This is a genomic window from Tomitella fengzijianii, assembly GCF_007559025.1.
Taxonomy (GTDB): Bacteria; Actinomycetota; Actinomycetes; order Mycobacteriales; family Mycobacteriaceae; genus Tomitella; species Tomitella fengzijianii.
Genome location: NZ_CP041765.1, coordinates 626,685 through 684,127 on the forward strand (window position 1 = coordinate 626,685; position 57,443 = coordinate 684,127).

Sequence of the window (57,443 nt, forward strand, 5' to 3'; positions counted from 1 at the left end):
CCGGCGAACTCGTCGAGCACCTCGTGGTGGCCGGGGTGCAGCGGCCCGTCCTCGACGATGATCACCTCGGCCGCCGGGTACGTCTGCGCGTAGAGGCTCTCCAGTGCGCGCCGGAAGTGCGCCGGGTCGGCGCCGGCGTAGACCGGCAGGACGACGGAGAGCTCGATGGGCGTTTCCGTCATCGGGTGCGCGTGGAACCGTTGGACGCGTCCAACGTGGAGGCGTCCTCACCCTCACCGGCCTGCTGATCGCCGGGGGCGTCCCGGCCTTCGGCGGTATCCTCGGGGGAGTCCTGGCCTGAGGGGGTTTCCTCACCGACGTTCGCAGAGGCGCGCACCGCGGGCTCGATGGCGGCCTCCTGGATCCGGATCTCCGCGCCTTGCAGCGCGATCGCGCGGACGAGGCGCGTGTAGCGCAATTCCTGCTCACGGAAGCGCAGGTAGGTGCCCACCGTGGTGAATCCGAACGTCACCACCAGGGCGTAGAGCATGAGATCGGTGCCGCGGTCCACGCCCACCGCCTGCGCCAACTCGGTGAGGTCGTTGGGGCGGATCACCGTGTAGATGCCGAAGAGGCAGAACGCGAGGAACAGCAGCTTGAACAGCGCCGAGGAGCGTGAGCTGCCGCGGGAGCGCAGGTAGTAGATGAAGAAGATGAGTACCGCGGCGATGAGGACGATCTGGATGACCACTGCAGTTCACCGCCTGATCCTGCTGCGCAGCAGCCCGTCGAAGAGAATGTTGACGCCGTTGAGCAGTGACTGCCCCTTGGCCATGGAGTATTCGGTGTAGAGGATCGTCACGGGTTGCTCGGAGACCCGCCAGTCGTTCTCATCGATCAGCTGCACGAACTCGGAGGCGTGGCTCATGCCGTTCATCGTGAGGTCCAGCTGATCGGCGACCTTCTTGTCGAACACCCGCAGGCCGTTGTGCGCGTCCGTCAGGCCGAGACGCCGGGTGCGGGGGCTCAGGGCCACCACCGTGCGCAGCACGACCCGTTTGATGAGCGGAACCCCGGACGAGTCCTGCCCGCCGAAGCGGGTGCCGACGACGATGTCGAGCGGCTCGGAGCGCAGACGCCCCACCATGGTCTCGACGTCCTCGGTGCGGTGCTGCCCGTCCGCGTCGAAGGTGACGAAGTACCGGGCGCCCGGCCTGCTGCGGGCGAACTCGATGCCGGTCTGGATCGCCGCGCCTTGGCCGAGATTGACGGGGTGGCGGACCAGGTGCACACCGGCGGCGAGGATCTCGTCGGCGGAGCCGTCGCGGCTGCCGTCGTCGACGCACACCACGTTGGGGAAGGTTCGTTGGGCCGCCTGCGCGACCTCGCGGATCACCGGGGCCTCGTTGTACACGGGGACCACGAGCCAGACATCGGACATGTCCTGCACGGGTGGCCTCTTTCGCGACGATTGCTCGGGTGTCGTGGGGAATCCTAGCGGGGGAGTGAGTCCGAAATGTAATCCGGCGCGCGTAAGGGGGTGCGGCGTGCCGCGGTGAGCGCCGCCGACAAGTGCACGGCGATGCCGACGAGAGGCCCGACCACCAGGGCGGTCACGGTGGCGACGGTGATGTCCCACGGCAGTGCGAGGATGACGATGGCGGTACCGGTGGCGACCCACCAGCCGGCGGCGTAGGCGCGGTGCTGGTCGCCGGCGAGCGTGGCGCAGCCGGTGAGCATCAGCGCCGCCGTGGTGACGGCGCCGCCCACGAGCGCGGCGAGTGGCCCGCCGGACATGTCGAAGCCCTCGCCGACGAGCCGGATCAGCGGCGGGCCGATCCACCATGCGAGTGCGGCCCCGACGGCCCCGACCGCCACCACCGCGCCCAGCGGCATGGCGAGCGCGCGCAGCATGGTCGCGCGGCGTTCGACGAAGTACACGATGATCGCGCTCTGGAACGAGGTCAGCGGAACGAGCAGCGGCGCGCGCGTCACGGTGACGGCGAACAGCAGCGAGCCGGCGGTATCGCCCAGTTCGGAGGTCTCCGCGCCGGCCAGGAGAACCGGGAATCCGACGATCAGCACCGACGTGGCGGCCGAGGCGGCCATGGCCTGCAGGGTGCGCTTCAGAAAGCCCCGGGGCGGCTCGTGCACCCGGCGGGCGAGGGTGCTGCGGCCGGACGAGGCGCTCAGCAGCAGCAGCCAGGACACCGCGCCCGCCACCGTCGCGAAGACGAAGGCGACGATCCCGTAGCCCGCCGCGACCGCCCACACCGCGACGATGAGGCGCAGCGCCGCATCCGCGGCCATTCCGCACGCGTACAGCAGCCAGCGTCCGCGACCCGCCGCGAGTCCCCAGAGGGTGGCTTGCACCGCGACCGTCCACACCGAGACGGCGAGGACGCCGACGCCCAGCACCTCGTGGCCCTGGAGTACGCGCGACGCCCACAGCGGGGAGGTGGCCACGATCAGCACCGCCATCACCAGGCCCACGCAGGCGGCGATCAGCGCGGGGCTGGTGGAGCGGCCGGTCGGGTCGCCGCCGACGGTTTCGGAACGGGCGAGGGATGCCTCCTCTGCGCTCACGGCGCGCGTGGATTCCTGCATGAGGCCGTTGGTGATGCCGACGAAGGTGAAGAACAGTGCCCAGTAGACGGTGAAATCGGCGTAACCGGACGCGCCGAGTTGCCGCCCGGCGAGCAGCATGACCACGTATCCGGAGGCCGCGGCGAAGATCGTCGCCGCGAGCACGGCGCCCATGCCGTTCCGGGACAGGGTGCTGGTGGAGATGGCGGGGGCACCGGGGTCGGCGACGGGGGCATCGCCGTCGGCCGGGTCGCCGTCTATGCCGTCGGCGGAGTTGCGGGTGGGCACCGCCGCATTGTGCCAGGCCGCGCGTCCAGCCGCCCGGTACCGGGCGGGGAGGAGGGTGCGGCGTTGCCTACTGACAAGTAAGGTGTTGTCGTTGCCGTCCGCGGGATGACGGCTCCGGGCGACGAGGACGGTGCAGAAGCAATGGCAGAGGACACGCAGACTTCCGGCGACGGGCAGTGCGGCCCGTACGAGTCGATGACCGTGGAGCGCAACGGGCACGTCGCTGAGGTGACGCTGACCGGCCCGGGCCGCGGCAACGCGATGGGCCCGGCCTTCTGGGCGGAATGCCCACGCGTCTTCGCCGCGCTCGATGCCGACCCGGAGGTCCGCGCGATCGTGCTCACCGGTGCGGGCGGGCACTTCACCTATGGGTTGGATCTGCCGGCGGTCGCGCCCTCGCTCGGCCCGGTGCTCGCTCCGGGCGCGCAGGCGAAGGAGCGCACGGAGTTCCACGACCTGATCCTGGCGATGCAGGAGGCGGCGAATGCGGTGGAGCGTTGCCGCAAGCCCGTCGTCGCCGCGGTCGCGGGCTGGTGCATCGGGGGAGGCGTGGACCTGATCACCGCGGCCGACTTCCGGTACGCGGCGGCCGACGCCCGATTCTCCATCCGCGAGGTCAAGGTCGGGATGGTCGCGGACATGGGCACTCTCGCCCGCATCGCGGGGATCGTCGGTGAGGGGCACACCCGTGAGCTGGCATTGACCGGGCGGGACATCGACGCGGCACGCGCAGAGCGGATCGGCCTGGTCAACGACGTCTACGAGAACCGCGAGGCGCTTCTGGCCGCAGCTCGTGCCGCGGCTCAGGAGATCGCTGCCAACCCGCCGCTGGTCGTGCACGGCATCAAGGCCGTACTGGGCCATACGCGCAGCGCCCAGGTGGACGCGAGCCTGCGCTACGTCGCGGCCTGGAACGCGGCTTTCCTGCCCTCGAAGGATATCGGTGAAGCCATGTCGGCGGTGTTTGAGAAACGCACGCCCGAGTTCCGGGGTCACTAGCCGATTCGCCCTGTTCCGGCACGCTGCCCGCGCTCCGTCGACCCCCTGGCCGCGACTTGCGCGTGGGTGGTGTGCGGATTGTCGAGTGGATTCGGCGCTTGAATCCGCCCAAACCGATCAATGACATGGATTCCTCGGTTATCCTTTCCCTTGGATAAAGAGTGTCCTGCGAAACCACCCCTTCTGGACGCTGTTGAACCTCGGCCGATGGTCGACGAGGCGCCCGGTTCGCCTGTACTGCGGGGTCTCGCAGCGCACGCGAAGGTTCCGTGACGAATGCGGCGGCCCGCGGCCGCGACCCGACTCCGTACTCGTTGCACGAGGGATGGGTGGGATCGCGATGATGTGTGCCAGGGCTCGTACGTCACGCAGGATGCGCTTTTTCGTACTCGCTGTGATGACCGCGATGGTGGGCCTGATGACGGTGGTCGTCGGCCCGGTAGGGATCGCCAACGCTGCGGGTCCGTCGCTGAGCTGCATCGGCGGCGTCTCGGTGGCCGGCAGCATGGACCCGGGCGACGGCTGTGTCTGCGACGCCGGAGCCGACAACATGACACTCGGCTCGCTGGGGAGCCTGTGCGCGCTTCTCGGTGGAAGTACGGGTGATGCGGGCAGCCAGGCCGCTTTGGGAAGCACCGGTGAGGCAGGTAGCGCGGCGGCGCTGGGCAGTACGGGTGATGGAGGGAGCTTGGCGGCGCTGGGCAGTACGGGGGATGCGGGGAGTCTGGCGGCGCTGGGCAGTTCCGGTGACGCAGGGAGCACCGGTGATGCGGGGAGCTTGGCGGCGCTGGGTAGTGCAGGTGACGCGGGGAGCTTGGCGGCACTGGGCAGTACGGGGGATGCGGGCAGTGCCGGTGCGGCGGGGAGCTTGGCGGCGCTGGGCAGTGCAGGTGACGCGGGGAGCTTGGCGGCACTGGGCAGTACGGGGGATGGAGGGAGCTTGGCGGCACTGGGCAGTACGGGGGATGCGGGCAGTGCCGGTGCGGCGGGGAGCTTGGCGGCGCTGGGCAGTGCCGGTGCGGCGGGGAGCTTGGCGGCGCTGGGTAGTGCGGGTGCGATCGGAAGTGTGGGGTCACTGGCGAGCATGGGCTCGTTGGGCAGCGTCGGTGATGGGGGCAGCCTGGAGTGGTTGGGCAGTTCGGGTGAGGCGGGCAGCCTGGGGGCTATTGGAAGTCTGGAGTCGTTGGGCAGCCTCATTCCGTTGGGCAGTCTGGGCTCGTTGGGCAGCGCCGGTTCGCTGATTTCGCCGCTCATCGCCGGCGGTTCGCTGGCCGGCAGTCTTGGCCTGGGCAGCCTTGCGCTGACCGGGTCCGGCAACGGCGGATCGACGGGGTCGGGCAATGGCGGCCCCACCGGCAACGGCGGCACGGCTGACAACGGCGTTCCCACTGACAACGGCGGTCATACAGGCACGGGCGGCACGGGCGGCACTGCCGACAGCAGTGACACGCCCGGCGCGGGCATCACGACCGTGCCTGCTGTTGCCGATACCCCTGACCGCGGTGGGCATTCGGTGATCAGCACCGGTGGCGGTGCATTCTCATCTTCATCGCCGGGATCGCACCCCTACGCGATCAACGGGGGCTCCGCGGGCGGCCTTAGCGTCGGTGCCGGGCTCAGCATCGGATTCGGGATGATGTTGCTGCTGGTCGGTGGTGCGGCCTCGGTCGCGGCGATTCGTCGAGTGAACCGGTGATTTCCGCTATCTGAGCACAGAACCGGCACCGGCGGTCGCCCAATCGAGGTACCGCGACGGCCGGCGACGCGAATGCGAGGCCACATGCCGTCCCCCCATCGCCGACGCTCCGGCGGCCTGCGTGCCGCGGCGTGGATCGCGGTCGCGGTCGCGGCGGTACTCGTGTTCATCGCGGGCGCGGTCCTGATCGTCGCGTCCTACACCGGCGGAAGTGACGCGCGAACAGCTGCCATCTCATTCGCGGCCCCGTCCGCACGACCCGGAGTGCCGATTCCCGCAGTCGCGTCGGCGGGTGATCCCGACGCGGAATCGGGCGGCACGCTCACGCTCGATCCGCTCGGCATCACCGCCGACATCGTCGACGCTACGGTGCCCGCCGGAGTGCTCACACCGCCCGAGGACGTTCATGAGGTGGGAATCTGGACCGACGGGGCACCGCTCGACGCGGCCACCGGCACCACCGTCATCGCTGGACACGTCAACATGGCCGGCCAGGGGCCGGGCGCGCTCTACGACCTGGTGATGATGCGGCCCGGCCAGCAGATCCACACCGTGGACGCTTTGGGCAGGTCTAAGGCCTGGAAGGTCACCGGGGTGACGATGCGCGCCAAAGCGGACGGCGTGGACGAAGGCATCTGGTCCGGGCGGATGGGGCCGCGCAGGCTTGTGGTGGTGACCTGCGGCGGCGAGCTCGACTACACCGGCGAAATCGGCGATTACCGCGACAACGTCTACCTTTACGCGGAGCCGGACGGTTGATGATCTCGGGCCGCGGGTTGCGCACCCGCCGACGCCGGACGGAAACTTGTACTCTGCACATTCAATGCGCGGGGCTGGAAAGTGCGCCCTTGCGCCCGAGCGTCGTCCGGGGAGGGTGCGTGTCACCAGAGGATCGATCCGGCACGGGTGGCTCGAAGGCGCCGGCGGCGACCCCCACCTTCACCGACGAGCTCGGCAACCAGCTTGCCCGGTTGCACCGGATGCGGGAGCGGACGATGACGCAGGTGGGCCGTTTCGGGGCCGACGGGATGGAACTTGCGGCGTACCGGTGCGTGTTCGCGCTCCTGCAGAACGGGCCGATGCGGTCCGGCGAACTCGCGGAGACTTTGCTCTCGGATCCATCGACGGTGAGCAGGCACGTGGCTCAGCTGGTGGACCGTGGGCACCTGGAACGACGGTCGGACCCCGACGACCGGCGCGCAAGCATGATCGCTGTCACCGAGTCGGGCCGGCAGGCGGCCGAACGGATGCGGCTGCGGCGTAATCAGCGGCTGGGCGCGGTGGTGGGATCGTGGCCGGAGGGCGAAAGGGCGGAGCTCGCCCGGCTGCTGGGGAAGCTGCTCGACGGCTATGAATGAGATCGTCGCGGGCGATTCTGGAGCCGGGGGACGGCCGGAGAACGGTCTGCGCGGATGACCGACACCACGCGCGACGCCTCCGAGTCGCCCGCCGGGCTCGACCACAAGGCGATCCTCATCATCCTCAGCGGGCTCATGCTGGGGATGTTCCTCGCGGCCCTGGACCAGACGATCGTGTCCACCGCGATCCGCACCATCGCCGACGACCTGGACGGCTACGCGCTGCAGGCCTGGGTGACGACGGCCTACCTCATCACGGCGACGCTGGCGACGCCGCTGTACGGCAAGATTTCCGACATCGTCGGCCGTAAACCGCTGTTCATGAGCGCCATCATCATCTTCATCGTCGGATCGGCATTGTGCTCGTCCGCGACGTCGATGTACATGCTGGCGGCGTTCCGGGCCCTGCAGGGCGTCGGCGCAGGCGGACTCATGTCGCTGGCACTGGCGATCCTGGGCGACATCCTCGCCCCGCGCGAGCGCGCCAAGTACCAGGCCTACTTCCTGGCGGTGTTCGGCACGTCGAGCGTGCTGGGGCCGGTGCTCGGCGGGCTGTTCGCCGATCACTCGAGCATCCTCGGCATCACAGGGTGGCGGTGGGTCTTCCTGGTGAACGTCCCCGTCGGCGTGATCGCACTCCTCGTGGTGTTCCGCAACCTGAAGCTGCCGCGCGTGCGCCGCGACACCCGCGTCGACTGGTGGGGCGCCGCGGTGCTGGCACTGGGGTTGGTGCCGCTGCTGATCGTCGCGGAACAGGGGCGCACGTGGGGGTGGGGCAGCGTGGCCGCGTTGGTCTGTTATGCCGTCGGCGCAGTGGGAGTGGTCGCGTTCGTTTTCGTGGAGGTCGCGATGGGCGACGCGGCCCTGATCCCGATGCGGTTCTTCCGCAACAGCAACTTCGCGCTCGGGGTGGTGATCTCGTTCGTCGTCGGCATGGCGATGTTCGGCGGGATCATGCTTCTTCCCCAATACCTGCAGGTGGCGAAGGGGTCGACACCGATGGTCGCGGGCCTGCAGATGCTGCCCCTGGTGCTGGGCATGATGACGGGCTCGGTCATCTCCGGCCAGCTGATCTCCCGGACGGGCCATTACCGCATCTACCCGATCATCGGATCGACCATGCTGATGGCGGGCATGTTCCTGCTGCACTTCGTGCACGCCGACACGTCGTTTCCCGTGGTCATGGGGTTCATGGCGATCGTCGGTTTCGGTCTGGGCAACATGATGCAACCGCTCACACTCGCCATCCAGAATGCGCTGCCCGCACGCGACATGGGTGTGTCCACCGCGGCGGCCACGTTCTTCCGCCAGATCGGCGGCACCCTGGGTGTGGCGATCTTCCTGTCGATCCTGTTCGCGCAGATGACCCCGAACATCACCGCACGTCTGGAGGCGTCGGCGCACGACCCGCAGTACATCGCCGCGGTCCAGCAGGCGGTGACCGGCGGCGACCAGCTGGACAAGACCTTCGCCCAGGGTCTGCTGAACCACGACTCGGCCGTGGCCGGAAAGGTGCTCGAGGACAGCTCGCTCATCCAGCAGCTCGACCCGACTCTCGCCGCACCGCTCACCGAGGGCTTCTCCGACGCGATGGGCCAGGTGTTCCTGGCCACCACCGGCTTCGCGGCCCTGGCCTGGGTGCTGGTGCTGTTCTGGAAGGAGGTGCCGCTGCGGGCCGCCGGCGGCATCGCGGCGGCCCGCGATGAGCAATAGAGACGCGAACGCCCGCTCCGTCCGCATCCCGGAAGGGCGCGGACGGAGCGGGCGTGTCAGCACTTGAAGGTGTGCAGGCCCGGTGCGGGCCGTCGGCCGAGTGCCAACCGACGACTCAGTGCCCGCCGTTCTCCTGCAGGCGCTTGAACGAGCGCTCGATCTCGGCCTCGGCCTCGGCGCGGCCGACCCAGTCCGCGGTCTCGACGTGCTTGCCGGGCTCCAGGTCCTTGTAGTGGACGAAGAAGTGCTTGATGGCCTCGAGCTCGTAATCGGGAATGTCGGCCAGATCCTGGATGTGGTCCCAGCGGTGGTCGCCCGCGGGCACGCACAGCACCTTGGCGTCGCCGCCGGCTTCGTCGACCATGTTGAACATGGCGACGGGCCTGGCCTCGACGATCACGCCGGGGAACACCGACTGCGGCAGCAGCACGAACGCGTCCAGCGGGTCGCCGTCCTCACCCAGGGTGTCCTCGATGAAGCCGTAGTCGGCCGGATAGACCATGGACGTGTACAGGTAGCGATCCAGACGGATGCGGCCGGACTCGTGGTCCACCTCGTACTTGTTGCGCTGCCCCTTGGGGATCTCGATGGTGACGTCGAACTCCACGCGTCCTCGCTCTGAGTTGATGATGCCGTTCACGAATACGGTTCGCCGCCGACCACCGCGGCCCGTGCACCGGCGATCGGTGTGCGGCGTCGGCGTGACGGTGGGCCCTGACCGCCGGGCACGACATCAACCTGGCTCGCGGCGGAGGCAACCCGGCAAGGATAGCGTCCCGGCGGTTACTGTAGACGTCGACCTGGGGGCGTCCGGCGGTGTCAGTGCGCCGCCGCGGGTCTTCGGCACGCCGCCGCTGTGGCCGCGCAGGTGCCGCCGTCGACGCTGAACCACCCGCCGCACCCGAGGAGAACGACGATCAGCACGATGCTCAAGCGTGTTTTCGGCGGCCGCGGCAAGGGGGCGGCCGGCAATCTGCACAGGAGGCGCCGACGACTGCAGGCGGTTGCCGCCGTGGCCGCGGTGGTGGTGCTGGCGGGGGTCGGCGTCGTGGTCTGGCGGGTGTCCGAAGGCGGGTCCGCGGCGGCGGCACCACCGGCCCCCGCACTGATCACCCCGTCGCCGCAGATCGTGCCGGTCCCGCCGGACGCGCCGACGCCCACGCCGCCGGGCCTGGACGCTGCGCTGGCCGGGGCGTTGGCGGACCCCGCGCTCGGTGATCTCACCGGTCAGATCAGCGATGCGGCGACCGGCCAGGTGCTGTGGTCGAAGGACGCGGAACGCCCGCGGACGCCGGCGTCGGTGACGAAGCTGCTCACTTCGGCCGCGGCCCTGATCGCGGTGCCGCGGGATCAGCGGATCACGACCAGCGTCGTGCAGGGGGCGGACGGACGGATCGTGCTGGTCGGCGGCGGGGATCCGACGCTCACGGCCCAGCCCGCGGGATCGAGCGGTTACTACCGCGGGGCCGCGCACATCGACGAGCTCGCCGCGCAGATCCGCGCGACCGGGGTGGACGTCACCGGAGTGGACGTGGACGTGGACCTGTACCCGGGGCCCACGCTGGCCCAGGGCTGGTTCGACTCCGACATCGCGGGCGGCAACATCATCCCGATGCGGCCGATCGCGCTGGACGGCGGGCGGCTGGACATCCGCGAACCCGACTCGCCGCGCTCGGACACCCCGGCGCTGGACGCCGGCCGGGCGCTGGCCGTCGCGCTGGGCCTGGGCACGGAAGACGTGCACCTGGCCGCCGCTCCGCCGCAGACGCAGACGCAGACGCTCGCGAGCGTACAGTCGGCGCCGATGGTCGAGCTGATCCGCCAGCTGCTGGTCCACTCCGACAACGTGCTGGCCGACGCTGTGGGGCGCCAGGTGGCGTTGGCCACCGGACGCCCCGCGGACTTCGACGGCACCGCCGCCGCGGTCGAGTCGGTGCTGCGCGGGGCCGGATTCGATCTGACCGGCGTGGAGCTGCACGACTCGTCCGGCATGTCGGTGGACAACAAGATCCCCGCCCGGCTGCTCGACCAACTGCTCTCGGCCGCCGCCGGGCCCGCGCACCCCGCGCTGCGGCCCCTCCTGGACTCGTTGCCCGTCGCCGCCGGGACCGGCACGCTGGCCGACCGCTATGAGACCAACGCGCAGGCCGGCGCGGGCTGGGTGCGGGCGAAGACGGGCACACTGTCGGGTGTGAGCACGCTCGCAGGCGTGGTCACCGACGTAGACGGCCGCGTGCTGGCGTTCGCGCTGATGTCCGGCGGCACCGCGCCCGCGGACGCGCGTCCCGCGCTCGACGCGATCACGGCACAGCTGAGGGGGTGCGGATGCCAGGGCTGAATCCGGAAGGCCACGACGTCTCCGACCACGACGTCTCCGACCACGACGATGCGGACGCTGTCGGCCGCGTCGATGCAGGGGACATCCGCCAGGGCTTCCCCGGTGACGACGTCGACTGGGCGCTGGCCGCACGCATCGCCGCGCGTCTGGCACCGCCGGGCCCCACGATGACCGGCTACACCCGCGACCAGGTGTACGCGGAGCTCTCCCGCGCCTCTGCCGCCGCGGAACCTCATGTGCGGCGGGTGACCGGCCTGGCCGACGGGCTTCCGGTGCCGCCCGCCCGCGTCGTCGACAGGGCCGGGTGGGCGCGGGCCGCGACGGCGTCGATGGGTGTGCTCACGGGACCGGCCACCGGCGACGCCGGACCAGACGACCCCGGTTCCGCCGGTTCCGGTCTCGGTCTGGCGGGCAAGGCGGGCGGCGTGCAGGCGGGCGCGGTGTTCGCATTCCTCTCCACCGCCATCCTCGGCCAGTACGACCCGTTCACCGACGACGGCACGCTGCTGCTCGTGGCGCCGAACGTCGTCGCCGTGGAGCGTGCGCTCAAGGTGCGGCCCGCCGACTTCCGCATGTGGGTCTGCCTGCACGAAGTGACGCATCGCGTCCAGTTCTCGTCGTCACCGTGGCTCACCGGCTACATGCGCGAGTCGATCGACCTGTTGAGCACGGAGGCGGACGAGCCGCTCACGGATGTGCTGGGCCGGGTGGCCGAGCAGCTGCGCAAGCGCCGCCGCGGCGAGGAGTCGCCCGAGGACACGGGCATGATCGGCCTGGTCTCCGCCGCGGCGTCGGAGCCCCAGCGGCAGGCCATCGACCGCATGCTCATGCTCGGGACCCTCCTCGAGGGCCACGCCGACCACGTCATGGACTCGGTAGGGCCCGAGGTGGTGCCGACGGTCGCGCGCATCCGTGCGGCGTTTGACCACCGCCGCGAGCACAATCCCAGCGTGATCCAGCGCGTCATGCGGTCGCTGCTGGGCGTCGACGCCAAGATGGCCCAGTACGTGCGCGGCAAGGCGTTCGTGGACGCGGTCGTGGAGCGCGTGGGCATGGAGCAGTTCAACACCGTGTGGACGGGACCGGAGACGCTGCCGCTCAAGGACGAGATCGAGGAGCCGCAGCGGTGGATCGCGCGCGTGCTGGGCTGACCGACGAGCCGGCGCTGCTGCAGATCCGTCGAGCGGTCCGCCGATGGCTGCGCGGGCACGCGCCCGGCGGCCGGGTGTGTGTCGCGCTCTCCGGCGGTGCCGACTCACTGGCACTCGCGGCGGCAGCGGTGCCGGAGTGCACGAGGCGTGGCGGGGGCGTGATCGCGCTGATCGTCGACCACAGGCTGCAGTCCGGCTCCGCCGCAGTGGCGGAACGCGCGGCGGGGCAGGCACGCGCACTCGGGTGCACGGAGGCGCGGGTCCTCGCGGTGGACGTCGCCGGCAGCGGGGGGATGGAGGCCGCGGCGCGTGCGGCCCGCTACGACGCGCTGGGCGCGGCGCGCGGGGAGCGGCCGGTGCTGTTCGCCCACACGCTCGACGACCAGGCGGAGACGGTGCTGCTGGGCCTGGGGCGCGGTTCCGGCGCCCGCTCGATCCGCGGCATGGACGCGTGGTCGGATCCCTGGGGACGCCCCCTGCTGGGGGTGCGCCGGTCGGCGACGCGGACCGCCTGCATCGAGTCCGGGCTCGCGCCGCACGAGGACCCGCACAACGCCGATCCGCGCTTCACCCGCGTGCGCCTGCGGAGCGAGGTGCTGCCGCTGCTGGAGGACGTGCTCGGGGGCGGCGCTGCCGAATCCCTGGCCCGCACCGCCGCGCAACTGCGTGAGGACGACGCCGCGCTCGCCGTGCTCGCCGATGCGCTGCTGGCGCGGGCCGCCGCGGACGGGGGCGCGGACGTGCGCGGCGTGACGACGCTCGACGCGCGGGTGCTCGAGACCGAGGCGGCCGCGGTCCGCCGCCGCACGCTCCGGCGCTGGCTGCACGGGGAAGGGGTCACCGGCCTGACCGACGCCCGGCTCCGCCGGATCGACGCGCTCGTCGGGGACTGGCGCGGCCAGGGCGGCGTGGCGGTCGGCGGCGGTGGCCCCGGAGTGCGCGTCGTGGCGATGCGGCAACATGACAGGCTGACGGTGATGCGTGAGGCGGGTGCGCCGACAGGTGCGGACCCGAAATGAAGTGGAGTGGAATCGTGTCCGAGGGTGACGGGAACAACGGCCTGATGAGCGGGATCGGCGGCGGCGCCCCGGGCGCCCCCGACGTAGCCGGGTTGTACAGCGGCGACATCGCCTCGGTGCTGATTACCGAGCAGCAGATTCGCGACAAGACCGTCGAGCTGGCGGGCGCCGTCGCCGCGCGCTACCCGGAGGCGGGCGGCGGGGACCCCGACCGCGATCTTCTGCTGATCGGTGTGCTCAAGGGCGCGATGATGTTCCTCACCGACTTCGCGAGAAGCATCCAGGTGCCCACCCAGATGGAGTTCATGGCGGTGAGCTCCTACGGTTCGTCCACATCGTCGTCGGGCGTCGTGCGCATACTCAAGGACCTCGACCGCGACATCGCGGGGCGCGACGTGGTCATCGTCGAGGACATCATCGATTCGGGGCTCACGCTGTCGTGGCTCCTGCGCAACCTCGCCACCCGCAACCCCCGTTCGCTGGAAGTATGCGCGCTGTTGCGCAAACCCGACGCGGTCCGCTCCGACCTGGAGGTGCGCGACGTCGGCTTCGACATCCCCGACGAGTTCGTGGTGGGCTACGGGCTCGATTACGCGGAGCGCTACCGGGACCTTCCGTACGTCGGGCTGCTCGAGCCGAAGGTGTACGCGGGCTGAGAGCCGGGTCGCGGGCCGGCACTCGCGCAGATTCGGCCGACCGGCTCGCGAACCACCACCGGGCCGGCCACCAATGCACCCGCATCCCATCCGTCCACGGACGGCCGTCCGCGATCACGTGCCCGACACCCGCCGAGCCGATAGCCTCCGAGGCATGAGCGGTGACGGTACAGGCCCAGGCAGCTCCGGCCCGGACGGCATGCACGACCCTGCGGCGGCCGGCGACCCGGGCGAGACCGCGGTGGAGATCGCGGCGCGTGTGCGCTCGGGCGCCTGCCCGCCGGATGCGGCCGTGGTGCGGACGCTGCGCCGCATCGACGCGCGCGACCACGACCTGGGCGCCTTCCGCCGGGTCCGCGCGGAAGCTGCGCTCCGGGAGGCGCGCGACCTGGCGGAAGGCGCCGACCTGGCCCGGTTACCGCTCGCCGGAGTCCCCGTCGCGGTCAAGGACGTGCTGGAGGTGGCGGGCGAGTCGGTGCGTTTCGGTTCGGCGGCCACGTCCGCGGCGCCGGCGGCCGCGGACCACGAGCTCGTCGCCCGCCTGCGCGCCGCGGGCGCGGTGATCGTGGGTGTGACCGCGGTGCCGGAGTTGTGCATCTTCCCCACCACGGATTCGTCGTTCGGGATCACCCGCAACCCTTGGGACCGTTCGCGCACGCCGGGGGGCTCGTCCGGCGGTTCGGGGGCGGCGGTGAGCGCGGGCATGGTGCCGGTGGCGCACGGCACCGACGGCCTGGGCTCGATCCGGATCCCGTCGGCCGATTGCGGACTGTTCGGCATCAAACCGGGGCGGCATCTGCTTCCCGGGGGCGACGGCGCGGACTCCTGGTACGGCATGTCGGAGTCGGGGCCGATGGCGACGACGGTCGCGGATGCGGCACTCGTGCTGTCGGTGCTCGCAGCGGATCCGGCGCTGGCACGTCCGGAGCCCGCGGCGGGACTGCGGATCGGCGTCTCGGCGGGGACGCCGAGCCCGGTGACGCGCCTGGACCCGTCCCTGGCCGCCGCCCTCGAGCAGGTGGCGGACACGCTGCTGCGCGCCGGGCACCAGGTGACGCGCGCACGGGTGCCGTACCCGCGCAATCCGCTGGGGCTGCTCGCGCGCTGGACGCGCGGGCCCGCCGGGCAGGCTCGCGCGCTGGACCGGAGCGTGCTGGCGCCGCGGACCCGCACGCACACGGCGATCGGCGACCTGGTGGACCGGTGGGGCCTTGTCAAGGATTCGTATGAGCAGCGCATCGAGCGGGACATGCGCGCGCTGTTCGCCGATATCGACATCGTGGCCACGCCGACCCTCCTCCGCACGGCTCCGCCCGCGGCCCGCTGGTCGGACAGGCGGTGGCTGCCCAACGCGGTGTCGAGCATCCGGTACGCCTCGTACCCGGGGATCTGGAACGTGCTCGGGTGGCCGGCCGCGAGTGTGCCGGCGGGGCAGCACCCGGGGGACGGGATGCCCATCGGCGTGCAGCTCGCCGGCCCGCCCGGGAGCGAGGCGACGATTCTGGCGCTCGCGGCCGAGATCGAGTCGCTGCGGCCGTGGCAGCGCACCGCCCCCGACTACACCGGAGGCGTGCGCCACTGATTCCGCACGCCGGGAACCGGCGGCACCGCGCGTACGTTGTCATTGCAATGGGACGTCACCGGCGGCCGGAGGGCTGTGGGCGGCCGGTATGCGTCCGGGTACCCTGGAGGATCCGGCGACCTGGACGATTCCCGTACCGGAGTTCAGGTGAACGGGTGCGCGCCGCGGCCGCACGACCGGGTATGCCATCGAGATGAATCGTGACCGGAAGGATTTGGCCACCGCGGCCGACGCTGTATGAACCGTAAGACGGTGTTCCGGAACCTGGCTATCGTTGCTGGGATCGTGCTGGTGATCTGGGCGGTGATCCAATTCACCGGGGGGTCCGGCGAGTACAAGCAGGTCGACACGTCGGTCGCTGTCGCGCAGTTGGAGAGCGGCAACGTCGAGTCGGCGGACATGCTCGACAAAGAGCAGCAGCTGCAGCTGACGCTGAAGAATCCGGCGGACGGAACCGACGGCAAGACGAAGATCGTCGCCGAGTACCCGGCCGGCGCCGCGGAGGCGCTGTTCGACCAGGTGCAGAACTCCGGGGCCACCAAGTACGACACCACGGTCTCGCAGGAGAGCTGGTTCACCTCCCTGCTGGTGTTCATGCTGCCCATGCTGCTGATCCTGGGCCTGTTCCTGTTCCTGATGAACCGGATGCAGGGCGGTGGCCGCGGCGGGATGATGGGCTTCGGCAAGTCCAAGGCCAAGCAGTTGACCAAGGACATGCCCAAGACCACCTTCGACGACGTGGCGGGGGCCGACGAGGCGGTCGAGGAACTCTACGAGATCAAGGATTTCCTGCAGAATCCCGCGCGGTATCAGGCGCTGGGCGCGAAGATCCCCAAGGGCGTGCTGCTCTACGGTCCGCCGGGCACCGGTAAGACTCTGCTGGCCCGCGCGGTCGCCGGCGAGGCGGGCGTGCCGTTCTTCTCGATCTCCGGCTCGGACTTCGTCGAGATGTTCGTCGGCGTCGGCGCGTCGCGTGTGCGTGACCTGTTCGAGCAGGCCAAGCAGAACAACCCGTGCATCATCTTCGTCGACGAGATCGACGCCGTCGGCCGGCAGCGCGGCGCGGGGCTCGGCGGCGGCCACGACGAGCGCGAGCAGACTCTGAACCAGCTGCTCGTCGAGATGGACGGTTTCGGCACGACGAGCAACATCATCCTGATCGCCGCGACCAACCGGCCGGACATCCTCGATCCCGCCCTGTTGCGTCCCGGCCGATTCGACCGGCAGATCCCCGTCAGCCCCCCGGATCTCGCCGGGCGGCGCGCGGTGCTCAAGGTCCATTCGCAGGGCATGCCGATCGCCCCGGACGCGGACCTGGACGGGCTGGCCAAGCGCACGGTCGGCATGTCCGGCGCGGACCTGGCGAACGTGATCAACGAGGCGGCGCTGCTCACCGCGCGCGAGCACGGCACCGTGATCACGGGCGGGTCCCTCGAGGAGTCCGTCGACCGCGTCATCGGAGGGCCGCGGCGCAAGAGCCGCATCATCAGCGAGCAGGAGAAGAAGATCACCGCCTACCACGAGGGCGGGCACGCGCTCGCCGCGTGGGCGATGCCGGACATCGAGCCGGTCTACAAGGTCACCATCCTGGCCCGCGGGCGCACCGGCGGTCATGCGCTCACCGTCCCCGAGGACGACAAGGGATTGATGACCCGCTCGGAGATGATCGCCCGGCTGGTGATGGCGATGGGCGGGCGCGCCGCGGAGGAGCTCGTTTTCCACGAGCCCACCACGGGTGCGTCGTCGGACATCGAGATGGCCACCAAGCTGGCGCGCGCGATGGTCACCGAGTATGGCATGAGCGCCAAGCTGGGTGCGGTCAAGTACGGGCAGGAGCAGGGCGACCCGTTCCTGGGCAGGTCGATGGGCCAGCAACCGGACTATTCGCTCGAGGTGGCGCATGAGATCGACGAGGAGGTGCGCCGGCTGATCGAGGCCGCGCACACCGAGGCCTGGTCGATCCTCGACCAGTACCGGGACGTGCTCGACGCCGTGGCCGGTGAGCTGCTCGAGAACGAGACGCTGCACCGCAAGGAGCTCGAGCGCGTGTTCAACGCAGTAGAGAAGCGTCCGCGGATCACCGCGTTCAACGAGTTCGGCCAGCGCGTTCCGTCGGAGAAGCCCCCGATCAAGACGCCGGGCGAGCTGGCCATCGAGCGGGGCGAACCGTGGCCCCCGCCCGCGCCGGTGCCCGCGTTCAAGCGGGACCGGGAGGTGGCCGGCAACGGCTCCACTGCGTCCGCCGGTGCCCCGGAGCAGCAGCGGCAACCTGAGCAGCAGCCCGCGGGCCGGCGCCAGGCCGCGCCGCAGCAGCCCGTGCCCGGACACTATCCGCAGCCGCAGGGGCAACCGGCCAACGGCAGCGACTACGGCGCCCCGGCCGGTTGGCATGCTCCCGGCTGGCCGCCGCGGGGCCGCCGGCACGGCGGCTTCCACGACCCCGCCGAGCACGACGGACCGGCCGCACGGCCTGATGGGCCGGGGGTCGGCAGGCATCCGGGCGAGGATCGTTACTCTGACCAGGAGGGTGCCGACGGCGATCGGCACGGCGGCGGCCACGGTGAGAATGACGACCGCGGCGGGCGCCACGGCAACCCGTCCGACGGCGCGCAGTAGGGCCACCGGGTTTCCGGCGGGCCGGCGCCTTCCGCGACTACCGGAGGAACGATCGAGTGCGGACTGACAGTGTTTCGGGCGGCAACGGGCTTGCCGGCGATGCGCGCGACCTGGCCCAGGACAGCCCTGCCCAGGACGGCGCTGCGGTGAAGTACGGCGCCGTCGGGCCGTTCGACGCCGCTCGAGCGGAGGCGGCCGTGCGGGAGCTGCTGATCGCGGTGGGGGAGGACCCCGACCGCGAGGGGCTGCGCGAGACCCCCGCCAGAGTGGCCCGGGCGTACCGCGAGGTGTTCGACGGGTTGTTCAGCGAACCGGACTCGGTACTAAACACCGTGTTCGACGAGGGACATCAGGAGATGATCCTGGTCCGGGACATACCGGTGTACTCCACCTGCGAGCACCATTTGGTGCCGTTCCACGGTGTGGCGCACGTGGGATACATCCCGGGAACCTCCGGCAAGGTCACGGGGTTGTCCAAGCTGGCGCGCGTGGTGGACCTTTATGCCAAGCGCCCGCAGGTCCAGGAGCGGCTCACCAGCGACATCGCGGACGCGCTTGTACGCAAGCTGCAGCCGCGCGCAGCGATCGTCGTCATCGAAGCGGAGCACCTGTGCATGTCCATGCGCGGCATCCGCAAGCCGGGCGCCACCACCACGACCTCCGCGGTCCGGGGCCTGTTCAAGACGTCCGCGGTGTCGCGCGGCGAGGTCCTCGACCTGATCCTGCGCAAGTGACCACCGCCGTGGGCAACCGGAACAGGACGGCGGGCATCGCGCGCGACGGGGAGCAGCCGGGCCGCGGGGCGGAGCCCGGCGCCGCGCCGCGTGCCGGCCTGCCGCGCCCCGGGCGCTGCGCAGTGATGGGCATACTCAACGTCACCGCCGATTCGTTCTCGGACGGCGGGCGCTACCTGGAGCGCGATCTGGCCGTCGAGCACGGTCTGCAGTTGGCGGCCGCCGGTGCGGACATCGTGGACGTCGGCGGCGAGTCGACCCGTCCCGGCGCCCACCGCGTCTCCGCGGAGGTGGAGCGGTCCCGCGTCGTCCCCGTGATCCGAAGCCTGGTCGGACACGGCATCAGCGTGAGCATCGACACGATGCGCGCGTCGGTGGCGGGTGCGGCTGTCGAGGCGGGCGCATCCGTGATCAACGACGTCTCCGGCGGGCGGGCGGACGCCGGCATGGCCCGGGTGGCGGCGGAGGCGGGCGTGCCCTGGATCCTCATGCACTGGCGGGCGGCCGAGGCGTCCGGCCAGTACGTCAACGCGTCGGGGATCACCGATTACGGCGACCGCGGCGTGGTGCCCACCGTGATCGAGGAGCTGCGCCGTCAGGTGGACCTCGGCGTGGCGGCGGGGGTCGCGCCCGAGAACATCGTGCTGGACCCGGGGCTGGGTTTCGCCAAGACGGGTGCGGACAACTGGAAGCTGCTCGCTCAGTTGCCGTTGCTGGTCGCGGAGGGCTTCCCCGTCCTCGTCGGGGCATCGCGCAAGCGGTTTCTCGGCGCGTTGCTGCCGGACGGCTCCGGCGATCCGCGGCCTCCGGCGGGCCGCGACGGCGCGACTGCCGCGGTGAGTCTGATCGCGGCGCAGGCGGGCGTCTGGGGTGTGCGGGTGCACGACGCGCGCGGTTCCCGCGACGCGTTGGCCGTGCTCGACGCGTGGCCGGGAGCCGGCGGGCAGGGCGCCGAGTGAGCGGGCCGCAGCCGTGGCCACCCGCCGGCGACCGGGTTGCATTGACCGGTCTCACCGTCCGCGGCCACCATGGCGTGTTCGAGCACGAGAAGCGCGACGGCCAGGATTTCGTCGTCGACCTGACGGTGTGGTTCGACCAGGGTCCGGCCGCGGCGTCCGACGACCTCGCCGACACCGTCGATTACGGCGCGCTGGCGCAATGCGCCGCGGACATCGTCGCCGGCCCGCCCCGCGACCTGATCGAGGCCGTGGCCGCGCAGATCGCGGACGCGATCGCGGTGTGGCCTCGCATCGACGCGGTGGAGGTGACGGTGCACAAGCCGTCGGCGCCGATCCCACTCCGGTTCAGTGACGTCGCGGTGACGGCCCGGCGTCCGGGAATCGGGGCGCGACGATGAGCCGCGTGGTGCTGTCTGCGGGGTCGAACATGGGCGACAGGCTCTCGCACCTGCAGTCGGTGGCCGACGAGCTGGGCGACCGGATCATCAGCGCATCGCACGTGTACGCGACGGCACCCTGGGGCGGCGTGGAGCAGGACGACTTCTACAACGTCACGCTCATCGCCGACGACCCGGGCCGCGACCCGTGGGATTGGCTGCGTTTGTGCCACCTGCTGGAATGGCGGGCCGACCGCGTGCGCGACGTGCGATGGGGGCCGCGCAGCCTCGATGTCGACGTCATCGCGTGCTACGACCCCGCCGAGGTCCGCTCGCGGCACCACGACCTCGAACTGCCGCATCCGCGCGCCCGAAGCAGGGCGTTCGTGCTGGTGCCGTGGTTGCAGATCGAGCCGGACGCGACTCTGGGCGGGACCGCGGTGCGGGAACTCGTGGCCGCGCTCGGCCCTGCGGAGATCGGCGGGGTGGGCAGCACCACGCATTCGCTGACGCTGCCGGCGAGGTGACCGGAGGCCATGCCGGGATGCGGATTCGTGCGGTGCGCGACGTGGGGCGGTGGCTGACCTGAAGGCGACTCGGATCGTTGACCTTGCGCTGGTGGCGCTCGTGTTCCTCGCGGTCGGATGGGCGGTGGCGTGGGCGGTGTACGGGCGGCTGCCGTCGGTGCCGACCCTCGTGGGGCTGCCGCTGGTGGTGCTCGCCGTGGCCGAGGCGCTGGCGGGCCTGTTCATCCGCCGCCGCGTGGCGGAGGGCGAGGTGGGCGCCGGGTTGCACGACCTGAGCCCGTTGACGATCGCGCGCGCGGTGGTGCTGGCGAAGGCCTCCGCGATCGTGGGCGCGGTGTTCGCCGGCGGGTGGGCCGGATTCCTGATCTACCTGGTGCCCCAGCAGGACAGGCTCGCTGCGGCCCGAAGTGATCTGTCCGGCACCATCTTCGGGCTCGCCGCCGGACTGTTGCTGGTGGCTGCCGCATTGTGGCTCGAGCACACGTGCACCGTGCCGCCGGAGTCCCGTGCCGACGGTGGCGACCGCCACGATGAGTGACTTGCCGCCGGGCTTCCCTGAAGCCCGAGGCTGCTGACGGTATGTTGTCGGCATGACCGTTCCCGGCCGAGAAAGCTCTCCGCGCCCCGATCGCCGCAAGGGGGAGCGGCGTCCGCGTGCGCGCAGACAGTCCGTCTGGGAAATGGTGTTGGGCGCGCTGATCCTGTTGGCCATCGTCGCCAGCATCATCATGATCTTCACGGACAGCGTGCCGTTGCTGCGATTCGGCGTGGTCGCCGCATTGTGGGCGGCCGTGGTGGGCGCAATCGCGATGACGAAGTTCCGCAAGGACTCCGAGAACGATGCGGCCCGTGCGCGCGATCTCAAGCTGGTCTACGAACTGCAGCTCGAGCGGGAGATCGCCGCGCGCCGGGAGTACGAGCTGGTGGTCGAATCGCAGGTGCGCCGCCAGGTGGAGGAGCGCGTCAAGGGCGAGGCATCCGAGGAACTCGAGTCCCTGAGAGCGGAGATGGCGGCGCTGCGGGCAAGCCTGGAGGCCCTGTTCGACGGCGAACTGCCGGATGAGCGCCTGGCCGTGCGCGCCGAGTCGCACCGGCTGCACGAGCTGTCCGGCGGCCCCGGCCGGATGGTGGCGGCGCAGGCCGCGGACCTCCCCGAGATCGACGAGGTCGTGGCCGTCGACGGCGTCGAGGACGCGGGAGCGAGCTTCGAACCGGACTACGAGGCGTACCGCCAGGCCGCACAGGATCTCCCCGTCGGGGGCGACGAGGCGCCGGTCACCGCGGAGACGCAGGTGATCCCGGACGACGAGTACGCCGGGTACGACCGGGACGACGTCGCGGAGGCGGAAGTCGACGAGCCGGAATACGACGAGGCGGAATACGACGAGGCGGATTACGACGAGCCGGATTACGACGAGGCGGAGACCGATTCGGCGCATCGCGCCCCGCCCGGCGCGGAGTCCGCGGACGATGTCGACGTTGATGCGGTCGCCCCTGAGGGAGGCGAGCCCCAGGAGGACCGCCCGGAGCACGACGACTCAGACGATGTCGACGCTGATGACGTCGACTCCGATGAGGACGAACAGGACGAGGACGACAGGTCGGAGCACGGCACGCGGCCGGGCGGAAATACCGTGGCCGAGCTGCTGGCGCGGATGAGGGAGACGGGCAGCGTCCCCGACAACCTCGGCCGCCGTCGCCGCCGGGCACGCGACTGACGGACGCCCGCTCGTGAGATAGCTCACCGAGGGCTGTCGACGCCGCGCTCGACGCGATATTCTCGCCAGGAACGTCCGGTACCTGCACGGCAGGACTGGAACGACTCCGGAAGGACCCACGAGTGGCCGCACTCGGTCAAGATCCCCTGCTGCCCGGCGACGGGCCCCGTACTGCCGCGGAGTGGCCCCGTCCCGCCCGGCTTTCCGTCGGCGTCATCGCCGCTGGCCGGGTCGGCACCGCCCTCGGCGCGGCGCTGGAGCGTGCCGGGCACGTCGTCGGCGCATGCGCCGCGGTGTCCGACGCTTCGCGGGAGCGGGCGCGCACGCGCCTGCCGGAGTCCCGCATCCTCCCCGCCGACGAGGTGGCCGCCTCATCCGAACTGGTGGTCCTCGCCGTGCCGGACACGGAACTGGGTTCCCTGGCCGCGGGTCTCGCTCAGGCGGTGACCGATTGGTCCGGCCGGATCGTTCTGCACACCTCGGGGGCGAACGGCGTCGCGATCCTCGGCCCGCTCGCCGCGCGCGGCGCGATCTGCCTGGCGGTCCATCCCGCCATGACGTTCACCGGCGATCCGGCCGACGTGGACCGGCTGGGCTCGGCATGCTTCGGCATCACCGCGCCGGACGAGATCGCCATGGCCATCGCCCAGTCCCTCGTTCTGGAGATCGGCGGCGAGCCCGTCGTCGTCCCCGAACAGTCCCGCACGCTGTACCACGCCGCCCTCGCGCACGGCAGTAACCACCTGGTCACGCTGGTTCGGGATGCCGCGGCCGCGCTCGCGGCGGCGTTGCGGCCGCGCGACGCCGGAGCTGCGGACCCTGCGGGGTACGGCACGATCACCTCCGAGCCGGGGGCGCCCGAGCGCATCCTCGCGCCGCTGCTGACCGCCGCTCTCGACAACGCCCTGCGTCACGGCGACCGCGCGCTGACCGGCCCGGTGGCCCGCGGGGACACGGACGCGGTTGCGGCGCACTTGCGGGAGCTCGACACCGTCGATGCGGAGATCGCCCGGTCCTATCGCGCGCTCGCACTGCGGACGGCACAGCGCTCGGGCACGGCGCCCGCGCTGATCGACATGCTTCGCCCGGCGGAAACGGGCAACGCCGAAACCAACCCAGAACGGCAGGAGCACCACCTGTGACGCTGCAAGCACGCGACTACACGCCCGGCGGACTGACCGTCCACCACGATCCGCAGCGGATCACCGCCGTGGCACGCGCCCTGCGCGGCGTCGGCCGGCAGGTGGTGCTGGTGCCCACGATGGGCGCGCTGCACGAGGGGCACCTGGAGCTGGTGCGGCAGGCCAAGCGCGTCCCCGGGTCGGTGGTGGTCGTGTCCGTCTTCGTCAATCCGCTGCAGTTCGGCGAGGGGGAGGACCTCGACGCGTATCCGCGCACGCTCGACACGGACGTCGAGCTGCTGCGCGGCGAGGGCGCCGAGCTGGTGTTCGCCCCGTCGGCCGCGGCGATGTACCCGAACGGGCCGCGCACGATGATCCACCCCGGCCCGATGGGGGCGGAACTCGAAGGCGGCGCACGGCCCACGCATTTCGCGGGCATGCTGACCGTGGTCTGCAAGCTCTTCCAGATCGTCGCCCCGCACGCGGCGTTCTTCGGCGAGAAGGACTACCAGCAGCTCGCGCTCATCCGGCAGATGGTGACCGACCTCGATCTCGACGTGAAGGTCGTCGGCGTGCCCACTGTGCGCGAATCCGACGGCCTGGCGCTCTCGTCGCGCAACGGCTATCTGACCCCCGGGCAGCGCGCGCTCGCCACCACGCTCTCCGCAGCGCTGGTGGCGGGGGCCCATGCTGCGGCGGGCGGCGCCGATGCCGTGTTGACGACCGCGCGCGGCGTTCTGGACACGGTGCCGGAGCTGGACGTCGACTACCTCGAACTGCGCGGACTCGACCTCGGACCCGCGCCCGAGGTCGGCGACGGACGACTGCTCGTCGCGGCCAGGCTGGGGGCGACCCGGCTCATCGACAACGTGGGCGTGCCCATCGGAACGGGATTCACCGGTTCCGACACGCCGGGGGTGCCGGCGGATGCGGGGGCCGTTCCCTGACCGCATCCCGCCGACGCACGATCACCCGAGAACCGGCTGCCCGGTAGCACCACCAGGAAGGACCCTCATGTTCCGCACGATGCTCAAGTCGAAGATCCACCGCGCCACCGTCACACACGCCGACCTGCACTACGTCGGCTCGGTGACGGTGGACGCCGACCTGATGAAGGCCGCCGACCTCTACGAGGGCGAGCAGGTGGCCATCGTCGACGTCACCAACGGGGCCCGCCTCGAGACCTACGTGATCACCGGGGAGCCGGGGTCCGGTGTCATCGGCATCAACGGCGCGGCCGCGCATCTGATCGATCCGGGCGATCTGGTCATCCTCATCTCCTACGCGATGATGGACGAGAAGGAATCGCGTGAATTCCAGCCGTCGATCGTGTTCGTCGACGAGAACAACGCGCCCGCCGACGTGGGCGGAAACCCGGGGCACGCCCCCGCGGACTCGGGCCTGACCAGCCTCCAGCACCGCGAAGCGTCGTCCGCGCAGGCCGCGGACCTCGTCGGCAGTCCGGCCTGACGATGCTCCTGGCCGTCGATGTGGGCAACACGAACACCTCGCTGGCGGTCTTCGACGCGGAGGCGCCGGGCGGGGAGCCGGTCCTGCGCAGGCGCATGCGCACCGACGCGCGGCAGACGGCCGACGAGATCGCGCTGATCGTCCGCGGGCTGCTGGGCGAGCGCGCCGATGCGATCACGGGCGTCGGGGCGCTGGCCACGGTGCCGTCCGTATTGCGTGAACTGCGGCTGATGCTGGAGCGCTACTGGCCGCACATCCCGCACGTCGTGGTTGCGCCGGGAGTGCGTACCGGCGTCCCTCTGCTGGTGGACAACCCGAAGGAGGTCGGCGCGGACCGCGTGATGAACGCGCTCGCCGCGCACCACCTGTTCGGATGCCCTGTCATCGTCGTCGATTTCGGCACCTCCACCCGCGTCGACGTGGTCAGCGGTGCCGGCGAGTTCCTCGGCGGGGCGATCGCCCCGGGGATCGACATCTCGGTGGACGCGCTGGCCGCCCGCGGGGCCGCGCTGCGCAAGGTGGAGCTGGCCCGGCCGCGTTCCGTGGTGGGCAAGAGCACCGTGGAAGCCCTGCAGTCCGGCATCGTCTTCGGATTCGCCTGCCAGGTGGACGGCATGGTGGAGAGGGTGCGCAAGGAGCTGCCTGAGTTCGCGGCCGACGACGTGGCCGTGGTGGCCACCGGCGGCCTCGCCGAGGTGGTCCTGGGGGAATGCCAGTCAATCACCGATCACGAGCCGGACCTCACCGCCATCGGCCTGCACCTGGTCTTCGAGCGCAACCGCGCGGGTTCGCGGGCCGGCCGCCGCCAGGTCCGGTGACGGTCTGTGCGTCCGCGGCCGGATGTGGCATAATCGCCGACGTGAGTATCGGTACAGACTCGCGGCATGATCGTGTTCAGGCCGTGAGCACGCGCAGCGCGCGCCCGGGTTTCGCCCGGTCCGGTGCTGCCTGCGTGTGCCGTCCGGAGTGTTGTCGAGGCTGATTCCCGCCTCCACCTCCGCGTAGCCACGGCTGCGCTTCTCACACTTCGGAGTACTTTCATGACCACTTTCATGGCCACTTTCATGTCCAACGGTGTCGCAGCACCGGCCTCATCGATCCCCGCGTCCGCCTACACGGCCGTTATCGCGGGCGGCGCCGTCGTCGTCGACATCCGCACTCACGCTCAGCGTGCCGCAGAGGGGGCCCTCCCGGGTGCGCTCGCGATCGCCGCGGACCTTCTCGAAGCGCGCCTGGACCCTTCGTCGTCCGCGCGTCTGGGGGTCGCCTCGGACCCGCGGGTGCGGTGGGTGCTGATCAGTGACGACGGCACGCTGGCATCGATGGCGGTGCAGGCGCTGCACCTGCTCGGCGTCCGCAACGCGTCGCACGTCGACGGCGGTTTCCTGGCTCTCGAGCGGCGGGGACTCGTCGCCGCGGGCGACTCGGCGGCGCATGTCCGCCGCGAGGCCGCGGCGATCACCGCGCACTGAGGGGTTCCGCGCACTGCGCCACGGCCCGCGCGGCCGGGGGCGGAGTGATGAAGCACACCGATTACGCTGGTTGGCTGTGAGTGACAATGCGCCTGATTCCCGCAGTCCCCAAGACCCCGGCCGGAATGCGGTGCCTGCGGGCAAGCCCGGAAAGGGGCGATCCCACGGCGCCGACGAATCGGCGCCGGAGCAGCACAGGATCCGCGCCGCCAAGCGGGAGCAGATGCTGGCAGAGGGGATCGAACCGTATCCGGTGGCGATCGACTGCACGCATTCACTCGCTGAGATCCGCGCGCAGTATCCCGATCTGGAGCCGGACACGCAGACCGGCGCGACAGTCGGAGTCGCGGGACGGGTCATATTCGTCAGGAACACCGGCAAGCTGTGCTTCGCCACGTTGCAGGAGGGCGACGGCACGCAATTGCAGGCGATGATCAGCCTCGCGGCCGTCGGCGAAGAGCCGTTGGCGCGGTGGAAAGCGCTGGTGGACATGGGCGACATCGTCTACGTCCACGGTGAGGTGATCAGTTCACGGCGCGGCGAACTGTCGGTGATGGCCGATTCCTGGGCGATGGCGTCGAAGTCGCTGCGTCCGCTCCCGGTGGCGCACAAAGAGATGAACGAGGAATCGCGCGTACGTCAGCGCTATGTCGATCTGATCGTGCGCCCGGATGCGCGGCGGATCGCGCGTGAACGCATCGCCGTGATGCGCGCGCTCCGCGACTCCATGGACTCGCGGGGGTTCCTCGAGGTCGAGACCCCCATGTTGCAGACCATCCACGGCGGTGCGGCGGCGCGTCCGTTCGTCACCCGTTCGAATGCCATGGACATGGACCTGTACCTGCGGATCGCGCCGGAACTGTTCCTCAAGCGTTGCGTGGTCGGAGGAATCGACCGGGTCTACGAGATCAACAGGAACTTCCGCAATGAAGGCGTGGATTCCACCCACTCGCCGGAATTCGCGATGCTCGAGACCTACGCCGCGTACGGGACGTACGACGACTCCGCCCGCATGACGCGTGAGCTCGTCCAGGAGGTGGCGGACGCCGCCTTCGGAACCCGTCGGCTGACCCTGGCGGACGGCACCGTCTACGACGTCGACGGCGAGTGGACGGAACTGGAGATGTATCCGTCACTCTCGGAGGCGCTCGGCTGCGAGATCACCCCGGACACCACGATCGCCGAGCTCACCGTGCACGCTGACCGACTGGGTGTCGACGTGCCGGCCAAGGCCGTGACGCACGGAAAGCTCGTCGAGGAGCTGTGGGAATTCCTTGTGGGCGATCACCTGCATGCGCCCACCTTCGTGCGCGACTTCCCGGTGGAGACGTCCCCGCTGACCCGCCAGCACCGCAGCAAGCCCGGGGTCACCGAGAAATGGGACCTGTACGTGCGGGGGTTCGAGCTGGCGACCGGCTATTCGGAGCTGGTCGATCCGGTGGTCCAGCGTGAGCGCTTCGAACTCCAGGCGCGGCTCGCCGCGTCCGGGGACGACGAGGCGATGGTGCTCGATGAGGACTTCCTCGCGGCCATGGAGCACGGAATGCCGCCCACCACCGGAACCGGAATGGGCATCGACCGGTTGTTGATGGCGCTCACCGGCCTGGGAATCCGCGAAACAATTCTCTTCCCGCTGGTCAAGCCGCTGCAGGATTGATCCGCGTTTACTTGCCACCCGATGCGGGGCGCCGCCCGATGGCGGTGTCCCGCATCGTCGGGCTTCGATGGAATCGCAATTGTGCATCGGGTCGCCATCGTCGGCATGCGGTCGTGGTCGCAGCATCCCGTCCATGACAGACGGGTTCAGTACCGTATAGCCGACGGAGGCCGGCCGCTATAGGCGAATCACCGATAAACGTTCCGCGATTTGCGTTGTGGATGCGATAGTCGGCGAATAGGTCTACGATCGCAAATGGAAGGCGCACAAGGCTCGGGATATCCCGATTCGCGTGTTCCGGCACACGTGGATCGGCCGCAGCACGGCCGGCTCACGCGGACGAAACCGAAGTGAGGGTTTGATGGCAAAGAAGGTCACGGTCACGCTCATCGACGACCTGGATCGGGAATCGGAGGCCGTTGAGACGGTTGAATTCGGTCTCGACGGCGTCGGATATGAGATCGACCTCTCAGAGGACAACGCGGAGAACCTGCGCGAACTGATGCGGGATTGGATCATCCATTCGCGCAAGGTGAGCGGCCGCCGCCGCGGTCAGCGTGCGTCCACCGCCCCCCGTTCCACCAACAGCCGCGAGGAGACGGCGGCGATCCGCCGTTGGGCGCGGGACAACGGATTCAAGGTCTCGTCGCGCGGGCGCATCCCCAGCGAGGTCCTGGAGGCCTACGGCAGGGCGCACTGAGGACGATCGCGCGCAGCGCGAGGCGGGCATCTCGGGCGGGAGGTCCGCAACCGTGCAGCGGCATCCGGCGCTGAACCGACGCTGAGTCGGCACGCTTGGTACCGCACCTTTGCGTTCGACGCACGTGCGCGGTCCCCGTGATTCACCATCACGGGGACCGCGCACGTGTTAGTTTCTGGCGGTCGGGCGAATTCTATGGGGAGATGTGCGGATGCGGATATCGTGGGCAGGCACGTTTCGGTGTTCAGGCGGACACGAAGGCCGGAGGCGCCTGCGACGCGTACTTTCGCAGGCGGCGATCGTGGTGTCGGCCGGGTTGCTGGCATTCGGCACTGCCGCGCCGACGGCCGCCGATCCGCTGCCGGTGCCGCCGACATTCTTCGCCGGCATTCCGTATGAGCTGCTGAATCCGGGCGGCTCGTTGCCCGGGGTCAACGATTGGGGTTGCAAGCCCAGCGCCGAGCACCCGAATCCGGTGATTCTCGTGCATGGCACAGGCGGGGGCGCGCAGACCAACTGGGGTGCGATGGCGCCGCGCACCAAGAACGCGGGCTATTGCGTGTATGCGCTGACCTACGGGGTGAATCCGGGGACTCCCTGGCCGCTGAGTGCGATGGGCGGGCTGACGCGGATGCAGGATTCCGCGCAGGAATTGTCGGTGTTCGTCGACAGGGTGCTGGCGGCGTCCGGGGCGCAGAAGGTCGACTTCGTCGGGCATTCGCAGGGCACGCTGATGCCGAACTACTACGTGAAGTTCCTCGGCGGCGCGCCGAAGGTGGACAAGTACATCTCGCTGGCGCCGCTGTGGAAGGGCACGACCGCCGGCGGCGCGAGCGAGTTCACGGCCAAGCTGGACGCGGCCGCGAAGACGAATCCGGCGGCCCGCCAGTACGCGGACCTGATGAACGAGTACTGCGGCGCGTGCTCGCAGATGTCGGCCGGGTCGCCCTTCATCGAGAAGATGAACGCGGGCGGCACCTACGCGCCCGGGGTCCAATACACGAACATCATGACGAGGTACGACGAACTGGTGGTCCCGTGGACCGCCGGGTACGTCGAAGCGCCGAACGCGACGAACATCGTCATGCAGGACACCTGCGCGCAGGACTATTCCGACCACCTCGCCATCGCCGCCTCGGTGCGCTCGCAGGCGATGGTGCTGAACGCGCTCGACCCGGCCCATCCCATCCCGGTTCCGTGCGTGTTCGTGCCGCCGTTCCTCGGGTGACGGGCAGCCGATCCTCCCGCTCATCACACGCGGGACAGAACACACCAGGAGTGCCGATGCACAATGGGAATGGAATCCGGAAGGCACGGCGTGCCGGTGCGCATCGCGGTCGCCCCGCAGGACTGCGCCGGCTCGCACGCGCGGCGGTCGTCGTGACGGCCGCCCTCGCGGCATTCGGAACGGCGGCGCCGGCGGCGGCCGAGTCGCCGACCGACCGGATCACGACGCTGGTCGACACGTACAAGCCCGAGGTGATGAATCCGGGCGGTTCGTTGCCCGGGGTCAACGATTGGGGTTGCAAGCCGAGCGCCGAGCATCCGAATCCAGTGGTCCTGGTGCACGGCACCTTCGGCAACCAGCAGATCAACTGGGGTGCGATGGCGCCGCGCATCAAGGATGCGGGCTACTGCGTGTACGCGCTCAACTACGGGGTGAATCCGGGCACGCCGTGGCCCCTCAGCGCATTCGGCGGGCTGACGCGGATGCAGGATTCCGCGCAGGAGCTGTCGGTGTTCGTCGACAGGGTGCTGGCGGCGTCCGGGGCGCAGAAGGTCGACTTCGTCGGGCATTCGCAGGGCACGCTGATGCCAAACTACTACGTGAAGTTCCTCGACGGCGCGCCGAAGGTGGACAAGTACATATCGCTGGCGCCGCTGTGGGAAGGCACGGACGCCGTCGGCCCGTTGGCGGCGGGCACGGATGCGGCAGCGGACCCGGTCACGCAGGCGGCCGGGGAGCTGATGGACCGGTACTGCGGCGCGTGCTCGCAGATGACGGCCGGGTCGCCCTTCATCGAGAAGATGAACGCGGGCGGCACCTACGCGCCCGGGGTGGAGTACACGAACATCATGACGGAGTACGACGGGACGGTGGTCCCGTGGACGGCCGGATACGTCGAGGGCCCGGACACGACGAACATCGTCGTGCAGGACGGCTGCCCGCAGGACCATTCGGATCACTCGTCGTTGGTGTCGTCGGTGCGTGCGCAGGCCCTCGTCCTGAACGCGCTCGACCCCGCCCACCCCGTGGCAGTGCCGTGCGTGGCCGTGCAGCCGTTCGCGGGATGACCACCGCGTCGCCGACTGTTCGCTGTCGGCGTAGCAGACCAGGAAGTATTCGCTGACGTGCGGTGTTGACTCGAACGATGCGGTTACTGGGGCCGGTGCACAGACCGGGCGCGGGTGACCGGCTACGGCCGGTGGACGGGGCCACTAGAGTAGCGGGTAGGTGCCGGGGCGGTGCGTGCATCACGGTGGATGCATGGCCCCGGTACGGGTGTTCCCGCAATCAGGAACGCCGGCGTCGCCCTTCACCGGGTGGGTCAGACCGCAGGACAGCGTGACTGCATGACAAGCGGCTGCGTATCCGCGCTGTGCGACGGGTACGCCGCAGTGACGGCCCTGCTGCCGAAAATGTGAGGGAGAGCAATGTTCGAGAGGTTTACCGACCGCGCGCGGCGCGTCGTCGTCCTGGCACAGGAAGAGGCCAGGATGCTCAACCACAATTACATCGGCACGGAGCACATCCTGCTGGGCCTCATCCACGAGGGCGAGGGCGTCGCGGCCAAGGCACTGGAATCGCTCGGCATCTCACTGGAGGGCGTGCGGAGCCAGGTCGAGGAGATCATCGGCCAGGGGCAGCAGGCCCCGTCCGGGCACATCCCGTTCACGCCGCGCGCCAAGAAGGTCCTGGAGCTCAGTCTGCGTGAAGCGCTGCAGCTGGGCCACAACTACATCGGCACCGAGCACATCCTGCTGGGTCTCATCCGCGAGGGCGAGGGCGTCGCCGCGCAGGTGCTGGTCAAGCTGGGTGCGGACCTCAACCGCGTCCGTCAGCAGGTGATCCAGCTGCTGTCCGGATACCAGGGCAAGGAGGGCGCGGAGGCGGCCACCGGGGGACGCAGCAGCGAGTCCGGAACGCCGTCGACGTCCCTGGTGCTCGACCAGTTCGGGCGCAACCTCACACAGGCGGCCACCGAGGGCAAACTCGACCCGGTCATAGGCCGGGCCAAAGAGATCGAACGCGTGATGCAGGTGCTGAGCCGGCGCACGAAGAACAACCCCGTCCTCATCGGCGAGCCGGGCGTCGGCAAGACCGCCGTCGCGGAGGGGCTGGCGCAGGCGATCGTCGCGGGCGACGTGCCGGAGACCCTCAAGGAGAAGCAGCTCTACACCCTGGACCTGGGCTCACTGGTGGCGGGCAGCCGGTACCGCGGTGATTTCGAGGAGCGCCTCAAGAAGGTGCTCAAGGAGATCAACACCCGCGGCGACATCATCCTGTTCATCGACGAGCTGCACACGCTGGTGGGCGCCGGCGCCGCGGAGGGCGCGATCGACGCCGCGTCGATCCTCAAGCCCAAGCTGGCCCGCGGTGAGCTGCAGACCATCGGCGCCACCACGCTCGACGAGTACCGCAAGTACATCGAGAAGGACGCGGCGCTGGAGCGCCGCTTCCAGCCGGTGCAGGTGGGCGAGCCGTCGGTGGAGCACACCATCGAGATCCTCAAGGGGCTGCGCGACCGCTACGAGGCGCACCACCGGGTGTCCATCTCCGACAGCGCGCTCAATGCGGCGGCCACGCTTGCGGACCGCTACATCAGCGACCGATTCCTTCCGGACAAGGCCATCGACCTGATCGACGAGGCCGGCGCCCGCATGCGCATCCGCCGGATGACCGCCCCGCCGGACCTGCGCGCATTCGACGACCGGATCGCGGACGTGCGGCGCGAGAAGGAGTCGGCCATCGACGGGCAGGACTTCGAGAAGGCCGCCAGCCTGCGCGACCAGGAGAAGCAGCTCATCCAGCAGCGCGCCGACCGCGAGAAGCAGTGGCGCTCGGGCGACCTCGACGTCGTCGCGGAGGTGGACGACCAGGAGATCGCCGAGGTCCTCGGCAGCTGGACGGGCATCCCCGTTTTCAAGCTTACGGAGGAGGAGACGAGCCGCCTGCTGCGCATGGAGGACGAGCTCCACAAGCGCATCATCGGGCAGCAGGACGCCGTCGCGGCCGTGTCCAAGGCCATCCGCCGCACGCGGGCGGGCCTCAAGGACCCCAAGCGGCCCTCGGGCTCGTTCATCTTCGCCGGGCCCTCCGGCGTCGGCAAGACCGAGCTGTCCAAGGCGCTGGCCGAGTTCCTCTTCGGCGACGACGACGCCCTCATCCAGATCGACATGGGCGAGTTCCACGACCGCTTCACCGCGTCGCGGCTGTTCGGCGCGCCCCCCGGGTACGTCGGCTACGAGGAGGGCGGCCAGCTCACCGAGAAGGTGCGGCGCAAGCCGTTCTCAGTGGTGCTGTTCGACGAGATCGAGAAGGCGCACCAGGAGATCTACAACACCCTCCTGCAGGTGCTGGAGGACGGTCGTCTGACCGACGGCCAGGGACGCCTGGTGGACTTCAAGAACACCGTGCTCATCTTCACCTCCAACCTGGGCACCTCGGACATCTCGAAGGCCGTGGGACTGGGCTTCACGTCGAACGATGCCGAGCAGGACAACTACGAGCGGATGAAGCTCAAGGTCAACGACGAGCTCAAGAAGCACTTCCGGCCGGAGTTCCTCAACCGCATCGACGACATCATCGTGTTCCACCAGCTCACCCGCGATCAGATCATCGAGATGGTGGATCTGATGATCACGCGGCTGGAGAAGCAGATGGCGGCCAAGGACATGGCGATCGAACTCACCGACAAGGCCAAGTCGCTGCTGGCCAAGCGCGGCTTCGACCCGGTGCTCGGCGCCCGTCCGCTGCGCAGGACCATCCAGCGCGAGATCGAGGACCAGCTCTCCGAGAAGATCCTCTTCGGCGAGATCGGCCCCGGCGAGATCGTCCTCGTCGACGTCGAGGATTGGGACGGCGAAGGATCCGGGGACAAGGCCAGGTTCACCTTTACCGGACAGCCCCGGCCCGTCGCCCTGCCCGACACCCCTGAGGGGGCGATGGCGGGGGCCGGCAGCGAGGAGTCTTCCTCGGCCTCCGGCGGTGACACGACGACCGGCGAGTAGGCGACCGGCGCGGACGCAGGCGTCGACGGCGGCGGGCAGCACCCACAACGGGTGCCGCCCGCCGCCGCAGTCGGTTTGAGTCTCGGCACGCGGACGGCGATTTACTACGAGAGGTAGTGACTTTATTCGCGCGGGCGGCGATGATGGACGGGCAGGTATCCGCAAACACATCACGCGGCCGGCCGCGGTGGACACTCCGCACGGCCCGGGCGGGGTGCAACTTCGATCGAGAGGACGTCAGATGCCCAAGCGCAGCGCACGCACCGAGTGGACCGGCTCATTCCAGGAGGGGTCCGGCAAGGTCGAGTTCACCAGTTCGGGCCTCGGCACTTTCACGACCTCCTTTCCGACGCGCTCGGCGGATGCCGCCAACGGCACCACCAGCCCGGAGGAGATGATCGCGGCCGCACACTCCGCCTGCTTCGCGATGCAGCTCTCCGCGGTGATCGGCGAGGCGGGGGGAACGGTGAAGAAGCTCGACGTGTCCGCGGAGGTGGGCCTGGGTCCGGACGACCCGGGCTTCAAGCTCACCGGCATCGCGCTGACGCTTCGCGGCGAGGTGGACGGCCTGGACGCGGACGCCTTCGCGGAGGCCGCACGGACCGCCAAGGAGATGTGCCCCGTCAGCAAGGCGCTCGCAGGAGTCGAGATCACGTTGGACGCGCAGCTCGCTTGAGCAGGAACGCACGCCGTACGTTCCGGTAGACCGGACGGACGGGGCCGCCGGCGGGAGGTCAGCCCTCCCGCCGGCGGCCCCGTCCTTTTGGCCCGGTACGCCTACCGCCGGACGTCCTGGACCACCTCGAACTCGAGAAGCGCGGCCCCCGTGGCGACGGGCTTCGGCTTATCGCCCGAGCCCGCGTGGGCGGCCTTGCCGCGGCCGTCCGCCCACGCCTGGAACGCCTCCTCCGTCTCCCATTCGGTGACGACGAAGTAGCGGTCCTCGCCCTTCGTGGGGCGGAGCAACTGGAAGCTGACGAATCCGGGGGAACCCTCCACGGCGCCCGCGCGGGCGGCGAAACGCTTCTCCAGTTCCGGCCCCGCACCCTCGGGGATTTCGATGGCATTGATCTTGACGACGCTCATGACACGACAGTACCGGGCGGGCCGCGGCCGGTGGTCCGCACCGAATGGCGGTAGCGTGCTGGGCCGTGGGTATCAGTGGGCAGGAGCTCGAGCGACTCGGCATCACCGATCACGGGGGGCCGGCCGGGCGGCGCGGGGACCGGGGAGTACAGGAACCGGGCGCAGGCCGCACCATCCTGCTTCTGCACGGGCTGATGGGCCGGGGGAGCACTTGGGCGCCGCACGTCGGCTGGCTGCGGCAGTACGGCCACGTGTACACGCTCGATGCGGCGTGGCATCGGGGGAGGGACTGGGCGGACCCCCAGGCGGGGCCCGCCCCGGCGGACACGATGGAAGCCGGCGGCGATGCGGAACCCGAAGGCGATGTGGAACCCGAAGGCGATGCGCTGCACACGGAGCGGTTCGTAGCGGACGCCGCCGCGGCGCTTGAAGCGGTGGGCGGCGGGCCGGCGGTCGTGATCGGGCACTCGATGGGCGGACTCCACGCGTGGTGCCTGGCCGCTGCGCGGCCGGACCTGGTCGAGGCGGTCGTCGTCGAGGACATGGCGCCGGACTTCTACGGGTGGACGACGGGCCCGTGGGACGCGTGGTTCCAAAGCTGGCCCGAGGAGTTCACGCGGGAGCAGGCGACCGGGATGTTCGGCGAGGTGGCGGGCCGGTACTTCCTGGACTCGTTCGACCGCACGGCGGACGGCTGGCGATTGCACGGCCGGATACACGTGTGGCAGAGCATTGCTCAACACTGGGGCACGCGCACCTACTGGCGGCAATGGTCGCAGGTCCGGTGCCCGGCCCTGTTGATCGAGGCCGGTTTCACGATGACTCCGGAAGGGCAGATGCGGCGGATGGCGGACGAGGACCGGGGGCCCGGCGCCGTGACCCGGTATGTGCGCGTCGCGGATGCGGGACATCTGGTCCAGGCCGACGCGCCCGACGAGTACCGCGGCGCAGTGGAGGCGTTCTTGTCCGAACCGGCGCCCGGCCCGGCCTGAGGCCCGGGCCAGGCCGGCGTCAGTGTTCCCCGGGCAGTGCGAACTCCCCCGACGGGGTCTGCTCGATGAGCCCGTCGGTGAGAAGCGTGCCCAGTGCGCGGTCGCGCTGGGCGGGATCGCGGGTCCACGCCACGTCCAGTCGTTCGCGGGCGACCGGCCCCTGCGCCGCGCGCAGCACCGCCATCAGCCGGCCGCGGGCCTGGCGGTCTGTGCCCTCGAACTTCTGAGTGGTGCGCTTCGGACCCTCGTATGCAGGGAAGCCCAGTGCGCGCCAGCGGCATTCGGTCAGCGGGCAGGTTCCGCACGCGGGCGCCCGCGCAGTGCAGGTCAGGGCGCCGAACTCCATGAGTGCAGCGGAGAAGCGCGATGCGTCCGCGTCGCCGGCGGGCAGCAGCTCGGCGACGTCCTCCAGGTCGCGACGGGTGGACGGCGGTCCGGGGTCGCCGCGGCCGTGGACCGTCCTCGCAACGACCCGCCGCACGTTGATGTCGACCACGGGCACGCGCTGCCCGTAGGCGAAACAGGCGATCGCGCGGGCGGTGTAGGCGCCGATCCCGGGAAGGCGCAGCAGCGTTTCGACGTCGCCGGGGACCGTGTCGTCGTGCTCACGCGCCAGGATCCCGGCGCACTCGTGCAGGCGCAGCGCCCGGCGCGGATATCCGAGGCTCCCCCATTCGCGCAGCACCTCGCCCGCAGTGGCGGACGCCATATCCGACGGGGCGGGCCAGCGCCGCGCCCACCGTTCCCACACGGGGAGCACGCGGGCGACCGGAGTCTGCTGCAGCATGACCTCGGAGAGCAGGATCCGCCACGCGTCGGTGCCCGCGCGGCGCCAGGGGAGATCACGGCCGTGCGCGGCGTACCAGTCCGACAGCTCGCCGGCCGGCCCGTGCCCGCCCGTCGACGCGTTCATCAGCGGTCAACTCCTTTCGCCGGGCGACGACCGTACTGGTCAGTAGGGGTTCCGCCGGGAACCGTCGAAACCTCGAAAGTCGGGGGGCCGACGATTCTGGGATGTTTCGCGGGTCCATAATTGGCCCATGCCGAACTCGAATCCCGCATCTGCCTGGAACGCCCTCAAGGAGGGTAACCGTCGTTTCGTCGAGGGGACTCCCTTGCACCCGTCGCAGGGGGTGGAGCGGCGCGAGGAACTGGTGGCGGCGCAGCACCCCACCGCGGTGATCTTCGGCTGCGGCGACTCGCGCGTGGCCGCCGAGATCACCTTCGACCAGGGGCTCGGCGACGTCTTCGTGGTCCGCACGGCCGGCCACGTTCTGGACGATTCAGTGCTGGGCTCGATCGAGTTCGCCACCGAGCTGCTCGAGGTCCCCCTGGTCGTGGTGCTCGGACACGACAACTGCGGCGGGCTCGGCGCGACGCTCGACGCGCTCGACAACGGGAACATCCCCTCCGGCTTCATCCGCAGCATCGTGGAGCGGGTCGCGCCGTCGGTGCTCCAGGGGCGGCGCGAGGGGCTCTCCACGTTCGACGAGCTGCTCGGCAAGCACGTCATGGAGACGGCCAAGCTGCTCACCGAGCGCTCGCAGCTGATCGCCAAGCGGGTCGAGGAGGGCAAGTGCGCCATCGTCGGCCTCACCTACACGCTGTCCGACGGGCACATGGAACTCCGGGGCGCCATCGGAGACGTGGGCGAGAAGGTGGCCTGACAGACACCGACACGCCGAACGAGGTGCACGTCCGCGCCGGTGAACTCGCCTACCGTTGATGGCGTGTGGGAACCGGAGGGGCCACTGCCTCAGCAGATCTACCGGCGGCGACGCTTCGCCGCGGTGGGCGTCGCACTGGTCGTGCTCATCGTGGTCGTCGTCCTCATCGCGGTCTCCTGCGGCGGCAATTCGGACGAGCCGACCGCGGCCGCGGCGGTGAGCTCCTCACCGGAGCCCGCCGCGCCGGCCGCATCGAGCACCGCGGCCCCGACAGGCACGGCCACGCCGTCCGGCACCGCCGGACCGTCGGGTGAGGCGCCGCAGCCGGCAGGGGCCGCTGATCCCGATGGCCCGCAGCAGGAGACAGTGCCCGGCGGGCAATGCGCGGACTCGTCCATCGGTTTGACCGTGGCTCCCGAGAAGCCCAATTACGCGGTCGGCGAATCGGTCACGTTCATCTCCACCATCACGAACATCGGATCCGTGCCGTGTGTGCGCGACCTGAGCGGGCCGATGATCGTCAACACGGTGGAATCCGTCGACGGCGGCGAGGTCTGGTCCAACGCGGACTGCTTCCCCGGCACCGGCAGCGACATCCGCACGCTCGAGCCGGGGCAGCAGGCGCAGTTCAAGATGGTCTGGGCGGGGACCACATCGAGCCAGGGTTGCACCCCCGCCGACCGCAAGCAGGTGCCGCCCGGCGTCTACGCGGTGACCACCCACCTGGGGTCGATGTCCGGCAAGCCGGTGCCGTTCAACATCCATTGACGACGAGAAGCATCCGTTGACGACGAGAAGCATCCATCAGCGGACGTCATCCCAGTCGATCGGCGATGCCGGCCTCCGCGAGACGTGACAGGCCCTCGCGGATGTGGCGCGACCACATCGGCGTGATCCCGTCGACCGACTGCAGGTCGGCGGCTGTCGCGGCGAGAAGCTCATGCAGCGTGCCGAACGAATCGACCAGCTTGTCCACCTGGGTGAACTGCAGGCGGGGGATCCGCGTGAGCAACCGGTAGCCGCGCGGCATGATCGGAGAGTCGAGCGACTCGATCGTGGGGGTGTAGCCGAACGCCCGCGCCAGGGTGGTCAGGTCCAGCAGGTCGGCCCCGGTGAGCTGGTCGATCGCGTCGAGCGCGGTGCGGACCCGGCTGCTGTCCGGGAGGGTGCCGCCGGGAAGATAGTCGCGCACCAGTAGCTCGCGTCCCGCGTCCCTGTTGCCCACCAGCTCCTCGAGCTGCAGCGCCAGCTGGCGGCCATCGGTGCCCAGTTCGACGACGTGCTTCTCCAGCTCCGTGGACTGGCGCCGGACCAACTCCAGTCGCTGGACCACCGTCATCGCGTCGCGCAGCGTGACGAAGTCCTCGATCTCGATGACCGACAGCTGGCGGTCCACCTCGTCGAGCCGGATGCGGTAGCGCTCCAGTGTGGCCACGGCCTGGTTGGCGCGCGAAAGGATGGTGCTCGAGTCCTCGATGAGGTGGCGATGCCCGCCCACATACACGCTGACGATGCTCATGGACTGGCTGACGGACACCACGGGATGGCCGGTCTGGATGGCGGTGCGCTCGGCGGCGCGGTGGCGGGTGCCAGACTCCTCCGTGGGCAGATTGGCGTCCGGCATCAGCTGCACGTTGGCGCGCAGGATGCGGGTGCAGTCGGTGGACAGGACGACGGCGCCGTCCATCTTCGACAGCTCGCGCATGCGGGTCGGGGCGAAAGCGACGTCGAGCTCGAAACCGCCGTCGCAGATGCTCTCCACGAGGGGGTCGTAGCCGAGGAGGATCAGCGCTCCCGTGCGCCCGCGCAGAATCCGTTCGAGCCCGTCGCGCAGCGCGGTGCCGGGGGCGAGGCGGGCGATGGTGTCGCGGAGGTTCGCCGTGGGACGCCGCTGTTCGATGGACACGTTCCCGCCTTTCTCCCGGCTGCGATGGAGCCCCGTCCGCCGCCGGAGAGGATGTGTGCCGGCGCACGATCCGCTGAGGCGCCCGGCGGGTCGCGTTGAGCCGCAATTAGATTACCTGGCCATGACTAGCAACTGGACGGTACCCGGAGAGGCCGTGTCTCCAGTGAGGCATCCGGAGGCGCCGGCGCCGGGTGAGTCGATCCCCGCGCACTGGCACGGGTGCTTCGGCTGCCGCGGCACCGGAGACGGAGGTCTGGGCCTCGACGTGCGCGCGGGCGAAGGCGCCGAAGTGACCGGGGAGATCGTCGTCGACCCGGCATTCGAGGGCGGGCCGGGCGTGATCCACGGCGGCGTGCTGTCCTCGGTGTTCGACGAGGTGATGGGCTTCTCGGCGAAGCTGCTCGCGCTCGAAGTGGTCACCGCGCACCTCGAGGTCGATTTCCGGAGCCCGGTGCCCGTGCGGTCGGCTTTGACCGTCCGGGCGCGCGTCGACGGAGTGCTGGGCCGCAAGCTGTACGCGTCCGCGGAGGTGTACGTGAACGGAGCCGCGGCGCCTGCCGGTTCGGCACGCGCGCTGTTCATCACGATCGATCAGGCGGTGCACTTTCGTGACCTGGTCGGGAACTCCACCCGCATCTGAGGCGCGGCATCACGGGCGCAGCCCCGCGGCCAGTGCCTCGGCCAGATTCGACACCGGGACGGCCCGCGTCCCGGAGGGCATCCGCCCGCTGTCCGGCGGGACGAGCGCGGTGTGGAAACCCAGGCGCGCCGATTCCGCGATTCGCCGCCCGGCCCCCGTCACCCGGCGCACTTCGCCGGCCAGGCCCACCTCGCCGATCGCGACAGTGCCGTCCCGGAGCGGGCGGCCGGAAATCGCCGACGCGACGGCCAGGGCCAGCGCGAGATCCGATGCCGGCTCGATGACCCGCATGCCGCCCACGGTGGCCACGTAGACGTCGTTCTTGCCGATCTTCAGCCCGGCGTGCCGTTCGAGTACCGCGAGGATCATCGCGACCCGCGAGGAATCGAGGCCGCTGACCGCCCGCCGCGGCGAGGGCAGTGCGGACTCGACGACCAGCGCCTGCAACTCGCCGAGAAGCGGGCGCTTGCCGTCCATCGTCACCGTGACCGCGGTCCCGGGGACTGCGCCGTCGCGGTGGTGCAGGAAGAGCCCCGAGGGATCGGGGATGCCGGCGATGCCGTCGTCGCGCAGCTCGAAACAGCCGACCTCGTCCGCCGCGCCGAAGCGGTTCTTCACACCGCGCACCATGCGCAGCGTGGAATTCTTGTCGCCCTCGAAGTGCAGGACCACGTCCACCAGATGCTCGAGCGTGCGCGGGCCGGCGACAGCGCCGTCCTTGGTGACGTGCCCCACCAGCAGCACGGCGATCCCGCGGGTCTTCGCCAGCGCGGTGAGCGCGGCGGTCACGGCACGCACCTGCGTGGTGCCGCCGGTGACGCCGTCGACGTCCTGCGCGAGCATCGTCTGCACCGAATCCACCACCAGCAGCGTGGGCGCGGTGTGATCGACGTGCCCGACGACCGTGGCGAGGTCGGCCTCCGCGGCCAGCAGGACGTCCTCGTGGACGGTGCCGGTGCGCTCTGCGCGGAGCCGCACCTGCCCCGTGGATTCCTCGCCGGTGACGTACAGGGCGCGGCCACGGCCGCCGAGCGCCCACCGGTGCACCACTTCGAGCAGCAGCGTGGATTTGCCCGCTCCCGGCTCGCCGGCGAGCAGGACCACCGCCCCCGGCACGATGCCGCCGCCGAGGACCCTGTCGAGTTCCCCGACCCCGGTGGGCACCGCCCGCGTCGTCGTGGCGTCGATGGTGGTCAGCGGCGCAGCCGGCGTAGACGGGAGCAGTGCGGCGGGCACGCGGGCGGACCCGCGGTCCGCCCCGCCCCCCACGGTGGCGAGCTCCGCCCTCTCCTGCAGGGTGCCCCAACTGCCGCAGCCGGGGCAGCGGCCGGCCCATTTGGGGGTGGAGTGGCTGCATTCGTTGCAGCGGAAGGAGACTCTGGTCTTGGCCACGCCCCGAAGCATAGGGCGCGGGCCCGACAGCCGCGTGCGGCCGGTGCTGTGGCGCGGAATGCATGGGCCCCTCGGCCGCGTGCGGCGCGAGGGGCCCGATGCATGTGCGCAGCGGCCGGTCTCCGGCGTGTGCTCAGTGGCCTTCGGAGCGTTCGCCTTCCCAGTGCTGGGGGACGGTGATCGGGACCTGCGCGGTGAGCGGCTCCGTGCCGCGGAAGGTGAACGTGACGTCGACGTTCGTGCCCGGGCGGTGCGTTCCCTCGAGGGTGATCGGCTGCAGCTTGATCGACGTGAGGTCCTCGAGCGGGTCGGAAGCGGCGTCGACCGCGGTGCCGGACTTGCCGCCGACGGGCACGCAGAGGTGGTCGACGGCCGTGTTCGCGGCCTTCTCGCCGGCCGCCTTGTCGCCGGCCGGTGTCGCCGCGGGGGTGGTCGCCGTGGGGCCCTCGGCCGCGACCGCGTCGGACTCGCCCAGCTGCTGGGAGGTGGCGGTGGTGAGCGCGCTGTTGCTGCAGAGCGTCACGGGCTGCTGCTCGATCTGCACGGGCGTGCCGTTGACGGTGATCCGCTCCAGCGGGTAATCGACGGTGGCGCTGGCGTTGGACGCGGTGAAGGTCAGGTGGAACGGGTTGTAGTCCTTCAGCGACTGCTCGGTGGCGAGCACCAGCTGGATGTCGTTGAGGCTGATCGAGCCGTCGGCCGAGTGCACCACGGAACCGGTGACGGCGGGCACCTGCGAGGAGGTCTGCGCGATCTGCCCGGCGCTGCATGCGGACAGGCCCAGGGTCGCGGCCGCGGCGATGGCGACCACGGTGGCCCCGCGGCGGCCGAGCGGTCGGCGGATCCCCGCCCGGTTGCGGGAAGTCGACGCATTTGAGGCTGTCACGGGTGATCCTCCAGGGCGTATCGCGTGGTCGGGACGGCGTCCGGCGCCGCCACCGCGGGCCCGGGACTGGAGAGATGGTACCTGCTCCGGCCGGCCGGTCGCGGTGGACTCGATGTTTCTCCTACAGACAGTAGTGCGCGGTGCGGTCGGCGGTGACACGAGGGTCCGGGAACGGGCGGCGCTCGTGATGCGGACGTCCGTCACGTTCGGGTCGCCGACGCGGGGGACGTCCGCTGCGGTTTTGCCGCCCGCAGCGCGTCGGACGCTCGTCCTGGCGGCGCCGGCCGCCCGCCGGGATTCCGTACGGCGCGCCTGACCTGCGAGGACAATGAAGCTCCAGGTGGGCGGCGTGTTATGATGGGCACATCGAAAGGGGAATCGAACAGATGAATTTCAGTGTCGGAGACACCGTCGTTTACCCCCATCATGGCGCGGCGTTGATCGAAGCTATCGAGATGCGGACGATCAAGGGAGAACCCCGGGAGTACCTGGTGCTCCGTGTCGCCCAGGGTGATCTGACGGTGCGGGTGCCGGCGGCCAACGCCGAGTACGTGGGCGTTCGTGATGTGGTCGACCAGGAGGGGCTCGACAAGGTCTTCGAGGTGTTGCGCGCCCCGCACACCGAGGAGCCCACCAACTGGTCGCGGCGCTACAAGGCCAACCTTGAGAAGCTCGCTTCCGGCGATGTGAACAAGGTGGCCGAGGTGGTTCGCGACCTGTGGCGGCGCGAGCAGGACCGCGGGCTGTCCGCGGGCGAGAAGCGCATGCTCGCCAAGGCACGCCAGATCCTCGTCGGCGAGCTTGCACTGGCGGAGAACACCGACAGCGACAAAGCCGAGTCGATTCTCGACGAGGTGCTGGCCACCGCGTCGTGAGCGACGCCGACCCCGTGCGGGCCGGATCGGGCGCCAACCCCACGGCCGGCGGCGGAACAGTCATCGCACTCGTTCCCGCCGCCGGTCGTGGCGTGCGTCTGGGGTCGGACGGGCCCAAGGCGTTCGTACCGGTGGCGGGCGTGGCGATGCTGCGACTGGCGGTGGCGGGCCTGGTCGACTCCGGGTGCGTCGACGGTGTGGTCGTGATCGTGCCCCGGGGGTACGAGGACCGCGCCCGAAAACTGCTCGCCCCCCTGGACGCCGGAGCGTTGCGCGCCGGCGTCCGCGTGGTCGCGGGCGGGGCCGAGCGTTCGGACTCCGTGCGCGCGGGCCTCGCGGCGGCGCCGGAGGCGGACCTGGTGCTGGTCCACGACGCCGCGCGGGCGCTGACGCCGCCGGAGCTGGTGGCCGGGGTGGTCGATGAGCTGCGCCGGGGCGCGCCTGCCGTCGTACCCGGGGTGCCGGTGTCGGACACGATCAAGCCGGTGGCGGCGGTGGACGGGCGGCGGGTCGTCACCGGCGCCCTCGACCGGTCCGCGCTGCGCGCGGTGCAGACGCCGCAGGGATTCCGGGCGGACCTGTTGCGCCGGGCGCACAGCCGGGGCGACGACGCCACCGACGATGCCGCGCTGGTCGAGCACCTGGGCGTGTCCGTGACGGTGGTCGACGGGTCGGAGCGCGCGTTCAAGATCACCGGCCCGCTGGATCTGACGCTGGCGGAGTCGATCGCGGCCGCGGAACCCGCAGTGCACGGCGCAGGAGGTGGAACCGACATGGTCCGCGTGGGAATCGGCACCGACGTGCACCCGGTGGAGAAGGGGCGCCCGTGTTGGGTGGCGGGGCTGCACTTCCCCGACGACGACGGGTGCGCCGGGCATTCCGACGGCGATGTCGCGGCGCACGCCCTGTGCGACGCGCTCCTGTCCGCGGCGGGGCTGGGCGATCTCGGCATGGTCTTCGGCACGGACAGGCCCGAGTGGTCCGGGGCCGGCGGCGCCACGCTGCTCACCGAGGTCCGGCGGCTGCTGCTCGAAAGCGGCTACGTGGTCGGCAACGCGGCCGTGCAGGTCGTGGGCAACAGGCCGCGGCTCGGACCGCGCCGCGCCGAGGCGCAGGAGGTGCTCTCCGGGGTGCTGGGGGCGCCGGTCTCGGTGTCGGCGACGACGACCGACGGCCTGGGCTTCGCGGGGCGGGGCGAGGGGCTCGCGGCCACGGCGACGGCGCTGGTGGCGGCAGCCCCCTGACGGCGGGGCGACTGCACGAAAACCAACCACCACCAGTAGGATCGACGCCTGTGACGCTGCACCTTTACGACACCGAGACACGGGAACCGCGCCCGTTCACCCCGCTCGTGCCCGGGGTGGCCTCGATCTACCTGTGCGGCGCCACCGTTCAGGGGGAGCCGCACATCGGGCATGTGCGCAGCGGCGTGGCATTCGACGTCCTGCGCCGCTGGCTCCTGGCGCAGGGACTGGACGTGCGTTTCATCCGCAACGTCACCGACATCGACGACAAGATCCTGCGCAAGGCCGAGGAGGCCGGCCGCCCGTGGTGGGAGTGGGCCGCCACCTACGAGCGTGCGTTCACGGACGCCTATCGCCACCTCAACGTGCTGCCGCCGTCCGCGGAGCCGCGGGCGACGGGCCACATCACCCAGATGGTCGAGCTCATGCAGCGGCTACTCGACGCCGGTTGCGCGTACGCCGAGGGCGGGGACGTGTACTTCGACGTGCGCGGCTTCCCCGACTACGGCCGGCTGTCCGGGCACAGGCTCGAGGACGTGCATCAGGGCGAGAGCGCGGGCGAGTTCAAGCGCGATCCCCGGGACTTCACGTTATGGAAGGCGGAGAAGCAGGGGGAGCCGTCCTGGCCCACGCCGTGGGGGCGCGGGCGGCCGGGCTGGCATCTGGAATGCTCGGCGATGGCCACCGCCTACCTGGGGGAGTCGTTCGACATCCACTGCGGCGGAATGGATCTGGTGTTCCCGCACCACGAGAACGAGCGCGCGCAGAGTCGGGGAGCCGGAGACGGTTTCGCCCGCACGTGGCTGCACAACGGCTGGGTGACCATGGGCGGCGAGAAGATGAGCAAGTCGCTGGGCAACGTCCTGTCGATCCCGAACGTGCTCACCCAGGTGCGCCCGCAGGAGCTGCGCTACTACCTGGGGAGCGCCCACTACCGGTCGATACTCGAATACTCCGAGTCCGCGCTGCAGGACGCGGCCGCCGCGTTCCGGAAGATCGAGGCGTTCGTGCGGCGAGTCGACGACAGGGTGGGCCCAGTGGGCGTGGGGGTGTGGCCGGAGCAGTTCGCCGCGGCCCTCGACGACGACCTCGGCGTACCCGCGGCGCTGGCAGTCCTGCATGGCACGGTCACCGAAGGTAATCGCGCGCTGGAGTCGGGAGACCATGCGGCGGCGGCCGCGTGCGCGTCCTCTGTGCGCGCCATGACCGGCATCCTCGGAGTCGATCCGCTGGACGAACGCTGGTCGGCGGACGGTGCCGGTGCCGACGCGGGGCCCGCCACCGCCGCACTGGATTCGCTCATCGTCGAGCAGCTGGAGATGCGCACACGCGCACGCGCCGAGAAGGACTGGGCGGTGGCGGACGAGGTGCGCGACCGTCTCGCGGCCGCCGGCATCGAAGTCACGGACACCCCGGAGGGGCCGGAATGGGCATTGCGCGCAGACGGCACCGACTCGCGGGGCGCGTCATGACGAGGCACCTCACCCCATCGGAAGGCTTGATCAGTGGCTGGTAACTCTTCCCGTCGCGGCGCGATCCGCAAGTCGGGCACCAAGAAGGGGCAGGTGTCGGGTTCCGGCGGCAAGGGCCGCCGGAACCTGCGCGGGCGCGGCGCCACCCCGCCCAAGGAGATGCGGCCCTACCACCCGGCCGCCAAGAAGGCCGCGAAGAGCGCGAAGACCGCGGGTCCGGCGTCCGGCGGCGCCTCCCCCGCGCGCCGCCCGGCCGGCGGCGCGCGCAGGGGTGAGGCAACGCACGAGAACGTGCTGGGCCGGAACCCGGTGCTCGAGTGCCTGCGGCAGCGGGTACCCGCGACCATGCTGTTCGTCGCCGTGGGGACCGAGAACGACGAGCGACTCACTGAAGCGGTGCAGCTGGCGGCGGAGGCCGGGATCTCCATCCAGGAGGTTCCGCGCACCGACCTCGACCGGATGTCGACCGGCGGCGTGCATCAGGGCGTGGCACTGCAGATCCCGCCGTTCGGCTACTCGCACCCCGACGACCTGCTCGCGCGTGCGCAGGGGAGTGGGCGACCGCCGCTCATCGTCGCGCTCGACAACATCACCGATCCGCGCAACCTCGGAGCGGTGATCCGTTCGGTCGCGGCGTTCGGGGGCGACGGAGTCCTGATCCCCGAACGGCGCAGCGCGTCCGTCACCGCGGTCGCCTGGCGCACCAGCGCCGGTGCGGCAGCGCGGGTCCCGGTCGCCAAGGCCACCAACATGACCCGCACGCTCAAGTCGTGGCAGAAGGCGGGCTTCCAGGTCGCCGGGCTCGACGCCGGCGGCGACACCGGGATCGACGACCTCGACGTGGCGACCGACCCGTTGGTGCTCGTGGTCGGGTCCGAAGGCAAGGGCCTCTCGCGGCTGGTGCGGGAGACCTGCGACCGCGTCGTCAGCGTCCCCATGGCCGGCGAGATGGAGTCGCTCAACGCCTCCGTCGCGGCAGGCGTCGTGCTGGCGGAGGTCGCGCGGCAGCGCCGCATGCAGTGACCCGACGCCGGCGCCGAACCGGCCACGGGTCAGCGCTGGCGCACCGGATCGGTGCCCGGGCCGTCGAGCATCGCGGAGTTCAGCAGGATCCGCGGAATGCCGAACGCCTCGACCAGGGTGAGCGCGTGCGGCCGGAGCCGGGTGCACAGCTCGTTGACATGCCGGGTCACCGCCTTGGAGCGTTCGGTGGACAGTCGGCCGTGCTCCATGAACCAGGCCTTGTCCGCCTCGATGGAGTGCAGTGCGTAGAGCGTGCACACGTCTTCGAGCAGATCGCGCGCCGGCCCCTCGGGGCACTCGTCGATGCCGGCGAGGAACGCCTCGAGCACGACACGTTCGATGTGCACGTGCCCCGCGCGCAGCACGTGATCCTGGACGGAGTTGAACGCCTCGAACTCGGCGAGCGGATCGTCGTCGTCCGAGCCGGGCGCGCCGCCGCGCAGGCGCCGCGCCGCGGTCTCCAGCACGTGCTCCTCGCGGTCCTCGAACATGCGCAGCTGGACCGACCGGTCAGCGAGGTCGCCCTCCTCGAGGCTCTCGTCCGACCGGTCCAGGATCCTCTGGATGATCTGGCGCGCAGCCGTCCGCTCGCGCACCGTGTCCGCCACGGTCTCGGCCACGAACCGCATCCAGCCGACGGCGCCGAACTCGGACACCTCGTCGGCGTAGCTGGTGAGCAGCTCCTTGGCCACCAGCTGGGTGAGGACGGTGTTGTCGCCCTCGAAGGTGGTGAACACGTCGGAGTCGGCCTTGAGTCCGGTCAGGTGGTTCTCCGCCATGTAGCCGGCGCCCCCGCACGCCTCGCGGCACTCCTGGATGGTGCGGGTGGCATGCCAGGTCTGCGCCGCCTTGAGCCCCGCTGCACGGCTCTCCAGCTCGCGCTGCTCGTGGCGGTCCGGCTCCTGCGCCACCTGCAGGTCGTGCATCTTCGACACCAGCTCGTTCTGCGCGAACCCCAGCGCGTAGCTGCGCGCGAGCAGCGGCAACAGGCGGCGTTGATGCTGCAGGTAGTCCATGAGGAGGACCTCGCCGGTGGCGCGCGGCCCGCCGCCGTCGGGGGCGGTGCCGGGTGCGGAGTCGCCCGCGGGCACGCTGAACTGGCGGCGCTGTTCGGCATAGCGCACCGCGATCTCGAGGGCGACCCGCGCCGCCGAGCCCGCAGATCCGCCGACGCTGACCCTGCCCCGGATCAAGGTGCCCAGCATGGTGAAGAACCGCCGGCTGCGGCTGTCTATCGGTGACGAGTAGCGCCCGTCGGCGTCGATGTCGCCGTACCGGTTCAGCAGGTTCGTCCGCGGGACACGCACCTGGTCGAACGTGATGCGGCCGTTGTCGACGCCGCGCAGCCCGCCCTTGAGCCCGTCGTCGGCGGTCGTCACGCCCGGCAACGGTCCGCCGTCGTCGTCGCGGATGGGGACCAGCACGCAGTGCACGCCGTGGTCGTTCTGCGCACCGTCCGCGTCGTGGGTGATCAGCTGCGCGAACACCGCGGCCATCCTGGCGTGCAGGGCGGCCCCGCCGATGTACTCTTTGACGGCCGACGGCGTCGGCGTGTGCACGATGATCTCGTCGGTGTCCGGGTCGAAGGTGGCCGTCGTCTCGAGGTTCTGCACATCGGATCCGTGGCCGATCTCCGTCATGGCGAAGCAGCCCAGCAGGTCCAGGCGGATCAGCGGCGCGATGTACTCGCGGTGGTGGCGCTCCGTGCCCAGGTTCTCGACGGCGCCGCCGAACAGCCCCCACTGCACGCCGGCCTTCACCATCAGCGACAGGTTGGCGTAGGCGAGCATCTCGATGCCCGTCACCGCCCCGCCCGGGTCGCCGGTGCCGCCCGCGTCCGCACCGAAGCCGCTGGCCGGCCAGTCCGTCCGGGCGAGCCGGCGCATCTGGTCGAGCGCGACCCGGCGCGACTCGTCCAGGTCCAGCGACGGGTCGTCGAGGAACGCGGCGTCGTCGAGCATCGAGCGCGAGGCCTCGCGTACGTGCGCCCAGCGGCCGTCGAGCACGGCACGAATCCGTGCTGCGACGAGGCCATCCGGCGCGGCTGCGGCCCCGTCTGCATCGTCGGACGAGTGCGGGGCCGTCGCGCTGTGCGGGGCACGGGTGCCCACCGGGATGTCTGCCATGCCCCGACGCTAACCGGCCGCCCGGGTTCGTGCAGGCACACCGGAGTCGGAGCCGTGCGGGAGAGGCGAACCGGAAACGGTGGCGGGCGACGCGGTGATGGTGTTGCATTGGTGGCATGGGCGAGAAGCGGTGGCATCGCGTCGGAGGATTCGGACCGGCGGCAGTGGCGGCGGCGCTCGCCGTGGTGGGCGGAGCGATGGCTGCGATGACTCTGGGCGCCGGCACCGCCGCGGCGGATCCTCCCGCGATGACGCCGCTCCCCGGCTCCGGCCACGAGATGCGGCTGCACGGCATCCAGAACATCGACGACGTGCTGCACACGGACAAGGACCTGATCCTCGGCGGCGGCGATGTGCGCGCGACGACCATCGACGGCGTCACCTTCCACTACTACCGGATGGTCGACGGGGCCCGGCAGTCCATGACGCGGAGCCCGGAGATCTGCCTGCCGCAGATCCCGTGCCACGCAGTCATCTACGACGACCTCAGCCCGGTGTACTGATCCCGTCCGGCGGTGACGCCGGACACTCCACTACACCCTGTCGTTGACGGCGCCGCGCAGGCTGGGACACTTGGGGTCGTGAGTGAATCGAAATCCCCGGTCGGCGGAGCCGAAGGCGACCCGTCGGGACCGCGTTCCACCGCAAACCTCCCCGCTGCGGCGCGCCCGCACTCCGAAGCGCTGTTCGCCCGCGCCTCGGCGGTGACCCCGGGCGGGGTCAACTCGCCCGTCCGCGCATTCGGCTCTGTCGGCGGCACTCCGCCGTTCATCCGGTCGGCCCGCGGCTGCAGGCTGACGGACGAGGACGGCAACAGCTATGTCGACCTCGTCGGCTCGTGGGGCCCGATGATCCTCGGCCACGCGCACCCGCAGGTGGTCGAGGCCGTGCAGGAGGCCGCGGCGTCCGGGCTGTCGTTCGGCGCGCCCACCGTGCGCGAGGTGGAACTGGCCGAGGAGATCGCCGCGCGCATCGACCCGGTGGAGTCGGTGCGGCTCGTCAACTCCGGCACCGAGGCGACGATGTCGGCGGTCCGCTTGGCGCGCGGTTTCACCGGCCGGGCCAAGATCGTGAAGTTCTCCGGCTGCTATCACGGCCACGTCGATGCGCTGCTGGCGGACGCCGGATCGGGCGTCGCCACCTTCGGCCTGCCGACCTCGCCCGGCGTCACGGGGGCGCAGGCGGAGGACACGATCGTGGTCCCCTACAACGACCTCGCGGCGGCCGAGCGCGTCTTCGCCGAGCACCCGGGGCAGATCGCCTGCGTGATCACCGAGGCGGCGGCGGGCAACATGGGCACCGTGCCGCCCGTCCCCGGGTTCAACGAGGGGCTGCGGCGCCTGTGCACCGCGGACGGCGCGCTGCTGATCATGGACGAGGTGATGACCGGCTTCCGCGCCTCGGCGACGGGCTGGTACGGAATCGACGGCGTGCAGGGCGACCTGATGACCTTCGGCAAGGTCATCAGCGGCGGGCTCCCGGCGGCGGCGTTCGGGGGGCGTGCCGACGTGATGTCACGCCTGGCGCCGCAGGGACCCGTGTACCAGGCGGGCACGCTGTCCGGCAATCCGGTGGCCACGGCGGCCGGCCTGGCCACGCTCCGTGCCGCTGACGATGCCGTCTACCAGGCCCTGGAGCGCAACGCCCGCACACTGCGTACGATCTTGAGCGACGCTCTCACCGCAGCAGGCGTGCCGCATCAGGTGCAGCACGCCGGAACAATGGTGGGGCTGTTCTTCGCGACTGAGCGGGTGGACGACTTCGCTGCCGCGAAGAACTCCCAGACGTGGCGGTACCCCGCATTCTTCCACGCGCTGCTCGACCACGGCGTGTACGCGCCGGCCAGTGCCTTCGAGACCTGGTTCGTGTCTGCCGCGCTGGACGGCGACGCATTCGAGACCATCTCCGTGGCGGCGACGGCCGCGGCCCGCGCGGCCGCGCAGGTACAGGAAGGCGACCAGTGACCGACGAACGTGGAGAACCGACATACGCGGCGCCCGGCGGCGCCGCAGGCGCTCCGGACGCGACGCGCACCGTCGTGCACTTCCTCCGCCACGGCGAGGTGCACAACCCCACCGGGATCCTGTACGGCCGGCTGCCCGAGTTCCGCCTCTCGCTGAACGGCCAGGCGCAGGCGCGCGCGGTGGCGGAAGCGCTGAGCGACCACGACATCACGCACGTGGTCGCGTCGCCGCTGCAGCGGGCCCAGGAGACCGCCGCCCCCATCGCCGCCGCGCACGGCCTCACCGTGGCCACCGACGACCATCTCATCGAAGCCGACAACGCCTTCGAGGGACTGCGCGTGGCGGTGGGCGACGGCGCGCTGCGCCGGCCCCGCCACTGGCCGAAGTTGCGCGACCCGTTCACCCCGTCGTGGGGCGAGCCGTACCTGCAGATCGCGCACCGGATGCTGGCCGCGGCCAACTCCGCCCGCGCGGAGGCCCGCGGGCACGAGGCGGTGTGCGTGAGCCACCAGCTGCCGGTGTGGACGCTGCGGCGTTTCCTGCAGGGCGAACGGCTCTGGCACGATCCGCGTCGCCGCCAGTGCGGACTCGCCTCGCTGACCAGCCTCGTATTCGAGGGCGACCACCTGGTGGACATCGTCTATTCCGAACCCGCGGGCGCCTCCGATCCTCGGGTGACGGGGGCATGACGCGCCGGGCGGCCGGGCGTTCGCGGCGGGCACGGTTCCGGCCGAGCGCTGCCGCGGCCATCCTCGCCGCCGGGGTTCTTCTGCTCTCCGGCTGCTCCACGGGATCGGATGCGGTGGCCCAGGGCGGGTCGTTCGAGTTCGTCTCGCCGGGCGGCCAGACGGAGATCTTCTACGACCCGCCCTCCTCGCGCGGCACGATCGGCGACATCTCCGGGGCGTCGCTCATGGAAGACGGGGCCACCGTCGGCGTGGACGACTACGCGGGCGAGGTGGTCGTGCTCAACGTGTGGGGCCAGTGGTGCGGTCCGTGCCGCGCGGAGGTCCCCGCGCTGGAGTCCGTCTTCGAGGCGACGCGCGACCAGGGCGTGCAGTTCCTGGGCATCGACGTGCGCGACTACAACAAAGGCAAGGCCCAGCACTTCTTCCGCACTTATGACGTGAGCTACCCGTCGATCTACGATCCGCCCATGCGCACGCTGGGCGCGCTCGGGAACTTCCCCGCCAATGTCGTGCCCTCCACGCTGGTCCTCGACCGCGAGCACCGGGTGGCGGCGGTGTTCCTGAAGGCGCTCACAGAGGAGGAGTTGCAGCCGGTGGTCGAGCGGATCGCCGCAGAACCGCAGGAGGCGCCATGACCGGTCAAATGCTCATCGCGGCCGGCGTGGAGGACAACGCCTTCTACGCCGCGGCGACCAGTGGTCCGCTCCTGTTGGCCCTGGCCGCCTGCGTCCTGGCGGGGCTGGTGTCGTTCGCGTCGCCGTGCGTGGTGCCGCTGGTGCCCGGATACCTGTCCTACCTGGCGGGCGTGGCAGGGGCGGAGGCGCCGGTGGTGTCGGTGTCCGAGGCCCGTTCGGGTGCGCGCAGGTCCGGCCGGTTGCGCGTCGCGGGCGCTGCGGCCATGTTCGTCACGGGGTTCACCGTGGTGTTCGTGCTGCTCACCGCCACCGTCTTCGGCGCGATCACCGTCCTCGGCGAGAATCGGCAGCTGATCGAGCGCATCGGTGGCGTCGTCACCATCGCGATGGGGCTGGTGTTCATCGGGTTCTTCCCGCTGCTGCAGCGGGATACGCGGCGCGTGCCGACGCGGCTGACGTCGCTCGTGGGCGCCCCTCTGCTGGGCGCGGTCTTCGCGCTCGGCTGGACGCCGTGCCTGGGTCCCACGCTCACCGGGGTGATCTCGGTGGCGGCCGGCACGGAGGGCACCACCGCGGCACGCGGCGTCGTGCTCATCGTCGCCTACTGCATCGGTTTGGGGTTGCCGTTCATCGTGTTGGCGTTCGGTTCCGAGGCGGCATTGCGGGGAGTGGGTTTCCTGCGCCGCCACGCCCGTGCCATCCAGGTCTTCGGCGGCATCATGATGATCGCCGTCGGCGTCGCGCTGGTGACGGGCCTGTGGGGCGAGTTCGTCGGGTGGATCCAGGCGGCCTTCATCACCGACACGGTACTGCCGATCTGAGGGGTGCGGGTGCAACGGAAACGGACGGGCCCGGGCGGGACGCACAGGTGTGAAGGAGTATCAGCGGTGAGGGAGTCGCAGTGAGCACGTCGGCACGGCCGCAGCCGCCGAGCCCGCCGCCCGCGCAGGAGCAGCGCCCCGGTGGTCCGCGGCGGAGGACGCCGCTGCGGCGGGCGTTCGCGACCGTGCGCAATCTGTGGCGGTCGCTGACCAGCATGCGCACCGCGCTGGTGCTGCTGTTCCTGCTTGCCCTGGCCGCGATTCCCGGGGCGCTGGTTCCGCAGCGCAGCCTGAACGCGCAGAAGGTCGACGAGTACATCGCCGACCACGAGTTCATCGGGCCGCTGTTCGACAAACTCGAGGTCTACAACGTCTTCGGCAGCTTCTGGTTCACCGCCATCTACGTGCTGCTGTTCATCTCGCTGGTCGGCTGCATCACCCCCCGCGTCGGCGTCCATGCGAAGGCGCTGCGCACGCCCCCCGTCCGCGCCCCGCGCCGGTTGTCCCGTCTGCCGCATCACGCGTCCGGCACGTTGGCGGGCGATGTGGACGAGGCCACGGCCTCGGTCCGCGGGATGCTGCGCGGCTGGCGCACTGAGACCCGCGAGGAGACACGGGGCGGCGTCCGTTCCGTGACGGTGTCCGCGGAGCGCGGCTACCTCCGCGAGGTCGGCAACCTGGTGTTCCACATCTCCCTGGTCGGCCTGCTCGTCGCCATCGCGATGGGCAAGATCTACAACTACGAGGGCAACCGGATCGTCATCGCCGACGGCGGCCAGTACGGCTTCTGCAACACCACCCCCGCCGCCTACGACTCGTTCCGGGCGGGACTCGACATCGACGGCACCGAACTGGCCGGGTTCTGCATGCGGGTCGACGACTTCACCGCCGACTTCCTCCCCAACGGCCAGGCGGAGATGTTCACGTCGAACATCCAGTACCAGACCGAAGACCAGGTGGCGGCCGGCTCCGACGAGTGGCAGGACTACCGGCTCCAGGTGAACGAGCCGCTGCGCATCGACGGCGACCGCGTCTACCTGCAGGGACACGGATTCGCGCCCACGTTCACCGTCACCTTCCCGGGCGGCGAGTCCGATACGCAGACACTGCAGTTCGCGCCGGAGGACGCCACGACGTTCCTCAGCGCCGGAGCGATGACCTTCGCCCCGCCTGCCGGGATGTATTCGAGCTCCGACGAGGCGAGGCAGAACCAGATCGCGATCCAGGGTCTGTTCGCGCCCACGGCCCGCTTCGAGGGCGAGACCGGCACGCTGATGACGTCGGTCAACCCGGAGATGCTCAACCCGGCCGTCGCCATCGACGTGTTCAAGGGGGACTCCGGCATCGACAGCGGGCTGTCCACGTCGATCTTCCGGCTCAACCAGTCGATGATCGATCAGGGACGTCTGGTGAAGAAGGACCGCGTCAACCTGATGCCGGGCGAGTCGACGACGCTGGAAGACGGGACCGTCATCCGCTTCGACGGCGCCGAGGAGTTCATCAACGTTCAGGTGTCGCACGACCCGGCGCAGTCGTGGGTGCTGGTGTTCGCCGTGACGATGATCGGTGGACTGTTGGTGTCGCTGCTTATCAAGCGGCGACGCGTGTGGGCGCGCATCACGCCCGCACAGGACGCGGCGGCGGCCGGGGATGGACCGGACCCGACGCTGCGACGTAGTGTAGTAGAGCTTGGTGGTCTGGCCAGGACCGATCACGCAGGCTGGGGTGGCGAGTTCGTCCGCCTGTCCGAACGGCTCTTCTCCGAGCCCGCGGACGGCAACGGCGGCACGGCGCGCGCAGCAGCGGAAGGGACCCAGGAGTAGAGGATGCCCGTCAACGAGAATCTCGCGCAGTACAGCGACTTTGCATTCAAATCCGCGTTCGTCATATTCGTGCTGGCCGAGTTGCTGATACTCGCCTCGTACGCGTCGATGCGCACCAAGGCGGTCACGGCCAAGGACAGCGCGCGTGAACTGGTGGGTGTCGCCGCAGGACAGGGCGATGCGGTTCTGCCGGGGGACGCCGCGGGCCCGGGCGCAGACCCCGATGAGGCCTCCGGCGCGCGCGGCTCGGCCCGCCCGCTGCAGGAACGCCTCGCCAACATGGGCTACTCGCTCGTGGTGCTGGGATTCCTGCTGCACGTGGCCAGCCTGGTACTGCGCGGGTTCGCCGTCGAGCGCATGCCGCTGGGCAACATGTACGAGTTCGTGTCGACGGCCTGCGCCGTGGGGGTCGGCGTGGGCCTGGTGACCCTGCGTCCGCAGACCAAGCGGCCGCTGCTCGCCTTCGTCCTGGTCCCCGTCGTCATCCTCATGTTCGTGGCGGGCACGGTGCTGTACGCCACGGCGGCGCCCGTGGTGCCGGCCCTGCAGTCCTACTGGCTTCCCATCCACGTGACGATCATCTGCATCGGCAGCGGCATCTTCCTGGTGTCCGGCGTGGCGAGCATGCTGTTCCTGTTCCGCATCCGGTTCCCCAAGGGGGAGGAGAAGGACACCCGCCTGGGGCGCTTCGCGGCGAAGCTGCCGGACGCGCAGTACCTCGACCGGCTGGCGTACAAGACGGTGGTCTTCGGGTTCCCGGTGTTCGGCATCGGAGTCATCTGCGGCGCCATCTGGGCCGAGGCGGCCTGGGGCCGGTTCTGGGGCTGGGACCCCAAGGAGACCGTCTCGTTCATCGCGTGGATCGTCTACGCCGCGTATCTGCACGCGCGCGCCACCGCCGGCTGGCGGGACACGAAGGCCGCGTGGATCAACCTCGCGGGGTTCGTGGCGATGCTGTTCAACCTGTTCATCATCAACATGGTCGTCTCGGGCCTGCACTCGTATGCCGGGCTGACCTGACCCGGCCGCGCCGCTGCACAGTACGGGAACGGGGCCACGGCGAATGCCGTGGCCCCGTTCCCGTACTGTGCGTCGTCCCCGTCAGTCGTCCTTGTCGGACGGGCCGGGGCGGGTGTCCAGGCCGCGGAGGAACTCGGGGTCGTCGTCCGGGGCGGGGCCGCGGCGCGGTGTGAGGTCGGGGGCGAACGCGCGCCATCCCAGGACCACCAGCGTTGCGAGACCGATCGCGGCCAGCACGTAGATCACGTCCGACTCCCTCCTCGATGCACCTGTGTCGGCATGACCACGAGCGTATCGGGTGTGTCGGCCCGCCCGCCATAACGGCCGTCACCGGCCGCCCGAGGACAGGCGTGTGCCGCGGCCGTCACATTCGCCGTCACCGGGGCCGGACGCCCGCATTCGACAGGTAGCCTGGTGGTGTGAGTGACGAAGTGAACCCGGTCGGCGGCACCGGCGAGGCCGTGTCGGCGCAGCCTGAGCCCTCGGCGAAGAAGAGCCTGGCCAAGAACCTCGTGTTCTACACGCTCGCGCGGCTGGCGCTGTTCGCCTCCCTCGCCGCGATCATCATGGCCATCGGAAGCGTCGCGGTGGACGAGTTCCCGCTGCTGTTGGCGATGGTCCTCGCGCTGCTCCTGTCGCTGCCTCTGTCGATGGTCCTGTTCAAGTCGATGCGCATGGCGGTCAACAAGGACATCGCCACCGTCGACCAGACTCGCAGGGCCCACCGGGAGAACCTGGAGGCGAAGCTCCGCGGCGAGGTCGAATGACCGGGGCCGGCACCACCGCGGTCGACGGCTCCTGGTGCGACAACGCCGTCCGGCTCATCGGAGCGGACGCGCGCCGCAGCTCCGACACCCACCTGCTGCGCTATCCCCTGGCCGCCTCCTGGGCGGGGGCGACGGCGGAGCGCGGCGGCATCCAGCTGTACCTCAAGGACGAGTCCACGCACATCACGGGCAGCCTCAAACACCGGTTGGCGCGGTCGTTGTTCCTGCACGCCCTGTGCAACGGGTGGATCGGGCCGGAGACGACGGTGATCGAGGCCTCGTCGGGTTCCACCGCGGTGAGCGAGGCGTACTTCGCCAAGCTGCTGGGGCTGGACTTCGTGGCGGTCATCCCGCGCAGCACCAGCACCGCCAAGATCCGCCTGATCGAGAGCGCGGGCGGGCGGTGCCACTTCGTGGGCGACCCGGGCGCGATCTACGACGAGTCGCGGCGCCTTGCGGCCGAGACCGGCGGCCATTACCTGGACCAGTTCACCAACGCCGAGCGG

The 57,443-nt window shown here is 70.6% G+C and carries 57 protein-coding genes and 1 pseudogene (2 of these 58 cut by a window edge); 46 read left to right on the plus strand and 12 right to left on the minus strand.

Features of this window, described 5'->3' with window-relative positions; all coding sequences use genetic code 11:
* The 4 genes in view from FO059_RS02855 to FO059_RS18610 are tightly spaced (at most 53 nt apart) and all read right to left on the minus strand, a layout consistent with a single transcriptional unit that may run on beyond the window.
* Positions 1-182, minus strand: the start of a protein-coding gene (locus FO059_RS02855; protein ID WP_143906200.1) for a glycosyltransferase. It extends 682 nt beyond the left edge of the window; only the first 182 of its 864 coding nucleotides appear in the window; its start codon is at positions 180-182; the stop codon falls past the left edge of the window.
* Positions 179-691, minus strand: a complete 513-nt coding sequence (locus FO059_RS18945; protein WP_143906201.1) for a DUF2304 domain-containing protein — start codon at positions 689-691, stop codon at positions 179-181. The genes FO059_RS02855 and FO059_RS18945 overlap by 4 nt, the downstream gene beginning before the upstream one ends.
* Before the next feature lie 6 nt (positions 692-697).
* On the minus strand, positions 698-1,381 hold the full coding sequence (locus FO059_RS18605) for a glycosyltransferase family 2 protein (RefSeq protein WP_233267000.1): 684 nt from the start codon (positions 1,379-1,381) through the stop codon (positions 698-700).
* Between the two features lie 53 nt (positions 1,382-1,434).
* Complete coding sequence (locus FO059_RS18610; RefSeq protein ID WP_233266999.1) at positions 1,435-2,814, minus strand: MATE family efflux transporter; 1,380 nt, start codon at positions 2,812-2,814, stop codon at positions 1,435-1,437.
* A 195-nt stretch (positions 2,815-3,009) separates the two neighbouring features.
* Here FO059_RS18610 and FO059_RS02870 point away from each other — a divergent pair, with 195 nt between their 5' ends.
* The 5 genes from FO059_RS02870 to FO059_RS02890 all read left to right on the plus strand — a co-directional run bounded on the left by FO059_RS02870 (position 3,010) and on the right by FO059_RS02890 (position 8,580).
* Entirely contained in the window at positions 3,010-3,813 is an 804-nt protein-coding gene (locus FO059_RS02870; RefSeq protein WP_372497876.1) for a crotonase/enoyl-CoA hydratase family protein, read from the plus strand.
* Positions 3,814-4,996: 1,183 nt separating this feature from the next.
* Positions 4,997-5,509, plus strand: a complete 513-nt coding sequence (locus FO059_RS02875; RefSeq protein WP_143906207.1) for a hypothetical protein — start codon at positions 4,997-4,999, stop codon at positions 5,507-5,509.
* An 84-nt stretch (positions 5,510-5,593) separates the two neighbouring features.
* Entirely contained in the window at positions 5,594-6,268 is a 675-nt protein-coding gene (locus tag FO059_RS02880; RefSeq protein WP_143906209.1) for a class F sortase, read from the plus strand.
* A 119-nt stretch (positions 6,269-6,387) separates the two neighbouring features.
* The gene (locus tag FO059_RS02885) at positions 6,388-6,867 is read left to right on the plus strand and encodes a MarR family winged helix-turn-helix transcriptional regulator (RefSeq protein ID WP_233266998.1); all 480 of its coding nucleotides are present in this window, start codon (positions 6,388-6,390) and stop codon (positions 6,865-6,867) included.
* Between the two features lie 54 nt (positions 6,868-6,921).
* A complete protein-coding gene (locus FO059_RS02890; RefSeq protein WP_143906211.1) occupies positions 6,922-8,580 on the plus strand; it encodes an MDR family MFS transporter in 1,659 nt (552 codons plus the stop codon).
* Between the two features lie 115 nt (positions 8,581-8,695).
* Here the strand turns inward: FO059_RS02890 and FO059_RS02895 are convergent, their stop codons facing one another.
* Complete coding sequence (locus tag FO059_RS02895) at positions 8,696-9,187, minus strand: inorganic diphosphatase (RefSeq protein WP_143906213.1); 492 nt, start codon at positions 9,185-9,187, stop codon at positions 8,696-8,698.
* A 318-nt stretch (positions 9,188-9,505) separates the two neighbouring features.
* Between FO059_RS02895 and dacB the strand changes: the two genes are divergently transcribed.
* The 23 genes from dacB to FO059_RS03010 all read left to right on the plus strand — a co-directional run bounded on the left by dacB (position 9,506) and on the right by FO059_RS03010 (position 34,585).
* Positions 9,506-10,918 carry a D-alanyl-D-alanine carboxypeptidase/D-alanyl-D-alanine endopeptidase gene (gene dacB, locus FO059_RS02900; RefSeq protein ID WP_143906215.1) on the plus strand — a complete coding sequence of 471 codons (1,413 nt, stop codon included), beginning with the start codon at positions 9,506-9,508 and terminating at the stop codon, positions 10,916-10,918.
* Positions 10,906-12,069, plus strand: a complete 1,164-nt coding sequence (locus FO059_RS02905; RefSeq protein WP_143906217.1) for a zinc-dependent metalloprotease — start codon at positions 10,906-10,908, stop codon at positions 12,067-12,069. The genes dacB and FO059_RS02905 overlap by 13 nt, the downstream gene beginning before the upstream one ends.
* Positions 12,045-13,088 carry a tRNA lysidine(34) synthetase TilS gene (gene tilS / locus FO059_RS02910; protein WP_143906219.1) on the plus strand — a complete coding sequence of 348 codons (1,044 nt, stop codon included), beginning with the start codon at positions 12,045-12,047 and terminating at the stop codon, positions 13,086-13,088. Before FO059_RS02905 ends, tilS begins: the two co-directional genes overlap by 25 nt.
* A gap of 92 nt (positions 13,089-13,180) precedes the next feature.
* Positions 13,181-13,744, plus strand: a complete 564-nt coding sequence (hpt, locus tag FO059_RS02915; RefSeq protein WP_143910375.1) for a hypoxanthine phosphoribosyltransferase — start codon at positions 13,181-13,183, stop codon at positions 13,742-13,744.
* Positions 13,745-13,898: 154 nt separating this feature from the next.
* Positions 13,899-15,326 carry an amidase gene (locus FO059_RS02920; protein WP_308339551.1) on the plus strand — a complete coding sequence of 476 codons (1,428 nt, stop codon included), beginning with the start codon at positions 13,899-13,901 and terminating at the stop codon, positions 15,324-15,326.
* A 237-nt stretch (positions 15,327-15,563) separates the two neighbouring features.
* Complete coding sequence (ftsH, locus tag FO059_RS02925; protein ID WP_143906221.1) at positions 15,564-17,942, plus strand: ATP-dependent zinc metalloprotease FtsH; 2,379 nt, start codon at positions 15,564-15,566, stop codon at positions 17,940-17,942.
* Positions 17,943-18,052: 110 nt separating this feature from the next.
* Entirely contained in the window at positions 18,053-18,676 is a 624-nt protein-coding gene (gene folE / locus FO059_RS02930; protein WP_143910377.1) for a GTP cyclohydrolase I FolE, read from the plus strand.
* A gap of 125 nt (positions 18,677-18,801) precedes the next feature.
* Positions 18,802-19,635, plus strand: a complete 834-nt coding sequence (gene folP, locus FO059_RS02935) for a dihydropteroate synthase (protein WP_143910378.1) — start codon at positions 18,802-18,804, stop codon at positions 19,633-19,635.
* 41 nt (positions 19,636-19,676) lie between these two features.
* On the plus strand, positions 19,677-20,033 hold the full coding sequence (folB, locus tag FO059_RS02940) for a dihydroneopterin aldolase (RefSeq protein ID WP_233266997.1): 357 nt from the start codon (positions 19,677-19,679) through the stop codon (positions 20,031-20,033).
* Positions 20,030-20,539, plus strand: coding sequence for a 2-amino-4-hydroxy-6-hydroxymethyldihydropteridine diphosphokinase (gene folK, locus FO059_RS02945; RefSeq protein WP_143906225.1), 510 nt, complete (start codon positions 20,030-20,032; stop codon positions 20,537-20,539). Before folB ends, folK begins: the two co-directional genes overlap by 4 nt.
* Before the next feature lie 49 nt (positions 20,540-20,588).
* Positions 20,589-21,077, plus strand: coding sequence for a DUF3180 domain-containing protein (locus FO059_RS02950; RefSeq protein WP_233266996.1), 489 nt, complete (start codon positions 20,589-20,591; stop codon positions 21,075-21,077).
* 52 nt (positions 21,078-21,129) lie between these two features.
* A complete protein-coding gene (locus tag FO059_RS02955; RefSeq protein WP_143906227.1) occupies positions 21,130-22,257 on the plus strand; it encodes a DUF6779 domain-containing protein in 1,128 nt (375 codons plus the stop codon).
* Positions 22,258-22,406: 149 nt separating this feature from the next.
* Positions 22,407-23,399, plus strand: coding sequence for a Rossmann-like and DUF2520 domain-containing protein (locus FO059_RS02960; protein ID WP_143910380.1), 993 nt, complete (start codon positions 22,407-22,409; stop codon positions 23,397-23,399).
* On the plus strand, positions 23,396-24,325 hold the full coding sequence (gene panC, locus FO059_RS02965; RefSeq protein ID WP_143906229.1) for a pantoate--beta-alanine ligase: 930 nt from the start codon (positions 23,396-23,398) through the stop codon (positions 24,323-24,325). Before FO059_RS02960 ends, panC begins: the two co-directional genes overlap by 4 nt.
* A 67-nt stretch (positions 24,326-24,392) precedes the next feature.
* Entirely contained in the window at positions 24,393-24,848 is a 456-nt protein-coding gene (gene panD / locus FO059_RS02970) for an aspartate 1-decarboxylase (protein WP_143906231.1), read from the plus strand.
* 2 nt (positions 24,849-24,850) lie between these two features.
* The gene (locus FO059_RS02975; RefSeq protein ID WP_143906233.1) at positions 24,851-25,666 is read left to right on the plus strand and encodes a type III pantothenate kinase; all 816 of its coding nucleotides are present in this window, start codon (positions 24,851-24,853) and stop codon (positions 25,664-25,666) included.
* Positions 25,667-25,888: 222 nt separating this feature from the next.
* Positions 25,889-26,320 (plus strand): rhodanese-like domain-containing protein, encoded by a 432-nt coding sequence (locus tag FO059_RS02980; RefSeq protein ID WP_143906235.1) that lies wholly within the window; start codon positions 25,889-25,891, stop codon positions 26,318-26,320.
* A 130-nt stretch (positions 26,321-26,450) separates the two neighbouring features.
* On the plus strand, positions 26,451-27,977 hold the full coding sequence (lysS, locus tag FO059_RS02985; RefSeq protein ID WP_268892895.1) for a lysine--tRNA ligase: 1,527 nt from the start codon (positions 26,451-26,453) through the stop codon (positions 27,975-27,977).
* Between the two features lie 361 nt (positions 27,978-28,338).
* The gene (locus tag FO059_RS02990; RefSeq protein WP_143906237.1) at positions 28,339-28,677 is read left to right on the plus strand and encodes a histone-like nucleoid-structuring protein Lsr2; all 339 of its coding nucleotides are present in this window, start codon (positions 28,339-28,341) and stop codon (positions 28,675-28,677) included.
* A gap of 298 nt (positions 28,678-28,975) precedes the next feature.
* Positions 28,976-29,905 carry an esterase/lipase family protein gene (locus tag FO059_RS02995; protein WP_233267016.1) on the plus strand — a complete coding sequence of 310 codons (930 nt, stop codon included), beginning with the start codon at positions 28,976-28,978 and terminating at the stop codon, positions 29,903-29,905.
* Between the two features lie 152 nt (positions 29,906-30,057).
* Positions 30,058-30,972, plus strand: coding sequence for an esterase/lipase family protein (locus FO059_RS03000; protein ID WP_233266995.1), 915 nt, complete (start codon positions 30,058-30,060; stop codon positions 30,970-30,972).
* Positions 30,973-31,332: 360 nt separating this feature from the next.
* Positions 31,333-33,909, plus strand: coding sequence for an ATP-dependent Clp protease ATP-binding subunit (locus FO059_RS03005; protein WP_143906239.1), 2,577 nt, complete (start codon positions 31,333-31,335; stop codon positions 33,907-33,909).
* Between the two features lie 241 nt (positions 33,910-34,150).
* On the plus strand, positions 34,151-34,585 hold the full coding sequence (locus FO059_RS03010) for an OsmC family peroxiredoxin (protein WP_143906241.1): 435 nt from the start codon (positions 34,151-34,153) through the stop codon (positions 34,583-34,585).
* Positions 34,586-34,686: 101 nt separating this feature from the next.
* Here FO059_RS03010 and FO059_RS03015 read toward each other — a convergent pair whose 3' ends face one another.
* Positions 34,687-34,995 carry an antibiotic biosynthesis monooxygenase family protein gene (locus FO059_RS03015; RefSeq protein ID WP_143906243.1) on the minus strand — a complete coding sequence of 103 codons (309 nt, stop codon included), beginning with the start codon at positions 34,993-34,995 and terminating at the stop codon, positions 34,687-34,689.
* Between the two features lie 44 nt (positions 34,996-35,039).
* Between FO059_RS03015 and FO059_RS03020 the strand changes: the two genes are divergently transcribed.
* Positions 35,040-35,987, plus strand: coding sequence for an alpha/beta fold hydrolase (locus tag FO059_RS03020; RefSeq protein WP_143906245.1), 948 nt, complete (start codon positions 35,040-35,042; stop codon positions 35,985-35,987).
* 19 nt (positions 35,988-36,006) lie between these two features.
* Here the strand turns inward: FO059_RS03020 and FO059_RS03025 are convergent, their stop codons facing one another.
* Positions 36,007-36,900, minus strand: a complete 894-nt coding sequence (locus tag FO059_RS03025) for an HhH-GPD family protein (RefSeq protein ID WP_143906247.1) — start codon at positions 36,898-36,900, stop codon at positions 36,007-36,009.
* A 127-nt stretch (positions 36,901-37,027) separates the two neighbouring features.
* Here FO059_RS03025 and FO059_RS03030 point away from each other — a divergent pair, with 127 nt between their 5' ends.
* Complete coding sequence (locus FO059_RS03030; protein ID WP_143906249.1) at positions 37,028-37,654, plus strand: carbonic anhydrase; 627 nt, start codon at positions 37,028-37,030, stop codon at positions 37,652-37,654.
* A 63-nt stretch (positions 37,655-37,717) separates the two neighbouring features.
* Complete coding sequence (locus tag FO059_RS18290; RefSeq protein WP_158726655.1) at positions 37,718-38,422, plus strand: hypothetical protein; 705 nt, start codon at positions 37,718-37,720, stop codon at positions 38,420-38,422.
* Between the two features lie 46 nt (positions 38,423-38,468).
* Here FO059_RS18290 and disA read toward each other — a convergent pair whose 3' ends face one another.
* Positions 38,469-39,554 (minus strand): DNA integrity scanning diadenylate cyclase DisA, encoded by a 1,086-nt coding sequence (disA, locus tag FO059_RS03040; RefSeq protein WP_143910384.1) that lies wholly within the window; start codon positions 39,552-39,554, stop codon positions 38,469-38,471.
* 160 nt (positions 39,555-39,714) lie between these two features.
* Here disA and FO059_RS03045 point away from each other — a divergent pair, with 160 nt between their 5' ends.
* Positions 39,715-40,200 carry a PaaI family thioesterase gene (locus FO059_RS03045; RefSeq protein WP_158726654.1) on the plus strand — a complete coding sequence of 162 codons (486 nt, stop codon included), beginning with the start codon at positions 39,715-39,717 and terminating at the stop codon, positions 40,198-40,200.
* A gap of 9 nt (positions 40,201-40,209) precedes the next feature.
* Here the strand turns inward: FO059_RS03045 and radA are convergent, their stop codons facing one another.
* Positions 40,210-41,592, minus strand: coding sequence for a DNA repair protein RadA (radA, locus tag FO059_RS03050; protein ID WP_143906255.1), 1,383 nt, complete (start codon positions 41,590-41,592; stop codon positions 40,210-40,212).
* 133 nt (positions 41,593-41,725) lie between these two features.
* On the minus strand, positions 41,726-42,478 hold the full coding sequence (locus FO059_RS03055; protein WP_143906257.1) for a hypothetical protein: 753 nt from the start codon (positions 42,476-42,478) through the stop codon (positions 41,726-41,728).
* Between the two features lie 386 nt (positions 42,479-42,864).
* On the opposite strand from FO059_RS03055, the gene FO059_RS03060 reads away from it, so the two are divergent.
* The 5 genes and pseudogenes from FO059_RS03060 (at position 42,865) to rlmB (ending at position 47,092) form a co-directional block, all read left to right on the plus strand.
* Positions 42,865-43,353: a CarD family transcriptional regulator gene (locus FO059_RS03060; RefSeq protein WP_143906260.1), complete on the plus strand. Its 489-nt coding sequence runs from the start codon at positions 42,865-42,867 to the stop codon at positions 43,351-43,353.
* Positions 43,354-43,367: 14 nt separating this feature from the next.
* A pseudogene (gene ispD, locus FO059_RS18615) lies at positions 43,368-44,069 on the plus strand (2-C-methyl-D-erythritol 4-phosphate cytidylyltransferase); the annotation flags it as partial.
* Between the two features lie 57 nt (positions 44,070-44,126).
* Entirely contained in the window at positions 44,127-44,597 is a 471-nt protein-coding gene (gene ispF, locus FO059_RS18620) for a 2-C-methyl-D-erythritol 2,4-cyclodiphosphate synthase (RefSeq protein WP_233267014.1), read from the plus strand.
* Positions 44,598-44,647: 50 nt separating this feature from the next.
* A complete protein-coding gene (cysS, locus tag FO059_RS03070; protein WP_143906261.1) occupies positions 44,648-46,069 on the plus strand; it encodes a cysteine--tRNA ligase in 1,422 nt (473 codons plus the stop codon).
* A 33-nt stretch (positions 46,070-46,102) separates the two neighbouring features.
* Positions 46,103-47,092: a 23S rRNA (guanosine(2251)-2'-O)-methyltransferase RlmB gene (rlmB, locus tag FO059_RS03075; RefSeq protein ID WP_143906263.1), complete on the plus strand. Its 990-nt coding sequence runs from the start codon at positions 46,103-46,105 to the stop codon at positions 47,090-47,092.
* A gap of 29 nt (positions 47,093-47,121) precedes the next feature.
* On the opposite strand, the gene FO059_RS03080 is transcribed toward rlmB, so the two are convergent.
* Complete coding sequence (locus FO059_RS03080; RefSeq protein ID WP_143906265.1) at positions 47,122-49,218, minus strand: acyl-CoA dehydrogenase family protein; 2,097 nt, start codon at positions 49,216-49,218, stop codon at positions 47,122-47,124.
* 116 nt (positions 49,219-49,334) lie between these two features.
* Between FO059_RS03080 and FO059_RS03085 the strand changes: the two genes are divergently transcribed.
* From FO059_RS03085 to ccsB, 7 genes are all read left to right on the plus strand, one after another.
* On the plus strand, positions 49,335-49,721 hold the full coding sequence (locus tag FO059_RS03085; RefSeq protein ID WP_143906267.1) for a hypothetical protein: 387 nt from the start codon (positions 49,335-49,337) through the stop codon (positions 49,719-49,721).
* A gap of 180 nt (positions 49,722-49,901) precedes the next feature.
* Positions 49,902-51,182 (plus strand): glutamate-1-semialdehyde 2,1-aminomutase, encoded by a 1,281-nt coding sequence (gene hemL / locus FO059_RS03090; RefSeq protein WP_143910386.1) that lies wholly within the window; start codon positions 49,902-49,904, stop codon positions 51,180-51,182.
* Between the two features lie 74 nt (positions 51,183-51,256).
* A complete protein-coding gene (locus FO059_RS03095) occupies positions 51,257-51,871 on the plus strand; it encodes a histidine phosphatase family protein (protein WP_233267012.1) in 615 nt (204 codons plus the stop codon).
* Entirely contained in the window at positions 51,868-52,506 is a 639-nt protein-coding gene (locus tag FO059_RS03100) for a TlpA family protein disulfide reductase (RefSeq protein ID WP_143906271.1), read from the plus strand. Before FO059_RS03095 ends, FO059_RS03100 begins: the two co-directional genes overlap by 4 nt.
* On the plus strand, positions 52,503-53,327 hold the full coding sequence (locus FO059_RS03105) for a cytochrome c biogenesis CcdA family protein (RefSeq protein WP_143906273.1): 825 nt from the start codon (positions 52,503-52,505) through the stop codon (positions 53,325-53,327). The genes FO059_RS03100 and FO059_RS03105 overlap by 4 nt, the downstream gene beginning before the upstream one ends.
* An 80-nt stretch (positions 53,328-53,407) precedes the next feature.
* A complete protein-coding gene (gene resB, locus FO059_RS03110; protein WP_372497870.1) occupies positions 53,408-55,150 on the plus strand; it encodes a cytochrome c biogenesis protein ResB in 1,743 nt (580 codons plus the stop codon).
* A gap of 3 nt (positions 55,151-55,153) precedes the next feature.
* Positions 55,154-56,170 carry a c-type cytochrome biogenesis protein CcsB gene (ccsB, locus tag FO059_RS03115; RefSeq protein ID WP_143906275.1) on the plus strand — a complete coding sequence of 339 codons (1,017 nt, stop codon included), beginning with the start codon at positions 55,154-55,156 and terminating at the stop codon, positions 56,168-56,170.
* Positions 56,171-56,251: 81 nt separating this feature from the next.
* On the opposite strand, the gene FO059_RS18295 is transcribed toward ccsB, so the two are convergent.
* A complete protein-coding gene (locus FO059_RS18295) occupies positions 56,252-56,416 on the minus strand; it encodes a hypothetical protein (RefSeq protein WP_168226576.1) in 165 nt (54 codons plus the stop codon).
* A gap of 173 nt (positions 56,417-56,589) precedes the next feature.
* Here FO059_RS18295 and FO059_RS03120 point away from each other — a divergent pair, with 173 nt between their 5' ends.
* Entirely contained in the window at positions 56,590-56,937 is a 348-nt protein-coding gene (locus FO059_RS03120) for a DUF4229 domain-containing protein (RefSeq protein WP_233266994.1), read from the plus strand.
* On the plus strand, positions 56,934-57,443 hold the beginning of the coding sequence (gene cds1, locus FO059_RS03125; RefSeq protein WP_143906277.1) for an L-cysteine desulfhydrase Cds1. Its footprint extends 603 nt past the window's final position; 510 of the gene's 1,113 nt are visible here — the first part of the coding sequence; it begins with the start codon at positions 56,934-56,936; its stop codon lies off the right edge, out of view. Before FO059_RS03120 ends, cds1 begins: the two co-directional genes overlap by 4 nt.

Coding starts and splice junctions, on each gene's coding strand:
- FO059_RS18605 (WP_233267000.1), bottom strand. CDS start 1,381: ATGTCCGATGTCTGGCTCGTGGTCCCCGTGTACAACGAGGCCCCGGTG.
- FO059_RS02870 (WP_372497876.1), top strand. CDS start 3,010: ATGACCGTGGAGCGCAACGGGCACGTCGCTGAGGTGACGCTGACCGGC.
- FO059_RS02880 (WP_143906209.1), top strand. CDS start 5,594: ATGCCGTCCCCCCATCGCCGACGCTCCGGCGGCCTGCGTGCCGCGGCG.
- FO059_RS02890 (WP_143906211.1), top strand. CDS start 6,922: ATGACCGACACCACGCGCGACGCCTCCGAGTCGCCCGCCGGGCTCGAC.
- dacB (WP_143906215.1), top strand. CDS start 9,506: ATGCTCAAGCGTGTTTTCGGCGGCCGCGGCAAGGGGGCGGCCGGCAAT.
- FO059_RS02905 (WP_143906217.1), top strand. CDS start 10,906: ATGCCAGGGCTGAATCCGGAAGGCCACGACGTCTCCGACCACGACGTC.
- FO059_RS02920 (WP_308339551.1), top strand. CDS start 13,899: ATGAGCGGTGACGGTACAGGCCCAGGCAGCTCCGGCCCGGACGGCATG.
- ftsH (WP_143906221.1), top strand. CDS start 15,564: ATGAACCGTAAGACGGTGTTCCGGAACCTGGCTATCGTTGCTGGGATC.
- folP (WP_143910378.1), top strand. CDS start 18,802: ATGGGCATACTCAACGTCACCGCCGATTCGTTCTCGGACGGCGGGCGC.
- folK (WP_143906225.1), top strand. CDS start 20,030: ATGAGCCGCGTGGTGCTGTCTGCGGGGTCGAACATGGGCGACAGGCTC.
- FO059_RS02955 (WP_143906227.1), top strand. CDS start 21,130: ATGACCGTTCCCGGCCGAGAAAGCTCTCCGCGCCCCGATCGCCGCAAG.
- panD (WP_143906231.1), top strand. CDS start 24,393: ATGTTCCGCACGATGCTCAAGTCGAAGATCCACCGCGCCACCGTCACA.
- FO059_RS02975 (WP_143906233.1), top strand. CDS start 24,851: ATGCTCCTGGCCGTCGATGTGGGCAACACGAACACCTCGCTGGCGGTC.
- FO059_RS02980 (WP_143906235.1), top strand. CDS start 25,889: ATGACCACTTTCATGGCCACTTTCATGTCCAACGGTGTCGCAGCACCG.
- FO059_RS02990 (WP_143906237.1), top strand. CDS start 28,339: ATGGCAAAGAAGGTCACGGTCACGCTCATCGACGACCTGGATCGGGAA.
- FO059_RS03005 (WP_143906239.1), top strand. CDS start 31,333: ATGTTCGAGAGGTTTACCGACCGCGCGCGGCGCGTCGTCGTCCTGGCA.
- FO059_RS03010 (WP_143906241.1), top strand. CDS start 34,151: ATGCCCAAGCGCAGCGCACGCACCGAGTGGACCGGCTCATTCCAGGAG.
- FO059_RS03015 (WP_143906243.1), bottom strand. CDS start 34,995: ATGAGCGTCGTCAAGATCAATGCCATCGAAATCCCCGAGGGTGCGGGG.
- FO059_RS03020 (WP_143906245.1), top strand. CDS start 35,040: ATGGCGGTAGCGTGCTGGGCCGTGGGTATCAGTGGGCAGGAGCTCGAG.
- FO059_RS03025 (WP_143906247.1), bottom strand. CDS start 36,900: ATGAACGCGTCGACGGGCGGGCACGGGCCGGCCGGCGAGCTGTCGGAC.
- FO059_RS03030 (WP_143906249.1), top strand. CDS start 37,028: ATGCCGAACTCGAATCCCGCATCTGCCTGGAACGCCCTCAAGGAGGGT.
- FO059_RS03060 (WP_143906260.1), top strand. CDS start 42,865: ATGAATTTCAGTGTCGGAGACACCGTCGTTTACCCCCATCATGGCGCG.
- ispF (WP_233267014.1), top strand. CDS start 44,127: ATGGTCCGCGTGGGAATCGGCACCGACGTGCACCCGGTGGAGAAGGGG.
- FO059_RS03080 (WP_143906265.1), bottom strand. CDS start 49,218: ATGGCAGACATCCCGGTGGGCACCCGTGCCCCGCACAGCGCGACGGCC.
- FO059_RS03085 (WP_143906267.1), top strand. CDS start 49,335: ATGGGCGAGAAGCGGTGGCATCGCGTCGGAGGATTCGGACCGGCGGCA.
- FO059_RS03100 (WP_143906271.1), top strand. CDS start 51,868: ATGACGCGCCGGGCGGCCGGGCGTTCGCGGCGGGCACGGTTCCGGCCG.
- FO059_RS03105 (WP_143906273.1), top strand. CDS start 52,503: ATGACCGGTCAAATGCTCATCGCGGCCGGCGTGGAGGACAACGCCTTC.
- ccsB (WP_143906275.1), top strand. CDS start 55,154: ATGCCCGTCAACGAGAATCTCGCGCAGTACAGCGACTTTGCATTCAAA.